This window comes from Streptomyces sp. A0642, from assembly GCF_004795105.1.
Classification (GTDB): Bacteria; Actinomycetota; Actinomycetes; order Streptomycetales; family Streptomycetaceae; genus Streptomyces.
Genome location: NZ_SSBL01000006.1, coordinates 340,800 through 386,147, shown reverse-complemented (window position 1 = coordinate 386,147; position 45,348 = coordinate 340,800). Strand labels below are relative to the sequence as shown.

At 68.2% G+C, this 45,348-nt stretch carries 37 protein-coding genes and 10 pseudogenes (2 of these 47 running past the window's edge); 25 read left to right on the top strand and 22 right to left on the bottom strand.

Annotated elements, in window-relative coordinates:
* Positions 1 to 358: 358 nt before the first annotated feature.
* Together E6R60_RS15495 and E6R60_RS15490 are read left to right on the top strand one after the other, a co-directional pair.
* Positions 359 to 871: pseudogene (locus E6R60_RS15495) on the top strand (ATP-binding protein); the annotation flags it as partial.
* Between the two features lie 474 nt (positions 872 to 1,345).
* A complete protein-coding gene (locus tag E6R60_RS15490; RefSeq protein ID WP_168713613.1) occupies positions 1,346 to 1,894 on the top strand; it encodes a DUF4262 domain-containing protein in 549 nt (182 codons plus the stop codon).
* A gap of 45 nt (positions 1,895 to 1,939) precedes the next feature.
* Here E6R60_RS15490 and E6R60_RS15485 read toward each other — a convergent pair whose 3' ends face one another.
* The gene (locus E6R60_RS15485) at positions 1,940 to 3,532 is read right to left on the bottom strand and encodes an ISL3 family transposase (RefSeq protein ID WP_240802574.1); all 1,593 of its coding nucleotides are present in this window, start codon (positions 3,530 to 3,532) and stop codon (positions 1,940 to 1,942) included.
* A 559-nt stretch (positions 3,533 to 4,091) separates the two neighbouring features.
* Between E6R60_RS15485 and E6R60_RS15480 the strand changes: the two genes are divergently transcribed.
* The 3 genes from E6R60_RS15480 (at position 4,092) to E6R60_RS15470 (ending at position 6,862) form a co-directional block, all read left to right on the top strand.
* Positions 4,092 to 5,408, top strand: coding sequence for an ISL3 family transposase (locus E6R60_RS15480; protein WP_240802573.1), 1,317 nt, complete (start codon positions 4,092 to 4,094; stop codon positions 5,406 to 5,408).
* Between the two features lie 168 nt (positions 5,409 to 5,576).
* The gene (locus E6R60_RS15475; protein ID WP_136327098.1) at positions 5,577 to 6,269 is read left to right on the top strand and encodes an SMI1/KNR4 family protein; all 693 of its coding nucleotides are present in this window, start codon (positions 5,577 to 5,579) and stop codon (positions 6,267 to 6,269) included.
* A gap of 212 nt (positions 6,270 to 6,481) precedes the next feature.
* Positions 6,482 to 6,862, top strand: a complete 381-nt coding sequence (locus E6R60_RS15470) for a hypothetical protein (RefSeq protein ID WP_136327097.1) — start codon at positions 6,482 to 6,484, stop codon at positions 6,860 to 6,862.
* Between the two features lie 398 nt (positions 6,863 to 7,260).
* Here the strand turns inward: E6R60_RS15470 and E6R60_RS15465 are convergent, their stop codons facing one another.
* Together E6R60_RS15465 and E6R60_RS15460 are read right to left on the bottom strand one after the other, a co-directional pair.
* Entirely contained in the window at positions 7,261 to 7,677 is a 417-nt protein-coding gene (locus E6R60_RS15465) for a hypothetical protein (protein WP_136327096.1), read from the bottom strand.
* Positions 7,670 to 7,861, bottom strand: coding sequence for a hypothetical protein (locus E6R60_RS15460; RefSeq protein ID WP_136327095.1), 192 nt, complete (start codon positions 7,859 to 7,861; stop codon positions 7,670 to 7,672). The genes E6R60_RS15465 and E6R60_RS15460 overlap by 8 nt, the downstream gene beginning before the upstream one ends.
* Before the next feature lie 834 nt (positions 7,862 to 8,695).
* Here E6R60_RS15460 and E6R60_RS15450 point away from each other — a divergent pair.
* The 5 genes and pseudogenes from E6R60_RS15450 to E6R60_RS15430 all read left to right on the top strand — a co-directional run bounded on the left by E6R60_RS15450 (position 8,696) and on the right by E6R60_RS15430 (position 12,352).
* Positions 8,696 to 8,920, top strand: coding sequence for a hypothetical protein (locus tag E6R60_RS15450; RefSeq protein ID WP_136327094.1), 225 nt, complete (start codon positions 8,696 to 8,698; stop codon positions 8,918 to 8,920).
* 175 nt (positions 8,921 to 9,095) lie between these two features.
* Positions 9,096 to 9,888, top strand: a pseudogene (locus E6R60_RS15445) (ATP-binding cassette domain-containing protein); the annotation flags it as partial.
* Between the two features lie 658 nt (positions 9,889 to 10,546).
* Positions 10,547 to 11,032, top strand: a complete 486-nt coding sequence (locus E6R60_RS15440; RefSeq protein ID WP_136327093.1) for a potassium channel family protein — start codon at positions 10,547 to 10,549, stop codon at positions 11,030 to 11,032.
* 245 nt (positions 11,033 to 11,277) lie between these two features.
* On the top strand, positions 11,278 to 11,598 hold the full coding sequence (locus E6R60_RS15435) for a hypothetical protein (RefSeq protein ID WP_136327133.1): 321 nt from the start codon (positions 11,278 to 11,280) through the stop codon (positions 11,596 to 11,598).
* 292 nt (positions 11,599 to 11,890) lie between these two features.
* Positions 11,891 to 12,352, top strand: a complete 462-nt coding sequence (locus E6R60_RS15430; protein ID WP_136327092.1) for a hypothetical protein — start codon at positions 11,891 to 11,893, stop codon at positions 12,350 to 12,352.
* A 178-nt stretch (positions 12,353 to 12,530) separates the two neighbouring features.
* On the opposite strand, the gene E6R60_RS15425 is transcribed toward E6R60_RS15430, so the two are convergent.
* Positions 12,531 to 12,803 (bottom strand): DUF3253 domain-containing protein, encoded by a 273-nt coding sequence (locus E6R60_RS15425; protein WP_136327091.1) that lies wholly within the window; start codon positions 12,801 to 12,803, stop codon positions 12,531 to 12,533.
* A gap of 956 nt (positions 12,804 to 13,759) precedes the next feature.
* On the opposite strand from E6R60_RS15425, the gene E6R60_RS15415 reads away from it, so the two are divergent.
* Positions 13,760 to 14,365, top strand: coding sequence for a class I SAM-dependent methyltransferase (locus E6R60_RS15415; RefSeq protein WP_136327090.1), 606 nt, complete (start codon positions 13,760 to 13,762; stop codon positions 14,363 to 14,365).
* A gap of 358 nt (positions 14,366 to 14,723) precedes the next feature.
* A pseudogene (istA, locus tag E6R60_RS15410) lies at positions 14,724 to 15,789 on the top strand (IS21 family transposase); the annotation flags it as partial.
* A gap of 242 nt (positions 15,790 to 16,031) precedes the next feature.
* Here istA and E6R60_RS15405 read toward each other — a convergent pair.
* Positions 16,032 to 16,558 (bottom strand): annotated as a pseudogene (locus E6R60_RS15405) (DDE-type integrase/transposase/recombinase); the annotation flags it as partial.
* Positions 16,559 to 17,343: 785 nt separating this feature from the next.
* Between E6R60_RS15405 and E6R60_RS15395 the strand changes: the two are divergent.
* Positions 17,344 to 17,658 carry a hypothetical protein gene (locus E6R60_RS15395; RefSeq protein WP_136327087.1) on the top strand — a complete coding sequence of 105 codons (315 nt, stop codon included), beginning with the start codon at positions 17,344 to 17,346 and terminating at the stop codon, positions 17,656 to 17,658.
* 23 nt (positions 17,659 to 17,681) lie between these two features.
* Positions 17,682 to 17,978 carry a hypothetical protein gene (locus E6R60_RS15390; protein WP_136327086.1) on the top strand — a complete coding sequence of 99 codons (297 nt, stop codon included), beginning with the start codon at positions 17,682 to 17,684 and terminating at the stop codon, positions 17,976 to 17,978.
* A 383-nt stretch (positions 17,979 to 18,361) separates the two neighbouring features.
* On the opposite strand, the pseudogene E6R60_RS15385 reads toward E6R60_RS15390, so the two are convergent.
* Positions 18,362 to 18,791: pseudogene (locus tag E6R60_RS15385) on the bottom strand (IS5 family transposase); the annotation flags it as partial.
* A gap of 634 nt (positions 18,792 to 19,425) precedes the next feature.
* On the opposite strand from E6R60_RS15385, the gene E6R60_RS15375 reads away from it, so the two are divergent.
* Together E6R60_RS15375 and E6R60_RS15370 are read left to right on the top strand one after the other, a co-directional pair.
* Positions 19,426 to 20,271, top strand: a complete 846-nt coding sequence (locus tag E6R60_RS15375; RefSeq protein WP_136327085.1) for a GH25 family lysozyme — start codon at positions 19,426 to 19,428, stop codon at positions 20,269 to 20,271.
* A gap of 123 nt (positions 20,272 to 20,394) precedes the next feature.
* A complete protein-coding gene (locus tag E6R60_RS15370; protein WP_136327084.1) occupies positions 20,395 to 20,985 on the top strand; it encodes an N-acetylmuramoyl-L-alanine amidase in 591 nt (196 codons plus the stop codon).
* 1,052 nt (positions 20,986 to 22,037) lie between these two features.
* On the opposite strand, the pseudogene E6R60_RS15365 reads toward E6R60_RS15370, so the two are convergent.
* Together E6R60_RS15365 and E6R60_RS15360 are read right to left on the bottom strand one after the other, a co-directional pair.
* Positions 22,038 to 22,409: pseudogene (locus E6R60_RS15365) on the bottom strand (MerR family transcriptional regulator).
* Between the two features lie 26 nt (positions 22,410 to 22,435).
* Positions 22,436 to 23,203: an SDR family oxidoreductase gene (locus E6R60_RS15360; RefSeq protein WP_136327083.1), complete on the bottom strand. Its 768-nt coding sequence runs from the start codon at positions 23,201 to 23,203 to the stop codon at positions 22,436 to 22,438.
* Positions 23,204 to 24,110: 907 nt separating this feature from the next.
* Here E6R60_RS15360 and E6R60_RS15350 point away from each other — a divergent pair.
* The gene (locus E6R60_RS15350; protein WP_240802571.1) at positions 24,111 to 25,928 is read left to right on the top strand and encodes an amino acid transporter; all 1,818 of its coding nucleotides are present in this window, start codon (positions 24,111 to 24,113) and stop codon (positions 25,926 to 25,928) included.
* Between the two features lie 60 nt (positions 25,929 to 25,988).
* Positions 25,989 to 26,159 carry a hypothetical protein gene (locus E6R60_RS36725; RefSeq protein WP_168713610.1) on the top strand — a complete coding sequence of 57 codons (171 nt, stop codon included), beginning with the start codon at positions 25,989 to 25,991 and terminating at the stop codon, positions 26,157 to 26,159.
* A gap of 633 nt (positions 26,160 to 26,792) precedes the next feature.
* Here the strand turns inward: E6R60_RS36725 and E6R60_RS37955 are convergent.
* The 5 genes and pseudogenes from E6R60_RS37955 to E6R60_RS15330 form a co-directional block, all read right to left on the bottom strand.
* Positions 26,793 to 27,104, bottom strand: coding sequence for a hypothetical protein (locus tag E6R60_RS37955; protein ID WP_240802580.1), 312 nt, complete (start codon positions 27,102 to 27,104; stop codon positions 26,793 to 26,795).
* Positions 27,105 to 27,378: 274 nt separating this feature from the next.
* Positions 27,379 to 28,155, bottom strand: a pseudogene (locus E6R60_RS15340) (AMP-binding protein); the annotation flags it as partial.
* Positions 28,156 to 28,619: 464 nt separating this feature from the next.
* Positions 28,620 to 29,111: a hypothetical protein gene (locus tag E6R60_RS36720; RefSeq protein ID WP_168713596.1), complete on the bottom strand. Its 492-nt coding sequence runs from the start codon at positions 29,109 to 29,111 to the stop codon at positions 28,620 to 28,622.
* Between the two features lie 158 nt (positions 29,112 to 29,269).
* Positions 29,270 to 29,425 carry a hypothetical protein gene (locus E6R60_RS37420; RefSeq protein ID WP_240802570.1) on the bottom strand — a complete coding sequence of 52 codons (156 nt, stop codon included), beginning with the start codon at positions 29,423 to 29,425 and terminating at the stop codon, positions 29,270 to 29,272.
* 275 nt (positions 29,426 to 29,700) lie between these two features.
* Positions 29,701 to 30,264 (bottom strand): DinB family protein, encoded by a 564-nt coding sequence (locus E6R60_RS15330; protein ID WP_136327080.1) that lies wholly within the window; start codon positions 30,262 to 30,264, stop codon positions 29,701 to 29,703.
* 317 nt (positions 30,265 to 30,581) lie between these two features.
* On the opposite strand from E6R60_RS15330, the gene E6R60_RS15325 reads away from it, so the two are divergent.
* Positions 30,582 to 31,100, top strand: a complete 519-nt coding sequence (locus tag E6R60_RS15325) for a hypothetical protein (RefSeq protein WP_136327079.1) — start codon at positions 30,582 to 30,584, stop codon at positions 31,098 to 31,100.
* A gap of 74 nt (positions 31,101 to 31,174) precedes the next feature.
* Here E6R60_RS15325 and E6R60_RS37415 read toward each other — a convergent pair.
* The 3 genes and pseudogenes from E6R60_RS37415 to E6R60_RS15310 all read right to left on the bottom strand — a co-directional run bounded on the left by E6R60_RS37415 (position 31,175) and on the right by E6R60_RS15310 (position 33,806).
* Positions 31,175 to 31,551 (bottom strand): annotated as a pseudogene (locus E6R60_RS37415) (DUF6415 family natural product biosynthesis protein).
* Positions 31,548 to 31,742 (bottom strand): hypothetical protein, encoded by a 195-nt coding sequence (locus tag E6R60_RS37410; RefSeq protein WP_240802569.1) that lies wholly within the window; start codon positions 31,740 to 31,742, stop codon positions 31,548 to 31,550. Before E6R60_RS37410 ends, E6R60_RS37415 begins: the two are co-directional and overlap by 4 nt.
* Positions 31,743 to 32,063: 321 nt before the next feature.
* On the bottom strand, positions 32,064 to 33,806 hold the full coding sequence (locus E6R60_RS15310) for an endo-1,4-beta-xylanase (protein WP_136327078.1): 1,743 nt from the start codon (positions 33,804 to 33,806) through the stop codon (positions 32,064 to 32,066).
* 106 nt (positions 33,807 to 33,912) lie between these two features.
* Here E6R60_RS15310 and E6R60_RS15305 point away from each other — a divergent pair, with 106 nt between their 5' ends.
* A complete protein-coding gene (locus tag E6R60_RS15305; protein WP_136327077.1) occupies positions 33,913 to 34,509 on the top strand; it encodes an Imm21 family immunity protein in 597 nt (198 codons plus the stop codon).
* A 716-nt stretch (positions 34,510 to 35,225) separates the two neighbouring features.
* Here the strand turns inward: E6R60_RS15305 and E6R60_RS15295 are convergent.
* Positions 35,226 to 35,777 carry a hypothetical protein gene (locus E6R60_RS15295; RefSeq protein ID WP_136327075.1) on the bottom strand — a complete coding sequence of 184 codons (552 nt, stop codon included), beginning with the start codon at positions 35,775 to 35,777 and terminating at the stop codon, positions 35,226 to 35,228.
* Positions 35,778 to 36,402: 625 nt separating this feature from the next.
* Here E6R60_RS15295 and E6R60_RS15290 point away from each other — a divergent pair.
* A complete protein-coding gene (locus E6R60_RS15290; RefSeq protein ID WP_240802568.1) occupies positions 36,403 to 37,056 on the top strand; it encodes a hypothetical protein in 654 nt (217 codons plus the stop codon).
* 1,644 nt (positions 37,057 to 38,700) lie between these two features.
* Here the strand turns inward: E6R60_RS15290 and E6R60_RS15280 are convergent.
* From E6R60_RS15280 to E6R60_RS15265, 3 genes and pseudogenes are all read right to left on the bottom strand, one after another.
* Complete coding sequence (locus tag E6R60_RS15280) at positions 38,701 to 39,093, bottom strand: hypothetical protein (protein WP_136327074.1); 393 nt, start codon at positions 39,091 to 39,093, stop codon at positions 38,701 to 38,703.
* A gap of 414 nt (positions 39,094 to 39,507) precedes the next feature.
* Positions 39,508 to 39,759 (bottom strand): annotated as a pseudogene (locus E6R60_RS15270) (DUF6192 family protein); the annotation flags it as partial.
* Between the two features lie 82 nt (positions 39,760 to 39,841).
* Positions 39,842 to 40,300: a MarR family winged helix-turn-helix transcriptional regulator gene (locus E6R60_RS15265; RefSeq protein WP_136327072.1), complete on the bottom strand. Its 459-nt coding sequence runs from the start codon at positions 40,298 to 40,300 to the stop codon at positions 39,842 to 39,844.
* Positions 40,301 to 40,425: 125 nt separating this feature from the next.
* Between E6R60_RS15265 and E6R60_RS15260 the strand changes: the two genes are divergently transcribed.
* The 3 genes and pseudogenes from E6R60_RS15260 (at position 40,426) to E6R60_RS15250 (ending at position 43,452) form a co-directional block, all read left to right on the top strand.
* The gene (locus tag E6R60_RS15260; RefSeq protein ID WP_136327071.1) at positions 40,426 to 41,289 is read left to right on the top strand and encodes an NAD(P)H-binding protein; all 864 of its coding nucleotides are present in this window, start codon (positions 40,426 to 40,428) and stop codon (positions 41,287 to 41,289) included.
* A gap of 755 nt (positions 41,290 to 42,044) precedes the next feature.
* A pseudogene (locus E6R60_RS15255) lies at positions 42,045 to 42,856 on the top strand (IS5 family transposase).
* Positions 42,857 to 42,993: 137 nt separating this feature from the next.
* On the top strand, positions 42,994 to 43,452 hold the full coding sequence (locus E6R60_RS15250; protein ID WP_136327070.1) for an SMI1/KNR4 family protein: 459 nt from the start codon (positions 42,994 to 42,996) through the stop codon (positions 43,450 to 43,452).
* Between the two features lie 527 nt (positions 43,453 to 43,979).
* Here the strand turns inward: E6R60_RS15250 and E6R60_RS37005 are convergent.
* A complete protein-coding gene (locus tag E6R60_RS37005; RefSeq protein WP_206309426.1) occupies positions 43,980 to 44,189 on the bottom strand; it encodes an SAM-dependent methyltransferase in 210 nt (69 codons plus the stop codon).
* A 593-nt stretch (positions 44,190 to 44,782) separates the two neighbouring features.
* On the bottom strand, positions 44,783 to 45,348 hold the 3' portion of the coding sequence (locus E6R60_RS37405; protein ID WP_240802567.1) for a hypothetical protein. The gene runs 52 nt beyond the window's last position; the window shows 566 of its 618 coding nt (coding positions 53-618); the start codon falls outside the window, past its right edge; the stop codon is at positions 44,783 to 44,785.
* On the top strand, positions 45,306 to 45,348 hold the start of the coding sequence (locus E6R60_RS15230) for an Rrf2 family transcriptional regulator (RefSeq protein WP_240802579.1). 548 nt of this gene lie beyond the right edge of the window; the window shows 43 of its 591 coding nt (coding positions 1-43); the start codon lies at positions 45,306 to 45,308; its stop codon lies off the right edge, out of view. The genes E6R60_RS37405 and E6R60_RS15230 overlap by 95 nt on opposite strands.

The window sequence follows — 45,348 nt, the reverse complement described above, 5'->3', positions numbered from 1 at the left end:
GCGCAGCCAACTCCCCCGCAACCAACATGCCGACCGGACCACCCCCCACCACCAACACCTGCGCACACACACGCCCACCCATCCCCAACCTCCCCCTCCATCACGCCCGGAACAACCCGGCCACCAAAAAATATACCGGTTGGACGGTTCTTTGCAACGGGCCCACGGGCCCTCCCACCCCACCCCAAAAACAGGAACCTCACCCCAAACAAACAAAACGACTCACAAACGAAAGACACGGAGACGAAGAACGAAGAACGAAGGGGCGAAGAGGGGTGGGGCGAGGGGGTGAGCGAACGGCGAAGGGGGTGAGCGAGGGGCGAGGGGCCCAGGCTGGCCCGGCGGCCGGCCGAGAAAAATCGACCCGGTCACCATCCACACCCTCGCCAGCTGTGAATGGATCAAGAAGAGCCAGCCGCTCTGCCTGATCGGCGACTCCGGCACCGACAAGTCCCACATGCTCATCGCGCTGGGCACCGAGGCCGCGATGAATGGCTACCGCGTCCGCTACACCCTCGCCACGAATCTGGTCAACGGACTGGTCGAAGCCGCGGACGAGAAGCAGCTGAACAGGACCACCGCCCGCTACGGCCGCGTCGACCTGCTCTGCATCGACGAACTCGGCTCCATGGAACTCGATCGCCGCGGCTCCGAACTCCTCTTCCAGGTCCTGACCGAACGAGAAGAGAAGAGCAGCGTCGCCATCGCCTCCAACGAGTCCTTCGGCGGCCGGACCAAGACCTTCACCGACCCCCGCCTCTGCGCGGCCATCGTCGACCGCCTCACCTTCAACGGCACCATCATTGAGACCGGCACCGACTCCTACCGCCTCGCCGCGACCAAAGCCCAAGCGGAGCGAGCAGCCGGCTGAAAGAGCGCGGAGCTGCGTCATGAGGCGCTGACGGGGTTCCAGCTTCGATCTCCCGCAGCAGTTCCCGTCATCGTCATAGAGCTCAAGACTGAACCGCAGACCGGACCGGGTCAGCAGCACAGCCAGATCCTCGAACCGTTGGGGATCAACAACTCCGTTCAGGAGCGTGTCCCGTCGGTCGGGTCGACCTCGATGCGGCACCAGCCGGTCTCGACCTCATGCGACTCCCACGACGCCGATCTGGAACTCCAGCCGGCCCCGATGAGCCGCTCGGCCACCAACGATGCGCTCGGGGCTCGCCAGGCCACCACACCCATTGGACCCCGCAACCCGCGATCACACGCGCTATCGACATCAAAACGCGTTTCTGGCACAGATCTTGGGGAGCCGTCGCGGAGCGTGATGGCGCTGTTCGATCGAGAGGGGCCAAACCCCGGTTGCTCGATGTGAGGGCTCACCTCGTACCCTCCGCACATGACTGATGATCCGTTCCAGTGCCGCTGTGTCCTCTGCCATGACTACGGCGACCGGGACGAAGCGGACCGCATGGATCTGGCGGTCATCGAGCATGTGCAGCAGCACGGATGGCACGTCGTGATGGTTCCCGAAGACGAGATCGGTCCTGGATTCGCCTACACGATCGGCCTCGCGCACACGCACGGCGGACCTGAACTCGCCATGTTCGGGCTCGATGTCCACGCCATGCACCGCATGCTCAACACGCTCGGAGAGAAGTCTGCCGCGGGAGAAACACTGGCGGACGGCCAGAGCCATCCTGATGTTGTCCACGGGTATCAAGTCGCGCTCAGGCAGGTCGATCGCAGCTGGCACCGGACCTTCTTCGGGCAGGCCATCGGGTTCTACCGACGGCCGCCTCTCCCCGTGCTGCAAGTCGCGTGGCCTGATGCCGAGGGCCGTTTCCACTGGGATGAGCAGGCTGACGAGAGGCATCGCGACTCACAGCCTCAGTTGTGGCTCCCTTCGCGCGACCATCCTGTCGGAATCTGGACGACCGATCTCTGATCTCAAGGGGCCGGGAAGCCGGCGAGTCGGCACCAGGGCGATGCGCTATTGGAGCAAGATCATCTTGCGTAGGAGTTCGAATCCGGCTCGGCCGTAGAGCTGTCTCTTGATCTTCTTGATGCGGTTCACGGCGCCCTCGATGCTGCCGGAGCTCCAGTCCAGAGTGAGGCCGGCGGTCACGGCGTCGAGGTCTCGGAGCAGGTGGAGTGCGAAGCCGGTGAGCCCGGGCAGCTGGCTGGCGTCGACTGCGTCGATCCAGGGAGGGAGCGTGGCGCCGAGGCGGCCGGTGAGGATCTCACCGAAATCGCGGACGTGTCCGGCCGCTATGTCCAGTTCGGGACAGCGGGCCAGGACGTCCTTGAGGCCGACGCTGTCCTCCTCGCTCAGGGCGGCGGGGTGGCGTGTGATCCACCCGGTCACCTGCCGTACCGTCGGCGGCCTCGGCGGTGCGGCGGACGGAGCCTCGCGCAGGGTGGCGATGTGTGCGCGGACCATGCCGTAGGTGACGGGAGCGTGCTCGGCGACCAGTTCGCCGTGGAGTTGGGTGACGCTGGTGCATCCCTCGGCGAAGCGTCGTTCCAGGTAGGGCTTGTAGGGGTCGAGCCTGCTGGGCCGGGGCCGGTTGTCGCGGATGGTGTCCTGCCAGCGTGCGGCGTTCGCGTATCGGAGGACGGTGTTGAGGCCCCAGCCCAGGTGCCGGGCGATCGCCCGGCGTGAGTGACCCTGGGCGAGCATCTCGTGGACCAGGGCATGTGCGGCCTTCTTCCGCTCGGCTCGCCGGCCGACCGGCTCCGCGCCGTTCTGCGGCCGATCGGAATCCGGTGGGGTGTTCTGCGGCAGCGTGCCACTGGACGACGGGTTGCGCAGGCAGTCGCGGTGGGCGGCGACGCAGGTCTCTACGGCCCGGCCGAGGCCCTGCCACAGATGGAACCGGTCAGCGACCTGCAGAGCATCAGGGGCACCGCGCCGGGCGCCCTCAGCGTAGGCGCCCGCCCGGTCCCGGCAGATGATCTCCACCCCCGGGTGGCGGTCCAGCCAGGCGGCCAGCGGCCCGGCCTCACGGGTCTGAAGCACATCGACCACGCGACGGTCTTCGACGCTGGTCAAGACCGTGGAGTAGGTCTGACCGCGACGAATCGCAAAGTCGTCCACACCCAGCACCCGCGGAGTACTGAACCGCGGATCGGGCAGTGCCATGACCCTGCGTAACAAGGTCATCCGTCCCGCACCAAAGCCCAGTTGGGCCGCCAGCCGAGCTCCGGCCCGCCCGGCCAGGGCGAGCCCGACCCGTTCCAGGGCGTGGTTGAGACGCGTGGTGAACCGAGCGTACGGGGCAGCCAGCCGGGAGAACGGCTCGGCGAACGTCCGGCGCGGGCAGTCTGCCGACCCACAGATGAAACGCCTGACCGTCAGCCGGATCACAAAGCCCTGATCAGCGAGCGGAAGGTCCTTCAGCCTGCGCTGGTAACGATCGTGGACCCGGTCCGAGAAGAGGCCGCAGTCCGGACATGCCGCCGCGACTGCGCGACCTCTCGCCACCACCTCGACCGTGCCGAACGCGGCCGTAGCCGCCTCGACCTCCACCTCGTCGATCCCCTCGAACACCATTAAGTCCCAGAACGGCGCGTCGGTCTGCATGACCTGCACCATCACGGTCCACCGCCGACCACAGCAGCGAACCGAACGCACCTGAGGGAGCGTCATTTCCGGCCGTCAGGCGACAAGGCGTACGCCGTCTCGTACGAGCCAGGCCCTCGCAATCGAACAACGATGTCACGCTCCGCGACGGCTCCCCAAGATCTGTGCCAGAACCCAAAACTCATCGATGTTGATCACTGCACCTCGGGCCAGACGCCTCCCGAACTAATCGACAAACGACTCCCCAAGAAGGGCTCTGGTCCACTTCCTGTGGGCGGGCACGCAGGGTGACTGTTGATCTTGGTGTGATGGCGAGTGAGTTCGCCCGAAAATCGCCCGGCTGGATGGTGGTGTGGTCGACAGTCCTCCGCTGTGAACGAAGTGCTGTTGAAGTTGGACGAGTTGCTATTCTCCTCGGTCGAGGGCGCGCTGGTCGAATCGGTCGAGGTGACCGACACGGTCGTCCGGGTCGAGGCCCGCACGACCGCAGGGCGGGAGGCCTGCCCGGGGTGTGGATGCTGGTCGGGGCGAGTACACGGTTCCTACCTGCGATTTCCTCGTGATCTGCCAACGGCGGGAAAGTTCGTCGTGGTGTGGACGGACCGAGCGGCTGCGGACGACGCTGGTGTCGGTTGGTCTTGCGCTCGCGGGCCGGGCCGGCGCCCGGATGACGGACGCCTTCAAGGTTCCGGTCAGCCGGAACACCCTGCTGAGGCTGATCGCCTCGCTTCCGGACCCCGCCACCACAGCACCCCGCGTGGTCGGCGTGGACGAGTACGCCCAACGCAATGGCCGTATCTACGGAACCGTGCTCGTCGACGTCGAAACACGCCGCCCGGTCGACCTCCTTGCCGACCGGGAGGCGGACACGTTCGCTGCGTGGCTCGCCAAGCGGCCCGGCATCGAGATCGTCTGCCGTGACCGAGCCCCCTTCTTCGCCGAGGGTGCCACCCGCGGTGCCCCGCAGGCCCTCCAGGTCGCCGACCGATGGCATCTCTGGCACAACCTGGGCGAAGCCGCCGAGAAGTGTGTTTACCGGCACCGCAGCTGCTTACGCCCCACGCCGGAACAGCCGGAGGGACCCCGGGAGGAGCCGGAGCCGGCCCCGTCATCGCCCTGGCCGACAGGACACCGGTTCGCCGAACGCACCCGCGCCAAGCATGCCACCATCCACGCTCTCCTCACGGCTGGTCACAGCAAGCGGTCCGTCGCCCGGCAGCTCGGGATGACCCTCAACACGATCCTGCGCTTTTCCCGCGCCACCACCCCAGAGGAGATGTTCACCGGTCAGTGGCAAAACCGTGCGACCAGGCTCGACGCCTACAAGCCCTACCTCGATCAGCGCTGGCAGGAAGGCTGCACCAATGCCTGGAAACTATGGGAGGAGATCAAGGAACAGGGCTATCCCCGCGGCTACGCCAGCGTCCGCGACTACGTCGGCAGGAATCTTCGCGGCAAGCCTCAATCGGTCGGCCCGCGCCCGCCGTCGGCCCGCGCCGTCACGCGCTGGCTCCTCACCCACCCCGACGCCCTGCCCGAAGGCGACCGACTCCAGCTCGAAACCGTCCTGGCCAACTGCCCCGAACTGACGGCACTCTCCGAGCACACGCGTTCCTTTGGGCGCATGGTCGCTCACCTCCAGGGCGACCAGTTGCCGGCCTGGATCGAAGCGGCCACCTCCACTACCGACCTACCCAGCCTCCGGCACTTCGCCCAGCATCTCGAACGCGACCTCGACGCCGTCATCGCCGGCCTCACACTGCCCTGGAACTCCGGCGTCGTGGAAGGTCATGTCAACCGGATCAAGATGCTAAAGCGCCAGATGTTCGGCCGCGCGGGATTCGAACTCCTGCGCAAACGAGTTCTGTTGGCGTGACCGAGAGTCATGCGCCCGCAGGAGTGGACCAGAGCCCGAAGAAAGGTGTTGGTCCACCTTCTGCGGGGTCTCACAAACGGTGATGCCAGTGGGCGTGGGGGCCTCGGCCCGAATGGAGCACCGTGAGATCCAGTGCCCGTGTGCTTCGTGTCCCACTAGCGTATGTCCATGACTGAGGACATATGGGCGGGAGTGAGGAAGCGGGTGCTCCGGCTGGCCGACCACCCCGGAGCAGGCAAGATTTTCGGGGCGCGAGGCCATGGCTTTCGGCTCGGTCCGGTCATGGAGGAGGAAGAGCTGCGAGCGCTGGAGGCGGACTTGGGTGTCGGCCTGCCGGTGCGATATCGGAGTTTTCTGCTCTGCGTGGGAGGCGGAGGTGCTGGCCCCGACTACGGCCTGATGACGCCGGTCGTGGGTGAAGGCGGGTGGCAATGGCGCGGCATCGGGATTGCCTTCCCCGCGCAACCGACAACCGCCGAGTTCGCCGGACGGCCCTTCGTGGCCGAGGCACTTCAGAGCGAGCTCGACTCGCTCGGGACGCGGGAGCCCAAGGAGGACGCCTTTGCGGCCGACAACGCATTCCGCCGCGCGTACACGGCCTGGGACGCGCGCTACGAGGAGCTGAGTGATGCTCAGGAGGCAGGCGCCGTGTTCCTCAGCGAGCAGGGATGCGGCTACGCATCGCTGCTGGTGATGACGGGCCCGCACCGGGGTGCCATCTGGGAGGATCTGAGGCCGGCGGACCGAGGGATCGAGCCGTCCGGGCATGACTTCGCGGACTGGTACCGAAGGTGGTTGGAGCGCACCGAGCGGCAGCTCGATGTCATACCACCGGCTCAGGAACACCCGGACTGCTCGTGAGCGATGCCATCACCTCATGATCATTCAGCCGTTCCGTCACTCCACCGCCCCCAAATTCGACGGTAACCCACCAGTTCACAAGAAGTGGACCAGAGCCCCAAGAAGTCGTCATAGCCACCAACACGATATGAGGCGACGTGACTGTTCCACCGCGGCCTGGGGCAGGGTTCTCTGGTCGTCGGACGCTCCGGCGCGGGAGGGGGAGAATCCTGATGAGCCAAGATCTGAACGCCAAGCTGTCCCGCATCTACGAACGCTGCATCGAGCAGGTCCGCACGATTGCCACGCTCGACCCGACAAAACCCGTAGAGGGATGGAATCAGTACACCTGCACGTCCGCCGATGAGTTCGCGTCGGACGTCGAGATGGCATGGATCGGGGCGCACCCCGAGCACGAGGCGCGGATCACCCACGGGGCCATCATGGGCGGCATTCCCATCGAACGTGAAAGCGTCCTGGGGGACTCGCCCACGCGTTACATCACGTACGGGCTGACGTCCTTCGCCCGTGTGCTGCAGTGCATCGAGGCCATGAGCGTCGGCCGATTCGACCCGCACGTGCCAGGCGGCATCATCCGAGACGAAGAGGACTGAACCAACCGCCGTTACTCAGCTCCACCTGGCTCCGGTGGGGGCCGCAGGTCGACGTCTGTCTTCGCCCCCCACGGCAGGCGGTTGCCGAGAAGCCTTGGAGGATCCTGGCCTGTGGCCTTGGCGAAGTACACCGTGCCGCCGAGGACCTGGTCCCCCTGCAGGACCCCCTGCCGCCCGGGGGCGGGGTGGTCAGGGCACGTCGGCTTCCCAGACCCCGCGGGCCGTCAGAGCGGCTGAACGTCGGCCCGTACGGGGTTCTCCTGCCTGTAGGTGCTGTGGGGGGTCATCAGGTCGCTCACCCGAGTTGAGCTCCGGCCGTCCTGGCCCAAGGGTCAATCGGCGCGGCAGTTGAGTTGACGTCCGGGGATTCCCCCCAGATCGTCTGCTCTTCTCCGGTCTCAGTCCCTGGGCATCCACAGGGCCGGAGAAGGGTCGGGGCCCTCAAGGGCGTTGCGGAGCTTTTCCTTCAGGGTTTTGGGCGGGGGGTGCTCTTCTTCCTGCGTGTGGACGAGGCGGGCTGTGCTCACGCGTATGTGGCACTCGCGGTGATGCTGCCTGAGCCAGACCAGCCAAGCCCCGTCCGGGGTGAGGAAGGCGCGGCGGGCCGGGGTGTCGCCGGGTCGCGCATGTCTGGCCAGGAGGGTTGGCATGTAGTTGAGCGCGGCATCTTCGGCCACGGCCAGTGCCTGCTCCTGGGGACCGTTGACCGGGTGGCTGGCCACCAGGGTCCAACGGTGCAGTTTCAACTCGACACCGTCGGCACGTCGGGTCGCACGAGTGTCCTCTTCTATGAGGACGTACCAGTCATCAGCCATGTCGGGAGCCTAACTTTTTGACGGTTTTTCCGGTGGCGGTATCGGCGGTCGTTACGGTGTCGCCGACCTTGATATCTTCGATGGGCCGGCGGGTGCCGTCGGCGAGGAGGACGCCGGTTCCGGGCAAGAAGCTGTGCCAAAGAAGCTTGGCCGCCAGAGCGCTGAACGCTACGGCCGGCTGCACCCCAGACAGCTCCTTCTGCCCCTGATAGTGGAGCGGTTACGGTGTCCGGGACACCCGTCACCTGTCTTTCGCAGGCGAGGCTGGCCCGTCTGCGGACTCAGTCGATCGGCATGGTCTTCCAGTTCGGTGAACTACTGCCCGAACTCAGCTCCTCGGACAACGTGTATCTGGCGGCCCTGCTGGCCCGTGGCGGCCGTGGCCGTGAGGTGCGCGAGCGGGCGCAGCGGCTGCTCGATGATCTGGGGGTTTCCGCGGGCTGCGACGAGCCAGGAACTGTCGGGCGGAGAGCGGCAGCGTACGGCGGTGGCCCGCACGCTCATCAACGAGCCGGCGTTTGCTGGCGGACGAGCCGACTGGTGCGCTGGACTCCGGGACGCGGGACAGGACTGCGGAGTTGTTGTTCGACTTGCCGCGGCACTATGCGTGCGGCTTGCTGGTGGTCACGCACAACCCGGCCATAGCCGCCCGAGCAGCCGGAACGAGAGCGTTGGAGCAGAGCATGCGAGTGCTTGGGTTGCTCCTCCAGGAGAAAAATGGCCGCACCAGCCGGTGTCCTCACGCAGATGGCCGGGCCGATGGCACCGAGGGGAGGGCGCCCTGGCGGCGTCGCGTTCCGTCTTGCGCACGCACTCCTGGCACATGGCCGGGCCAACCCGATGCTGTCTTGACAAGCATCCCGGTGCACACACGACTCGTGCACGAAGCCACTCGTGCTCAGTTCTTGCTCAAATACCTTCCCGTCCGACGGGTTGCACCACCATGATCAGACATGAGCCGAACGCAACGAAGTGCTGATGACCCAACCACGGCGCTGGACGTGGCAAGGGGGATGTAATGGCCAAAGCGGTGCGGGCCTCGCTGGGGGAGATGTGGATCACGTGTCAGGTCTGCAAGAGTGATGTCTTCCGGGAACGGGGGGTCAAACTCAACAGCACGGGCGGGGAGTTGTTCAATCTGGCCTGGGCTGATGAGACCGCCACTGGGCTGATCTGCCTGCACTGCGGCTTCGTTCACCTCTTCGTCAACCGGCAGATACAACTGCATCACGCCAAGGACTGATACCACGCGCTCGTGCTGGTGCACCTGTAAGTCGAGAGGGGGCTTTGCCGGCCCCGGGGAATGATGCGTCGATGCGGAGAGCATTCGCCGGTGCCGCCCAGCGTACGAAGCCGACGCGCCGGTGTGCCGCCCGCGCGGCAGCACGCCGGCCATGCCCGATCCCCCGTGGGGTGTCTTCCTCGTGGCGACGTGCGGCGCGCTGGCGTGGCTGGCGGTCTCCGGCAGGGTCGAGCTCGCGGTCGCGGCGACGGCGGTCATCGCCGTGCAGACCACGCTCGCCGCGTTGTCCCGGGTGGGCATCAACGGTGCCGCGGTCTTCCACACCAGTCTGTACCTGAGCGACATGCAGACCTTCCTCGACGATGCCGCTGCCCGTGCCCCCCAGCGCGGCACTCGCGCGCATGCCGCGCCTACCGAGGAAATCCGGCTCGAGGAGGTCCTACCAGTACCCGGGTAAGGACAAGCCCGCCGTGGACGGTGTGTCGCTCTCTCTGCGGCGCGGGCAGATCCTGGCGATCGTCGGTGCGAATAGGTCGGGGAAGTCCACGCTCACCCGGCTGCTGACCGGGATCCACCTGCCGGACAAGGGCAGAGTCACGTGGAACGGCACCGACCTCGCCGAGGTGGACCCCGCCACGGTGTGGGCGAACACCGGCCTGGTGCCGCAGATCTTCGCGCAGTGGCCGCTACGGGTCCGCGAGAACGTCACCCTCGGCCAGCCTTTCACTCACGACGACGCCCCCGTGTGGGCGGCCCTCGACGCGGTCGGCCTACGAGAGGCCGTCGAGGATCTGCCGACAGGACTCGACACCCTCCTGGCGCGGGATGTCCGCGGCCCTGCGCGAGGCCAGGGAGGGGGCCGGGATCCCGGCCTCGGCTCTCGTCCTGACGCCCGACCTCCGGGACTCCGGGACGAGCCGATCGACACCGAAGTGCATGCCATCGACCCCGACCCGGCGCGGGGCGAAGCGGCCCACTGGCACTACGACGTGCGCATCGCCTTCTACCTTGCCGACGGCGCGCCCGAACTCACGCTGCAAGCCGAAGACATTACGGGATCGGCTTGGCTGCGGTTCGACGAGGTGTCCTCCCCGGCACTGCGCGAGGAACTCACCGGCTCCGCTCTGAACGGGGTGATCGTTCCGGTGAACGCGTCCGCGATCATCCATGACGGCAACGGCCAGTACTTGCTGCACCTGAGGGCCCAGAACGGCCTCGCCAAGGCCGTCGCCCAAGAAGCGACGCTGCGCCGCGTCACCCCTGACACCCTCGACCGGCTTCCCGCCGAGTATGGACTGAGTCCGCAGCCGTGGAATCGAGTCCTACCGTCTCGCCAGCACCGGGCCTTGCGCCGAGGAGTCGGCCGGGGCCGCTTGATTACTGTCCGCTACTTGTCTCGACGGCCCGACGGCCCCGCCGGGCGGCGGCTCGTCGGCGGACGTCCTGCCGCTTCGTCGACCGTCTGACACCCCCTTGCCGGGCGCTGCCGGGCAGGCGGTCGGGGCGGTCCGCCGAGGCGTGCGACTCGGCCATGTACCGCAATCGGTGTGTGTCGGGCCGCCGGCACGCGCCTGCGCGGGTACCGTCGCCCGAAACCTTTCCGTATCTCGGTCGAGGGACCCGCCCGTGCAGCAATCGTTCTTCCAACTGCTCGGCCGTTTCCTCAGCGACCCCCGATGGCGCGCCTTTCACTTCCGGGCAGCGGTCGCCGTCACCTCGGCCACCGCCGTGGTCCTGCTGGCCGGCGCCGCGCTGGTCGTGCCGGCCGAGCGGGGGGCGGCGGGCGCCAACATCACCTCGTTCCCCAAAGCCGTCTGGTGGTCCATCGAGACGGCGACGACGGTCGGTTACGGGGACCTGTATCCCGTGACCGCGTGGGGCCGGGTCATCGCCGCGGTGACCATGCTGGCCGGGATCACCACCTTCGGGATGGTCACCGCAGCCCTCGCCACCTGGTTCGTCGGCCGGGCGGAGAAGGAGGTCCGCGAGGCCCGCACGGCCGTGGGGCGCTACGCCCGTGAAGGGGAGGAGACCGTCAGCGCGGAGCTCCGGATCCTGCACCAGAGGTTCGACCGCGTAGAGCAGTTGCTGGACCGTCATGGCGAACGCTGACGGCCCCTGCCAAGCCCGTGAGGACGCCGGACCCGACAGGATGCCACAGCGTGGCGCGGACTCTTCTCCCGCGCCAGGCAACGCCGTTCGTCGTCGGAGTGGTGTCTGACGGCCGAGGAGCCGGTGCGGCCGCACCCACCGGAACCCTGGCCGTCAGCCACGCGTTGTGAGATCGTCCGCAAGTGACTGACGTCAATCGGGCGACAACGGACTCGCTGCGGCCCGCCGACGGCACCGCGTCCGTCATGCGCTTCGCGACGGAACTCGTCGCGTGGGTGGCCACACCCTGGGTCCTGGCCGGCCACTCATGGCTGCTCGCGGTCCTGTCCGTGCTGGTCCTGGTCGGCCTCCCGACGCTGTTCTCCACCCCCGGGGACAAGACCGCCGTGCTCATCGCGGTGCCGGGCTGGGTCACTATCCTGTTGGTACTGCTCCAGCTTGCCGCGGCTGCCGTCTCCTCGTGGCTGGCCTGGCCCGCCTGGGCGGCGGTCCTTGTGTCCCTGCTGGCCGCGGCCACCCTCGTTACGGAGCAGCGGCGCTGGCGGTGGCTGGTTTCCTCGCAATAGTTCGCCGGGAGCCCGACGAACGCCCCGGGCCGGCCGGCACCGCCCGGCCGCGGAAGCGCTGAAGACACAGAGCACCATCCCCCGCTCCCCCACGGCACCGGAACGCCGTGGGGAGCACGAAGCAGCCGGCCGGCGAGGCGCAGTCGCGAGAGCCGCAGCCGCTCCCTCGTGGGTCCGCCGGCAGAAGCCACGTATGCCATGGGAGCGGCCGGCCTCCCCACCGCGCGAAGCGCCCCTCGGCAAATCATCGGAAGGAATCCGTCCGCAGGGATCAGCGGCTAGCGTCCGATCCATGACACACATACGGATGATGCGAGCCAGACGGCTGACAGTGGCACTCGTCGGGGCGGCCGCCGCGATGGTGCTGGGCATCGGCGGCGCACTCGCGGTGGCAGATCAGGACGGCGGAGAGTCCGGGCCGAGTCCTGTGCCCACGGACACGTTCGACAGCGGAAGCGCCGGAGCCACCGGCGGCGGGGACTCCGGCACGGGTGACAGTGGCTCGGTCAGCGGGTCGGGCGGCACCGACGCCACCGGCTCCGGCGGCGGAGATGTGGCGGGATCAGGTGGTTCGGACGGGGGCCCGATGCCGTCCGAGTCCCCGGGCCCTACGGACGGTCCCACGGCTCCGGCAACCCTGGACGACCTGGCCGAACGCATCGACGGTCTGGAGAAGAAGGTGGACGAGCTGCCCACCAAGAAGGAGCTGGCCGAGGCTCTCCGAGCCTTCGCCGACGCGTTGGATCACGAGTGATCCCCTGCCGCTTCCCTCGACGTCACCCCGCATACCGACGGGCGATCGATGAGGACGCGTTACGGCGGAGGGCGGTGTCCGAGGCTCGGCGGGGCGAGCCAGGACCGTCTCCGTGACAGCAGGACCCGGTTTCTGCCCTGCGGGAGGTTCCCGGAGCGCGCGGCTCACCGCCGGGATGTCAGCGAGTGCGGCGAATGCGGATCGGCCCCCGCGCCTGCTCCGGCTCGATCGGCTGACCACCCTGGGTGATCTCCACCTCACCGGCCGCAACCAGACGCCGTGCCGCCCGACGGACCGGTTCCATCAAGGCGCGCCAGCCATCGTCGTCGTGCGCGTACACGGCCCGAGCAGCGTCCGAGGGGCAGATCGTCCCGGTCGGCCCACGCTGATCGAGCAGCTCCACGATGGCCTGCTCCAAGCGCCGGTCCATGTCCCGTTCGTCGTCCGTCACCCCACCAGTCTCCCGGAGGATCACCTTGGACGCTGCCCGGGACGACCGGCGACACCGCCGACACGGTGTGGCGCCGAGTGGGACCGGCAGGGAATGGGGCGCCCGGAATACGTTGCCCGTGGTGGCTGAGCGGCCGACCGCACCCTGAACTACGTGGGCCTGTACGGGAACCACGGACTCGCGGCGGCGCGAAAGGGGGCAAGGTCGCGGCCGGTCCCGGGAGCCGTACACATCACGATCGGTCTGCGCGACGACCGCCTTCAACGGGGGGTGGGCGGTGTGGCGCGAACGGCAGGCACATGGCAGCGGAGAGTGGGGCGGACCGGAGGAACCGTGGTCAGTCTCGTTGTCGCCGGATGGCTGATCTGGCTGCTCCCGGGATCCCACCTGGCGGCCGTTGTGGGAATCGGCCCCGTGGACGGCGTCATAAAGATCTCCTCGTACTACGACGCCACCGACGTGGAGGGAAAGCAGGACGGCACCTACACACCGCGTGCGGCGGCGAGCCCCCGCGCCGGATCACGCTGGACAAGGCGGGCAAGTCCCACAAGCCCGGGAGCACCGTGGAGGTGCGGCCGGCGAGAGGCCGCGCCCAAGACCTGTCGGGTTACGCGCTGGGTAGGTGGGTCACCGTGACCGGTCTCATCCCCGGCCCCCTCCGCGCACTGGCACTGTCGTTCCGTGCCTCCGCGCCGGAGGGGAGCACACCCTAAGGGCTGTCCCGCAATTCCTGGCGGGCGCGCGACGCCAGGAATTGCGGGACAGCCCTTAGCCTCGCAGGGCCGGGTCAAATCCCCGCCCTGCCCCACTAGGCAGCTGCCTCCCGGCTCGCCACGTTCAGCCAGTGCTGCACGGAAGCTGTGCCAGAACCGGTTCTCGCGAGCAAAGCCACCCGGCCCGCCGCGTCGCGGGCTCCTGGATGCCTCGGGGTCATGCCGGCCTCCTATAGTTGCCTCATGAGCCGTTGGTCGGATTTGGCAGGCAAGGCGTCCGGTGAGGACTACGCCGCACGATTCGCGGACCTGGCCCGCAGCGGCAAGAACGTGCACGGTGAGGCAGGGTTCTGTGCAGCTCTGGTGCCTACCGGAGCGCGGGTGCTGGACGCCGGCTGTGGTACCGGGCGCGTCATGATCCGGCTCGCGGAGCTCGGGTACGAGTGTGTCGGGGTGGACCTTGACGCGTCGATGCTGGCTGTGGCGCGGAAGCAGGCGCCCGGACTGCCCTGGTTCCAGCTCGATCTGGCCGAGTTCGAGCCGGCCCTGGTCGGCGTGGCGGAGGGCTTCGACCTCGTCGTCGCCGCGGGCAATATCTTCCCGTTGCTCGCCCCCGGCACCGAGGCCGCCGTGACTGAGCGCCTGTCCGCGGCACTACGCCCGGGCGGCCTGCTGGTCGCCGGCTTCGGCCTGGACGAAGCCCACCTGCCGGTGCCGCCGGGCCTCACCCTGTCGGACTACGACGACTTCTGCGCCGGGGCCGGTCTCACCCTCGTCGACCGCTTCGCCACCTGGGACGCCGATCCCTACGACGACGGCGGCTACGCCGTCAGCGTCCACCGCCGGTGAGGACCCACGCAACGTCCTGACGCCCACGTCCCCCGGGCCGGCACGGGCACGGGCCTGGGGCCCTCAGTCTTCGGTCCAGGTGAATGGGTGGCAGTGTCGCTCTCATAGCTGTCGGCGTACACGTGAACGCACATGGCCGCGTACGGATGAACGTGCAGAGTTCTTGATGTGCTGAATGCTGGCCCCCGGCACGCTGCTGCCTGTTGTCGAAGGTTGCAGAAAGAGGTGGGCTATGGTCTTGGACCCGCAGCGCTGGCTCGAGGTCCGGCGTTTTCGCGGCTTGGTGGAGTCCGGGGCGATGAGCCTGTCGGAGGTCGCCAAGGAGACCGGGCTGAACTGACGGACGGTCAGCAAGTACCTGTCTGCCGACTCGTCTGCGCCGCCGCGCCGGACGGCGAGTGGTCAGCCGCGCAAGCGGGTGGTCGACGAGGTCGCTCCGCTGATCGACGCGATGCTGCGGGCGGAGATCCTGATGAAGGCCGCGGTGATTCACGAGCGGCTGGTCACGGAGTACGGGTTCACCGGGAACTACCAGCGGGTCAAGCTTTACGTGCAGGAGGCCCGCCCGAGGGTCGCGGAGGAATTGGGGATCGCTCCGCGGGAGCTGGCGGGATGCATCGCCGGTTCGAGGTGATCCCGGGTGCTCAGGCCCAGTGGGACTGGGGCGATGAGGGCAAGGTCCTCTCCCACATGCGCATCCCGAAGGTCTCCTCCTTCCACATGGTGCTGTCGTACTCGCGTGACCCGTTCTGCTGCTTCACCACCAGCCTGGACCTGCAGACGTTCTTCGACTGCCACCGGCGGGCATTCGCGCACTTCAACGGGGTGCCGATGACGATCGTCTACGACCGGACCAAGACAGTCGTGCGCCGTCACGTTGCCCCAGGTGAGGCGCTTCCGCTGCATCCGGAGGCGGTCGGCTTTGCCGGCCACTACGACTTCGACATTGATGTGCTGGCCGCCTACCGGCCCCAGGGCAAGGGCCGCGTCGAACGCCAGGTCCTGATCGTCCGCGACCACGTCCTCTCGGGCCGGGCCTTCTCCTGCGTCGAGGAGATGGACGCCGCCTTCACGGCATGGGTGCCAAAACGGCGAACCCAGACCACCGGACTCCCCAGCAGGTCATCGGTGAGCGGGCAGCTCGTGACCACGCGGCGCTCAAGCCGTTGCCGCCGACTCCGTATCTGGTGGCGGAACGTCACCTGCGGCCGGTCGGTAAGGATTGTCTGGTCGCTTTCGGCGGGAACCTCCACTCCGTCCCGGCCCGCAAGGTCCGACCGCGTCAGCTGGTGGAGATCAGGGCCACGAAGTCGCAGGTCATGCTGCATTCCACCGCTGCTGACCCCAGCGGCGAGACGCTGCTGGCCATGCATCCACGGGCCGTCGGACGCGGGGTCCGTGTCGTCCAGGAACAGCACTGGAACGCCGGGCACGTACAACGTGGCCAGCCAGGGTGGGACACCCTCCGCGCCGGCTTCGATCAACTCAGCGGTGTACGCCCCGCGGACGCACTGAGCCGCGCTGATCTCCCGGCCGAACCGCCGCCGGAAGCTGGTGCAGGGTGGCTGATCGCAGGGTTTTGGGTGGCTTCTGCTTCCTGGTGAAGTTGCCGGCGTCGGCCTCGGTGAGCACGTCGAGTTTGACGAGACGCTTCAGCCTGGCACGCCTCAGGTCGGTAGGGCCGTGCGTAGGCCCATTCATCCAGCAGGGTCCGGTTGACACGCTCCACCTTCCCGTTCGTCTGCGGCCGGTAGGGGCGGGCGCGCTTGGGTGAAATACCTTGCCTCGGAAGGGAGTTGCGCCATAGGTATGACTTGCAACAGGAGCCGTTGTCCGTCAGGACCCGCTGGACGGTGACTCCGGCGGCGGCGAAGCAGGCGTGGGCCCGTTGCCGGAATCCGACAGCGGTTTCCTTCTTCTCATCGGCGAGGATCTCGCTGTAAGCGAGGCGGCAGTGTCGTCGACGGCGTTGGCCCGGTTCTTGTGGCCTGCCTGCCGGCCCAGGGCCCTGGGGCCGCCGCCGTCCGGGATGTTGCCGAGTCACTTGATGTCGACGTGGACGAGGTCGCCGGGTGCGGTGGGTTCGTAGCGGCGGATGGTCCGGCCGGTGGCGCGGTCCAGGTGGGTCAGGCGGGCCAGCTTGTAGCTGGTCAGGACGCGGTGGACGGTCGCCGGGTTCAGCCCGAGCAGGTAGGCGATCTCACCACCCGCTCCGGCCAGCCCCTCAAAGACCGGATCACCGCCGTCCGCGCCGAAGGCCTGCCCGACCTCCACAGCTTCGCCACCGGCCTGGAGAAGGACTGGGACGCCGTCATCCAGGGTTTGACCAGCCACTGGAACTCCGGGCCCGTCGAAGGCCGCGTCAACCACATCAAAATGATCCAACGCCAGATGTTCGGACGGGCCAAGCTCCCCGTGCTCGGCAAACGCGCCCCTCTCATCAGCGAACCTCGTCGCGGGCTCGTCACGCCAGGCATAGGGGAAGACGCGCGTGCCGGACTCCGCCTCCACCGTCACGTGGACGACAACACGTCGGCGATCACCGGCAACGCGACATGTTGGCCTTGTACGCGGCGTACTCCTGGCGGGACGCGTTGCCCTTCTTGGGCGTCTGGGTCCGCATGTACTTGCCGCTCTCGTATGTGTGCTCGGTGGTGACACCGCGGCCGTCGCCCCATTTGTAGTCGGCCGGACCCAGTGGTCACAGGCCGGAGAGGTCTGACCGGGTGGCTCGGGTTGTTGTGGGCGTAGGAGGAGGCGTTCATCCGGGCCGGGTCGCCGTGGTCGAGGAAGCGGACGACTGAGCACGAACACTCGTAGACGTGCCACCGGCCCGGCCAGCGTCGGCCGTTCCGACGTTGAGCCGTCACTGCGGGTTCAACGGAGTCGAGAGTCCTCCCAGATCTGTTGCGTGCATGCCAAGTCAAGCTAGGGTTTACGCGCGTCAACCAGCCATCATCAGCGAGGAGTACTGCGCCATGCCGCACATCAAGCGCGTCCTTGCGACCGGTGCCACTGCGCTCACCGCCGCCGCACTGCTCCAGGTCCCGGCCCAATCCGCGGTCGTCCCGGAGCACGCAGTCATCACCTGTCAGAGCGCCAGCTTCTACGCCAACTACAACAGTTCCTCCGGCCCCACCGGCTTCGTGCGCACCTTGTCCTACGGCGACAAGGTCGGCCACACGCGTGGCGTCCACCCGGTCTACAACGGCTGGGCCGCCACCTTCGACTTCGGCCCCAACGACTGGGGCTACGTGCGCTACGAATGTATCGGCGGCTACGGCTCGTGGTGAGCCCGACTTAGAAGGGAAACGTCATGTCCACAGCCCGCACCGTCCGCGCACTCCGCGCCGCCACGGTGGTGTCCGCCGTCGGCGCCGCCCTGTTGTTCTCTTCCGGCCCCGCCCAGGCCGCCAACGGCACTCTCGGCGAGCGGGAGACCGTCTGCGCCCAGGACCTCTTCGTCCGCACCGCCCCGCTGGGTGCCTGGATGGGCACCCTCTACCACGGGCAGACCTTCCTGGTGGAGAGCAAGCAGTCCGGCTGGGTCTACGGCTTCGCATACGGCGACATCAACCGCCGCGGCTGGGTCCAGGACGGCTGGTTCTGCTGACCGCATCTCCCCAGGGAGCCGGTCCATCACGCACACCGCCGGGGATGGGTTCCCTTGCAGCTGAGTGACGACCAACTCCGGGAGATCGCGGACCGTCTCTTCCGACGACGAAACGTGAGACAGCACCCAGCGAGACCCCGGCCTGGCCAGCACCCTGGCCCGCGCCGAGCACGCTGCAGCCGGCCGGCTGGAGCCCCAGGCTGGTCCGCTGCCCAAGGGGCAGCGGACCAGCCAAGCCTCATGACCCGCTTCGTTCTCAGAGTGCGAACGACGCCCGTTCTTGCCATTTCGTGCCGTCGTGGTGGCTGCGTCGGCGAAGAGTTTGACGGCGCGGGAGGTCATGCGGAGCTGGAGGCCGATCGCCCTCCGGCTTACTGATCGTTTCAGAATGAGGTCCGGAGCTGTCTCAAGCAGATGATGCTGCAGGCGAGTTGGAGTGGTCCGAGGTGAAGGTCGGCTCGAATCTCGTAGCGGATGCGCAGGCGCTTGAACTGGTGGAGCCAGGCGAAGGTTCGCTCGACGACCCAGCGTGTCTTGCCCAGTCCCGAGCCGTGCGGGGTGCTGCGGTGGGCGATCTTGGGGGTGATCCCACGTGCGCGGACGAGACGCCGGTACTTGTCGTAGTCGTACCCGCGATCGGCGAACAACCGCCGGGGCCGGTGGCGTGGCCGGCCCCTCAGCCCACGAATGCGGGGTATGGCGTCCAACAGCGGCATGAGCTGGGTGACGTCGTGACGGTTTCCGCCGGTCAGAGAGACGGCGAGCGGAGTCCCGCCGGTCGACGATCAGGTGATGCTTGCTGCCGGGCCGGGCCGCGGTTGAAGAGGTGCCGCATGGCTTGCATGCGCCAGTCCCCTCCGGCCCGGCGACTTCGGTAGTGGGCGTCCGCGCCGGTGGAAACGCTGAGGGACGCGAAGGCCCGCAGGGGGCCGACGTGGTTGAGCCGGTTGTTCTTGACGAACCGGCGTCCGACGTAGCGGCGTTTGCCGGAGGCCCGGGTGATCGGGGCCGAGCCGGGGTTCGCCTCAGTCCTCCAGGCGGGGCGAAACGGGTCCGGTCGTCGCTGATCTCGCCCAGGCTACGGGCGCCCACCTGGGGGCGGATCCCGGGGAAGCTCAGCATGATCACCACGTCCGGGTGTAAGCGGAATGCCTCTTCGGTGGCCCGCGCCAGGTCATCGACCGCCTGGCAGGCAGCGCCCAACTGCCACAGGGTCAGAGCCCGCTTGCCCATGGCGTCCTCGACAAGGGGCAGCTGCCGAGGGGCCTCCTGGCGGAAGAGCTGCTGGATTCGTTCAGCGTCCCTGACCTGCACACGCTCCTGATGGGCCAGGATGCTCGTCGTGCTCTTACGGATCCGGGCTCACTTTACGCGCGTAGCTTTGACGTGTACAACTCACATTGCACCCTCCGGACTTGGTCGTACCGCACACCTTTGGAGGTCCCCCATGCACATCTCCAGATCCCGCTTAACCCCACTGAGCCGCGCCGCCGCCACCCTCGGCGCCCTCACCGTCACCCTCGGCCTGCTGGCCGGCAGCACCGCCCAGGCCGCGCAGTCCCAGGGCGGCCAGATCCCGCTGGGCACGGGCTACCTGGGCGTCACCATGCACAACACGCAAACTGCCCCAGGTTCGGTCAGCCCCATGGCTGCCACCGACGGGGTCCAGGGCATCGACGTCTCGCACTATCAGGGGACCATCAACTGGACCTCGGTGCGCAACGCCGGCAAGCAGTTCGCCTGGATCAAGGCCACCGAGGGCACCAGCTACAAGGATCCGACGTTCGGCGCCAACTACACGAACGCCTACTACGCCGGTGTGATCCGCGGCGCGTACCACTTCGCCCGGCCCGACGCCTCCAGCGGGGCGACCCAGGCAAACTTCTTCGCGTCCAACGGAGGCGCCTGGTCCAAGGACAACCTCACGCTGCCCGGCGTGCTGGACATCGAGGGCAACTGCTACGGCCTGTCCCAGACCTCGATGCGCAACTGGATCCTGGACTTCTACAACACGTACAAGACCCGGACCACGCGTGACATCGTCATCTACACCAGCCCCAGCTGGTGGAACACCTGCACCGGCGGCTGGAGCGGCATGGCCACCCGCAGCCCGCTCTGGGTGGCCCACTGGACCACCGCCGCCAGCCCCACGGTCCCGACCGGCTTCCCGGCCTGGACGGTGTGGCAGTACACCAGCACCGGCACGGTGTCGGGCATCTCCGGCAACGTGGACCACGACAAGTTCAACGGCACCCGCGACCGGCTCCTGGCCCTGGCCAACAACACGCCGTGACCGCGGGCTGGTGACAGCCCCCAGGCAGGTGGGCCGCCGACGACCGTCGAGCGGCCCACCCCGCCTGCCTGGGTCTGCACGGCACGAGCACGCACACTTCCCTGACTGCGTTACGGAGCCCCCATGGACATCGCGAACCCGTCACGGCGCCGCCTGCTGAAAGGCGCGGCCGTCGCCGCCGGTGCCACCGCGCTCGGACCCCTCACCGTCGGCACAGCCCGCGCCGCGGGCTACCCGACCACCCACTGGATCCCTGCCAGCACCTCGAACTACACCGTCTCCAACCGGCCCACCAGCTATGCCATCGACCGGGTCATCATCCACGTCACCCAGGAGTACTTCCAGGACGCCAGGCGGATCTTCCAGGACTCCGCGCGGAAGGTGTCGGCGCACTACATGCTCGCCTCTGCGGACGGCTACATCGCCCAGTTCGTCCGGGAGAAGGACATCGCCTGGCACGGGGGGAACTGGAGCTACAACACCCGCAGCATCGGCATCGAGCACGAGGGGTGGGTCGACGACCCCAGCTGGTTCACGGATGTGATGTACCGGCAGTCGGCGCAGCTCACCGCCGCGATCTGCACCCGGTACGGCATCCCCAAGGACCGAACCCACATCATCGGACACTATGAGGTGCCAGGAACGGACCACACCGACCCTGGTCCCTACTGGAATTGGGCCAAGTACATGACGTACGTCAAAGCCGCCCTCTGACCGGCTTGGGCGTGCTCGCTGCGGGCTGCGCCCCCACTCCGCCGCTCCTCATCGCCGCCGGCGCCCTCATCGGCCTCACTGCCTCGGCCGCTCAGGTCGCCGGCCCGCGGGCGGCCGGACTGGGGGCCGTCGACCACCGCGGACCGGTGATCGGCAACTTGCTGAGCGGGGCGATGGGCGGCATGCTGCTGGCCCGCATCCTCAGCGTGGCACTCGGCACATGGCTGGGGTGGCGGCACCCCAGCCTTTGGCCGCGGTGTTGGTCCTGCTTCGCGATCTGCGGTGGCGGGTTGCCGTCCAGCGCGTCAATGTCGTCGCAGGGCCCGCCCCGCAGCCTTTGCGGGCATGCCTGGGTCAACAGCCGCCCCAGCGCGCGGACATTGCCGGCTACCGAACGGCCCCGGCAAGCAGCAGCCCATACTGTTCAACGGCATCGGGCGCATGGGCATCCGGCCCCCTTGCGGATACGCGAGCGAGCCCCGGACCGATGCGGTCCTTAGCCGAGCACGGTAGCTGTCACCACCCCGAGGCGGATGAGCCGGCGGAGGGGAGTGATCGAAGCAGGCAGGTTCGTCACCAGTGAGGCACGGGGCGGCGACCAGGAGGCCGAGCGCGATGATTGAAGCGGCAGCCGCGGCGGCGGCGGCCAAGGTGTGACGAGTGTTCATGAGGATCCCCCCTCAATGGTGCGGACAGTCCCGGCCCCAGTAGCCGTCGAGCCGCCCCCTCGTACTTGCCGCATCCGGCTCCAGCTCTCCGATCCTCACCGGCCTCTACGGCGACCTCGCCTCGGCGGCCACGCCTGCTCGGGGCCGAACGCGTTGACGTGCTGACCGCGCGACCCTGTCAGCAGCCCTTCGGCGATCAGATGGTGCGCCAAGAATCTCCGGTATCTGTCTCGTGCGCCCTCCGGTCGGCGAGGGGTGTGAACGGGCGACCTCGCGCAATCGAGAGTCCCGCATTCCTTGGCCGGTGAGGGCTCTTGGTCACCATGAGTGGCCGTGGGGAGCGTAGCGACTCCGCTTCTCCGGTATCTGCGACGAGGCGGGCGGTCAAGCCCGTGGGCGGATCCGGCCACCGGTTGCCTGTCGCAACGCGGCTTCCAGTCGGTCGCGGGCCTCAGCCTAGGCGGCGATACGTTCGTTGAGGACCGCCAGCCGTTCCCATGCGACACGCAGGCCCTTGTCCGAGGGCGGTGCGGCGGCCACATCGCCGTCCAGGCACGGCAGGAACACCCGCACGTCCTCCAGGGTGAGACCGACGGCCAGCAGATAGCGGATGTTGCGGACCCGCACCACCGCCCGCTCGTCGTACATGCGATAGCCGTTGGCGGCCCGCTGCGAGGAGATCAGTCCGGCCTGCTCGTAGTGGCGCAGCGCACGGGCGGTTGTCCCGGTCGCCCTGGCCAGCTTGCCGATCCGCACCCGTCCCACCTCCCGGGCCACTCCTATCACGCCACGACCGCACCGCCGTCGACCGGGAGTACCACTGCGGTGACGAACGACGCGGCCGGTGCGGCAAGCTGGGTGACTGCCCAGGCCACCTCCTCGGGTCGGCCGATCCGGCCCAGCGGGGTGTGCGCCAGCTGCCACTCCCGCACCGTTGCCATCCGCTCCGGCGTCAGGCCCTGGTGCTCACCGATGGGGGTGTCGATCGCGCCGGGGGCGACCGCCACCACCCGGATCCCGCGGGGTGCCAGCTCGACCGCCCAACTGCGGGTCAGCAGCTCCAGAGCGGTCTTGGTAGCCGCATAGACCGAGCTGCCGGGCCAGGCACGCTGCCCCACCGACGTACTGACATTGACGATCACCCCGCCCGACTTATCCAGGAGCGGCAGCGCGGCCTGGGCCAGCAGGATAGGGGCGACGAGGTTGGTGGCAAGCTGAGCTTCGATCATCTCCGGCGTCAGCGTGCCGAGGGCACCGCTGCGGACGATGCCTGCGTTGTTGACCAGAACGTCCAGCCGGCCATGTGTCTCCAGCACGGCTCGGACGATCCGATCCGGCTCGCCCTCGGCGGTGATGTCCGCAGCCAGCGGCGTGATCCGGTCGTGCCCGGCCGCGGTCTCCTTGAGGGGCTCGACCCGTCGCCCGATCGCGACCACGTGGGCGCCCTCGGCAGCGAAGGCGCGGGCGGTGGCCCGGCCGATCCCGGTGCCGGCTCCGGTGACGGCGACGATCCTGCTGCTCTGCGGTGCGGTGCTGTTCATGCCGGTCATCGTGCAACCCTGCCGCCAGCGGCAAGGTCAAGCAGCGCCTGCCGGGCAGGAGTCACCTACGGTGGTCACCGGGGGCATAGGGACGCACCAGGTCTATCCGGCCTCTTCAGCGAGGTCTGCTGTGGTGGGGCTCGGCGGCATGGGGGTCGGCCCGCACGACGGTGGAGTCGACCGACACCAGCCGGTCAATCTCCCCTGTATCCGCTCGAAGGTGCCGTTCAGAGCCCACCTGAGAAACCGCGTGCGCGGCGAGGCCCACGGGCCATTCCGGTCGGGCACATCCCGCCGGCCGTGCCCGACCGGGACTTCCGCACGATCCCGTTGAGTACGGTTCGCTCGTCCGTCCGCTTCCGCCCCCACGAGCACTCAGGCAGCGGCGGACGGACGAACTCCCACTCCTCACCGCAGAGTTCGCCGAACTGCGCGCCGACCGCATCGTCTTCGACGAAACCGCCCGCCGCTTCGTCGCCTAGCGATCGCCTGAAAGCCGGAGCTCCGCGGTGTTCATCACTGACTCCTTCTCGTACGGGCCCTCGGCTCGGCGCGCCGTGGCCAGGGAGACCACGGGCAGGGCGCGTCAGCGTAAGGCTGGTGGCGTCCTGTGGGCCCGGTACCGGTTGGGCAAAGGCTCTTGGAGTTCCCGACTGTCGTACGGTGCTCCCGGGCACCCGCACCGTGGTGATCGTCGCGATGAGCGGAGCTGGGAATGGTGGACGCGGTGGAGAAGACTGGTCATCCGGTGATACCGGAGGCGGGTGGGCCTGGGGTGCCGGAGGTGGTGGGCAGTCCCGCACGGCGGTCACAGCCGACGGGTGCGGCGGCGCGGTGGTTGCTGCGGCATCGGGTGCAGCCGGTGGGGCCGGCGGCCGGTGACGACCATGCCGAGACGCAGCCTTGGTGGAAGGTGATGTGTCTGACGGGTGTCGACTACTTCTCCAGCCTGGCCTACGTTCCGGCGATCGCGGCCCTCGCCGCCGGGGCGGTCTCGCCGCTGGCCACGCTGCTGATCGTGGCGCTGACTCTGCTGGGGATGCTGCCGATGTACCGCAGGGTGGCGAAGGAGAGCCCGAACGGCGCGGGTTCGGTGGCGATGCTTGAGGACCTCCTGCCGTTCTGGTGGGGGAAGCTGTTCGTCCTGGTCCTGCTCGGGTTCGTCGCCACCTCGTGGATCATCACCATCACCCTGTCCACGGCGGACGCGTCGGTGCACGTGGTGGAGAACCCGTTCTTTCCCACCGCCCTCCACGGCCACGAGGTGGCCATGACGGTGGTGCTGCTGCTGGTGCTGGGAGGCGTGTTCCTGATCGGGTTCAACGAGGCGGTCAAGGTCGCCATCCCCCTGGTCGCCCTCTTCCTGGCCCTCAACGCCGTCGTCATCGCCGTCGGCCTGGTCGACGTCTTCACCACCCCGGGTGCGTTCTCCTCCTGGACCGACGCGCTCGGTAACGGCGGAGACGGCACCGGTGACCTCGCTGGACCGGCCCTGTTGGCCTTCCCCCTGCTGGTCCTCGGCCTGTCCGGGTTCGAGACCGGGGTGAGCATGATGCCGATGATCGCCGCCAAGGGCGCCGGCGCACAGGAGCGGCTGCGCGACCGCGTCCGCAACGCCCGCCGCCTGCTGACCACCGCCGCGGTGGTCATGAGCGTCTACCTGCTGGCCTCCAGCTTCGTCACCACCGTCCTCATCCCCCACCAGGAGTTCGAACCGGGCGGCGCAGCCAACGGCCGCGCCCTGGCCTTCCTGGCCCATGAGCACGTCGGAGAGGTCTTCGGCACCGTCTACGACATCAGCACCATCCTCATCCTCTGGTTCGCCGGCGCCTCCGCCATGGCGGGACTGATCAACATCGTCCCCCGCTACCTTCCCGACTACGGCATGGCCCCCGAATGGGGGCGCGCGGTCCGCCCCGTCGTCCTGGTCTACACCGCCCTGTGCATCGTCATCACGATCGCCTTCGGCGCCGACGTCGACGCCCAGGCCGGCGCGTACGCCACCGGCATCCTCGCCATGATGGTCTCCGGCGCCTTCGCCGTCACCGTCTCCGTCGCGCGCCACCGCCGGCGCGTGGCCACTATCGGCTTCGCCCTGCTCACCGCGGTCCTGCTCTACGCGCTGATCGCCAACGTCGTCGACAAGCCGAACGGCATCGCCATCTCCGGGCTTTTCATCATCGGCATCATCGTCGTGTCGCTGATCTCGCGCGTCTCGCGGACCACCGAACTGCGCGCCGACCGCATCGTCTTCGACGAAACCGCCCGCCGCTTCGTCGCCGACACTCTCGCCCATGACCAGTCCATCAACATCATCACCAACCGCCGCGAGGCGGGTGACGCGGCCGAGTACGCCGCCAAGGAGCGCGAACAGCGCGGCACCAACCCGGTGCCGGGCCCGGCCGATGTGATCTTCCTGGAGATCGACGTCGTCGACCCCTCGGACTTCAGCGAGACGCTCACCGTCCACGGCGCGGAGGTCGACGGCTACCGCATCCTGCGCGCCGAGGCCCCCGCCGCCCCCAACGCCATCGCCGCGATCCTCCTCGGCCTGCGCGACGCGACCGGCGTCCGCCCGCGCTGCTACTTCGCCTGGGCCGAAGGCAGTCCCCTGCGCCACATGTTCCGCTACTTTCTCCTCGGCCGCGGAGACACCGCTCCCGTCACTCGCGAGATCATCCGCAGCAACGAACCCGACCCCGACCAGCGCCCCAGCATCCACGTCGGCGGATGACCCGTACGTCCCCGGAGGGCACGTACGGGCGTCCGGGCGAGCGCACAGGGAGCAGGTGCGATGACCGGCTCACACGCCCGCGACGGCATGCGGCGCATTCAGCACGCCCTTCTCACTTTTACCATCGTCCTGGGCACGGCCGGAGCACTCACCGAAGTGATATGGCCGCTGGGGCCGGCGGCCTGGGCTCTGATCGCAGCCGGACTGATCGAGATGATCTACCGGCCCTGATCATGCAACCCGTGTGACGGCGGCGCCTTGCTCCCGGGTGTCCGTGTGATCACAAGCGAGGCCGGCGCCCGACACGAATTCCAGGTGGCCGCCATTCTCGTCGGCGACGCGTCCCGCGGAACTCTCGCACGATCCGGCCCCCCATGCCAGATGCCAGCAGGCGGAGTGACGGCCTCGCGATCGCGGCCGACTCGAGGCCGCCAATATCGAGCGCACAACTCAAGAGCACCCGCCCGGGAGCAGACCGGCTCCACCTTCGCCGAGGCGGGACCGACAGCCGCCCCTACGCCATCTCACCGCGGCGTGTGCGGAGAGGTCGCGCTCGGCATTCAGCGCTGCCGCTCCGGTGCCTGCGGCCAACCGGCGACCTGCCCGGATGCCGCACCACTGAGCCGATCAGTCTCCGTGCTCAAGCCTGACGCGGCGCGCCGACTCCGGAGCCGCAAGATGACCTTGAACAGTGCGATCACTGGCGGCCGCTTGCCCGTATGGCGTTCCAGGGCCTCGCGGAGCCTGAACATCGCCAGGGAGTGGCCACCGAGGTCGAAGAAGTTGACGTCCAGCGCACATGGAGGACGTCAGGACCTCGGCCCAGGCGGCGGACACGCGTGCGGTCAGATCACCCTGGGCCGCCTACGGGGCGGCCTGGGTCTGAGCGGCAGCCTGAGCCGCGCGGGAGAGAGGCTGCCGTTCGTCGGCCCGGGTTTGCAGCGCCAGCCGGTCCGCCTTGCCATTGACGGTGCGGGGGAATGCGTCAAGCCGGACGAACCGTGCGGGGACCATGACGGCCGGCAGCCGGTTAAGGAGCTGCGCGCGCAGTGACTCGGGCGTCGGTGCCGGACCGGACGGGGCGAGGAAGAAGGCGGTCAGGGCGCGATGGGCGGTGTCCGGGACGACGACGGCCTCGCGTAGGCCGGGCAGGGCGGACAACTGTGCCTCGATCATCGGGAGTTCGACCCGGTGACCGCGGATCTTGACCTGGTGGTCGCGGCGGCCGAGGAAGGCGATGGTGCCGTCGGCGTTCCAGCGGGTGCGGTCGCCGGTCCGGTACATCCGAGCACCGGGCATGTCCGTGAAGGGATCGTCGAGGAAGGCGCGGGCGGTGGCCTCCGGCCGGCCGTGGTAGCCGCGGGACACCCCTGCGCCGCCGATGAACAGCTCGCCCTCGGCGCCGGGGGGGCACCGGGCGCAGTTCGTCGTCGAGGAGGTGGAGCGTCGCACCGGGGACCGCTCGGCCGATGGAGACGGGGCCGGGGGCGTCGAAGCGCCGGTGGCTCGCCCAGACGGTCGTCTCGGTGGGTCCGTACTCGTTGACCAGGGCGGTGGGGCCGGTGCGCAGGGCGAAGTGGCGGTCGACGAGCTCGGGCGGCAGGGGTTCACCCGCGACCACGACGGTTTCGAGGGAGCTCAGCCTCGCGCCGCTGAGGGAGTGCGCGGCATCGAGCAGGACGCTGTAGAGGGAGGGCACGCACAGCAGCTGGGTGACCTGGTGGTGATCGATCAGTTCGACCAGACGTTCCGGGTCGCGCACTTCATCCGGGGTGGCGACGACGAGGTGGCCGCCCGCGGTGAGAGTGCCCCAGAGTCCGGCCACCGATGAGTCGAAGGCCAGCGGGGAGACGAGCAGGAAGACGGGCGTGCCCGGGTAGACCGTGCGGCGGGCCAGGGTGGAGGCCGCCAGCTGGCCGTGCTCGACGACGACGCCCTTGGGTTCCCCGGTGCTGCCCGAGGTGTAAATGAGGTATGCGGCGTCGTCGGCGGCGACAGGAACGCCGGGCGATTCCGGCTCGCGGCCGCGGGCCGTTCCGCTCGCTGGGCCGGCGGCTGGTTCGCGGGTGGAGCCGGCAGCGACCAGGGGTACGTGGAGCCCGGTGAGGCGGGGGCGGGTGGCGTCGCTGACGAGGACGGCGTCGACCTGGGCGTCCTTCAGGTTCTCGGCGAGGCGCCGGTCGGGATGGGAGATGTCCACGGGTACGTACGCGGCTCCGCAGCGCATCGCGCCGAACACGGCAGCGACCATCGCGAGCAGGCAATTGGCCCTACGTCTGAAAGATCTATTGCGACGGGATAGAAGCTGATCGGTCAGACCTACGTGAACCTCGTCGTCCTCATCCTCGTCGTCGGTAAACGGTGGGTGGCTCTGATCGCCCTGGGCCTTCCCGCCAAGCAGCTCATCGCCGTCAGCACGGCCGCGGGGGGCCTGGGCCCCGCCTGGCAACAGGCGAACAGCACACGCGCCTACGCGAACATGCCGTCTCCCGCACAAGAGACAGGGAGCAGAATTCCTCCTGAAACAGAGCGGGATGCCGCCTCTGGTGAGGCTCTCTACGACCTGCCCCCGCCCGGCTATGCGAGGAGGAGCGGTGGGGCTACGAGTCGGTGGTTACAGGCCCCGTGAGCGCGCCACAAACCCCGCCTTCCCTTGCCCCTCAGCCGGACCGGGCTGCGGCCGGCGGGCGGTCACTCGGCGGGCAGCGGGTTGGGCCGGGCCAGGAAGGCGCAGCGCTGGGAAACCAGCCGCCACTGCCGCGGCATCGGCGCCGGAGTCGGATGGGCGTGGGCGTTTTCCCTGGCCCATCGCAGCTCGGCGCTGACGCGTTGTCCTCCCGAGTGGCCCAGGATGTCCAGCACAGTGCCTGCGGCCGCCATGTCGTGACGGATTGCGCGGATATCGAAGTCGGCCAGGGAGAAGGGCTCGACAGTACAGCGGACCTTGCTACACACAGACTTGCCGTGCTTGAGCTGAAGGTCGTGGGTCATCAGGTCGCTGAGGGAGCCGTAGTTGCGGCCCTGCCAGCAGGTCAGCAGATCATGGGTCTGCTGGTAGAGAGGGTGGCGGGTGAAGTCTTCGGTGACGGGCAAGAACTCGGCCGGCTTCCCTCGCTTGTTGGCGCGGCCCACCTCGGACTGCTCTTTGAGTGCGCCGAATGCCTCTTTGAGGTGTCGGCCCACGCTGCCCGTGTAGGGGCTCCTCGGTGTGGTGCTGTCCCTCCTTCTGACGCGCCACCGCCCAGTCAGCAACCGCGAAAGGGCGGTTGAAGGCCTTGGTGGCCACGGTGATGTTGTCGTAGTCGAGGATGCTGCCGTGGCCGATGCCGTTGCGGTACAGCTCAAAGACGGGTTCGCCCGGCGACCGTAAACGCGGTGACGTTCGCGTTCGCGGGGGCGGTGCCGCGCGCAGTCCGCGGCCACGCGCGGTGCGACAGGCCCTCCAGCTTCACGAAGCCGTCACGAAGGAAGCGGGATGCCAAGGCCGTGTCATCCACGCCCCCATCGTGCGGCGACCTCGGCCCCGATCACCCGATCACCCGACATCCTCCGTACCGCCTCTGCCGGGTGATCACCTGAGCGCGGTCACGCGGCGTGCGCCGCCTGCCAGACCATGATCGTCCCGGCGTCAGCGGTTCCGTCTGCGTTCCCCGAGGCCCGTGCCCTTGGAAGAAGGACGTGGGGAAGGTGAAAGGTCCTCTCGGCGGCAGCAGCCACGGAGCGTCACGGAGTCCCCATAGGTTTCCGAAGCTCGATCACCGGTTACCGAACCTCAGATGCGGCGCGGTACGGCTCCGTCCTGCCAGCGGTAGAGGTCGCGCAGCAGGGAGATCTCGGCGCCATGATGGATCAGCTCCCTGTTGACGTGCAGGACCCTGTTCTCCATGGGAAACCGCTCGGGACCCATCGTGGGCGGATTGCCCAGGTCTGCGTCCGAGAGTTCGCGGACCCCCGCATTCCATCTCCCGTACATCTCATCGAGCTGTTTCAGCGCCTCGTCGGCGGTCCCCGCGTAGGCGAATGTCTGGGAGTCGACGTCCTGGCCGCCGAAGTACCATCCGACCCGATAGCCCAGGCACGAGACGATGATGTGCGCCAGCCGCCAGGCAATCGTGGTCACCGGTGCCGGCACCGGCGCAGGGGACGCGGAGTCCACCGTCCATTCCCCCGAGCCTTCCCACATCGATGCGGCCGACCTGTCACGTGGGTGGATGCTCCAGCAGCCGCGCACCGGTTCCCAGAAGTACTCCTCGTCGGTGAGACCGTCCAGCCGTGGCCGCAGGTTCTCGCGCCAGTACCAGTCCAGCTGCTCCGCGAGCCGCTCGCTTCTTGTCATTGCCGCACACTACAGACCCGTCGAACAGAGTGATCGTCGCCGTCCGCGGTCATCGTCCACTGTCAGAAACCCCGCAGGCAGTCGTCCCTGAGCGGCACAGAAGTCAATCGATCGGCCTTCGCTGGCAATCGATCGACACCCACTGCCACAGGTCCGTGACACCGGCGCGGGTCCGTCTCACAGCCTCACACCCTCACCACTCAGCGCGTCCGCCCGGGGAAGTGCCCTGTGAGGCTCATAGACCTCACAGGGCAGGGCTGTGCGTGACACCGGTGGCGGCCTTCGCCGAGCAAGGCGTCTCGTCTACGGTCGCCTTCATGAACAGCGACGGAGTAGTGGTGGACGAGGCGGTCCGTGCGGCGTGGGACACCTACCGGATCCTGGAGAAGCGGACGCCCGCCAAGGAGCGCCAGGAGGCCCAACAGCGGGTGAAGGCGGCGATGGATTCCGTCGGGCGTGAGGAGGTCTCCCGGGGCACGGTGTTTCTGGTGGGGGTGCTGACCGGGTACTTGATCGCGGAACCGCCCGGAGGTGGGAAGCAGCTCGATCCGCTCAACGACCTCATCCCTGCCGTGATCCGTCGGCTGCCCTCCTTCGAGGCGGCCGACCCGGAGGAGGTGCCGATGGTGACCGGCGTCCTGATGGCTGCTGCCATGGGCATGGACACCGTGGCCTGGCGCGACCGGTTCGGGGCGATCGAGCCGAAGGAGGCGATGGTCCACGGCTTCGTGCTGTGGCTGCTCGCGGATCTCTTCGACTCCCTGGTCGGCAAGCCAGGAACCATCGACGAGCTGTTGCGTGAAACCTTCGGGACCATGGGCACCTCGGAAGGCTGACGTAGCACGACGGTGGTCGGCGTAGCTCTGGTGGGCCAGGTTCATTGAGCAGCGGAAGGCAACCGTGACGCAGCTCAACCCGTCGACCGAGCGGTGAGGCGGTCCAGCCGCGTGTACAGGGCGCGTACGAGGCGGGCACGGTTCTGGACCGCAGCGGGCTGTTCCTTCGAGCGGGGCGGAGAGGCGGCCGTCGGCTTCACGGAGTACGACTTCGGCGAGGGCACCGCGGCCGTCGCTCTTGGGCAGGGCGGCGGCGTGTCGTCGGACGTCGGCGGCCACGGCGCGGGCGTGCCCGGTGAGCTGGAGGGCGATCTGCTCGTAGTCGCTGGGGGCGAGGTCCGGGTCGTTCCACGCGAGGACGGCGGTCACGAGGGCTTCGTGCGGGGCGCGGTCCAGGGGCAGTCCGGCCTCGCCCGTGGGGGTCGTGGAGCCCGCTGTGGGTGCCGCTCATCGGGTGCCCGCCGCGTCGTCGTCCTGGCCGTGGCCGCCGGTGCGGGCATGAGGGGTCTGGACGGCGAGGAAGCGGGCGTGGCTGGGGTCGGCGTGCTCCAGGGGGGTGGGGGATGCTTGGCCGAAGCCGGGCGGCTGCAGGCCGCGGCCTTCGGGTGAGGGCCGGCGGGTGTGGGTGTGCTCATGGGCCACCGCCTCCGTAGCTGGGGTGTCGGTGTAATTCGACGCTGCGGAGGAGGTGGATTGGTCCTCAATGCGGAGAATTGCCGGAGGTTCGCTCCAGGGCGTCGATCGCGGCCGTGATGAGGGCGTGGGCCGGCACGTCGGAGGGCGAGACCCGGGCAGAGGCGGGGTCTGCTTGTGCAGGGCGTACCAGTGGCGCCGGCGGTGCCACTCGCCCGTGCGGTGGCGATGAGTGCTGGAGCGGTCCGGCATGATCGCGCGGTGAGTGATGCGAGGTCGCTGGCCGCGGAGGCCGTCGAGTCACACGTCCGCACGCTAGAGGATGATTTCTCACGCCTCGTCAAAGGCTTCGAGCAAGCGCTCGTACGCCGGCTTCGGCCGCAGGGCCGCGTCCCACGGCAGGGAATCGGCCGTGCGCGGAGGATAGGTCTTGGTGTCGGCGGTGGAACCGTACCGGTCGGTGAATCCCCACGTGGAGAACGATGTGCAGTTCGGCTCCTCCAGGCAGACCCGCAGCTTGCCCGCCATCTCATCGGCCTGGACGTGCTGCCCGTCCTCCTCGTCCTCACCTATGGGGACGTCCATCTCCGACACCCGCGCCTGAACCCCGAGTTCCGCCAGATCCCGTACATGGCTGCGGAAGGTCTCCGGGTCGATACGGTCGCCGGGTGCGTACTCATGGTTCTGGAAACCCACGCCGTCGATCGGTACGCCGCGTTCCTTGAGCCGCTTGACCAGATCGTAAAGGGCGTCCCACCGCTCACCTTCCTCCTCGACGCCGTACTCGTTGAGGAACGGTCGTGCCTTCGGATCGGCCTGGTGGGCGGCCCTGAACGCCTCGTCGATGTACTCCTCCCCCATGGCCTCGAACCACGGGCTTTGCTCGGAGCGCAGACCGAGATCCCCGTCGGCGTAGCTCTTCTCGTCGTCGGACAGGGGCTCGTTGACCACGTCCCATTCCGCGACCTTTCCCTTGAAGTGCCCCGCGACCATGGCGATGTGCCGGAGCATGGTCCGGCGCACCTCCTCGGGGTCGTCGTTCTCCCGCATCCAGGTGGGCAGAGCCTCGTGCCAGACGAGGGTGTGCGCGTGCACCTTCATGTCGTTTGCCCGGGCGAAGCGTACGAGTAGGTCCGCGTCGCGGAAGTCGTAGACGCCCCGGCGTGGGTGGAGGAACTGTGGCTTGAACGCGCTCTCCGGAGTGAGCATGGAGAACTGGCTTCCCGCGAGCGCCCGGTAGCGTGAGTCGGTGAACAGCGGGTTCTCGGCCAGGGCGGCGCCGACGTCGAACGGCCGCCCCACGTCTGCGGCCCGCGCACGCAGCGAGTCGTCGGACTGCTCCTGGCGTAGCTGCGGCGCCTTGACCACGCGGAGCGAGTCGCCGCTCTCTGCTCGCGCGATCAGCCGCGTCAGACGCCATCCCTCGCGGCGCTCGTCTTCGCCCGCGTCCGCCTCCAGACCGAACCAGACAGTGCCCTCGGCGAACACCCCCGGGTCCTGCACGGTTCCCAGCCGCCGCCCGTCGGCTTTCACGCGGAAAGTGTCACCGATGTTCGACACTGCGAGCGTCACCGTTCCGGAGCAGCCGCAGTCGAAATCCTTGGAGGTGGCTGGCTCATCGCCCTCGCCGTCCCATATCTGTACCTTCACCTGTCCGTCAGCGGTCACGCCGACGCGGAGTGAGGGCGGCTCCTGCCGCCACTCGTCGTAGATGACCGGTACGCGTCCGTACAGCCGCAGCCATGCGTCGCCGTCATCGTCACCCACACCGGACATGCGCGCGGTGACGGTGAAGTCGCCATCAGACACAAGATGCGGGCCGGCCAGGTTCAGCGGGGGGTTGGGCTGGCCGCCGGAGGAGTCCTGCTCCACGATGTGCCGATCCAATGCGCTGACCCGCAGGATGTCGTTCCGCGCGGTGGTGCCCGGCATCTGCGTCCAGTCGTGGTTGCGCAGCAGGTCTACGTCGTTTCCGCCGCCCGCGCCTTCGCCCTGCCCCGTACACCCGGCCCCCACCGCCATGACGAGCACCACGGCGGTCAGTCGCTGCCACGTCCCCCCACCGAGGCCCACGGTCCCTCCCACTCTCTTGTTCGAGACGAGATCAACGTCGCGAAACCGGGCCACAGTTCATCACAGAGTGTGGTGGCGAGGTCAGTGGGAGAGGCACACTGGCCGCATGATCACCTCTTCCTCCACCGCCGACGATGCCGATGTCTCCCGTCCCTGCCCTGTCTGGGTGGAGTCGATGGGCGGCCCTCTCATCGTCGTTCCCGTCGCCGCCCTGGCTGCCTGGGGCGGGGGCACGGCGGAGAGTGGTCACATGGCGGGAGAGACCACCGGTCCGGACGACTACGACCGGGCCTGCGCGGTGGACGACCTGGCCGGCGTGATCCCTGTCGACGAGCACGGTGCGCAGGCCCTGGTGCTGGCGGACGAGCCAGCGACCAGCTGCTATCTGCCCGAACACCGGGCGTTCCTACGGTGGCTCGCCGCCGACTCCGAGGCTGGGCTGCGGGCCGCGGCAGACGTAGCCCTCGCCGATCCGGCCACGGTGTGGGAGGCGTGCGGCACTTGGATCTCGGACGGCCCGGCCGTGCTCATGGACTCCGCCGAAGCGGGTTCCGACTTGGGCGTCGAGTACCCCGGCGGCGGGATGGCCGCCCAGGCAACGGTCCCGCTGCCCGGCGGCCGCTGGAGGGTCCGCGCCACGCAGACCTGGGTGGACGAGAAGAACTGGGTCGGCTTGGTCCAGCTCCTGCCGTGTGAGTTCTGATCGGGCAGTGCTTCGGTCGGGTGCGTTCAGCCGCGGCGTGCCCCCTGGCGTCCCACCGAGCCGTGCGGCTGCCCAGGCCGGGAGCTTGTCGTTCAACCTCGGCGCGAAATGAGTCGGGCGAGTGCCTCCGTGGGCCGGCACAACCATCTGAGAAGAGGACTGGTGACCACGAACCAGTGCACACTGATCCGTCCCTGCCCCTTCTCCAAAATCAGCGGGGCGTCATCGCGGCAGACGTACCGAAGGTACCGGCGGCGAACCGACACGCCGGCTACCAGCAACACTGGCGCGGCAACAACGATGGCCACGGGAACCAGAGTTCTCGCCGCGATGAGCTTCGCCTTCTCCTCGTACCTCATCCGCTCAGTGTTCCGATCTCCGAGGTTGTGTGTCAGCCTGCTTTGGTGCCCCACCTCCTAATGGGCGGAGCCGCTGAACACGGCCGGGCAAGTCCTCACCGCTGCCAAGCCGGCCTGCCGGCGGGAGAAGCCCAGTCCTGGCCTCGAGGTACGTTCCCACCTGGGCAGAAATCCGGTTGCCGAGCACCGACTCCGAGTGGGCAGCCTCCCTCCCCTCCAGCATCAGCTGCTAGCGGCTACGTCAACCTTCTCGCCGTGGTGGCGGCCATGCAGCAGGCCAGTTCGCCCTCGGCGATCCGGTCACCGTAGAGGGCAGACGGCGTGGGGACTGTGGCGCGCGACCGCAGCGCGGTGTGATCAGAAGTCCGAGATCCCCGGATCGTCCGCACTCGGAACCGGCCACGGTGGACCGGGCCGGCCGGGTGGGGCCGGCCTCGGGCGCCGTCGGCGGATGCGGCGCGCGCGCTCCACCGTCACCGCCGCCGGGACGCCGACCAGGAGGAGGGAGAGCCCCACGGGGAGCACCCCCGTCCATAGGCTCGGTGAGACGTACGCGGTGCCGGAATTGCCGTCCACCCACCACGCACGTACCGGTTGCGAGTGGATGTCACCCTCGACGGTGACGTCGAACGACGCGTTGCCGTTGTCTGCGGTGAAAGTGCCCGAGCAGGACGTCGAGGTTCCCGCGTTGGCGACGGTATTGTCGTACGTCCGGCAGCGGGTTTCGGTCACAGTCCCGGGTTCGCCCCACAGCGCCGCCCGTAGCTCTCCGGTGAAGTTCGTCAGCACGACGTAGGCCAGAAGCAGCCCCACCAGGCAGGCCAGCGCTAGCCACCACGCGGGCCCGTCCGGCTCCAGTTGCCCGTCCGGAACGTCCGCCCCCTCGCTCATCCCCCACCCCCGGGTCACCGACGGACCTCCATGGTGACCGCTCCCGGGCACCCGCGGAAGCCCTAGTGCGCACCCCGCCTCCGTCCTGGCAATTTCGCGGGCCGTGGTGACGTGGGCGATCCGCTGAAGCAGGGACGGCACCCCGAATGGGTCCCACTTCCATGGCAAACGGTCCAGGTTCAGCGTCGGAGGGCAGTGGCGGCCAGGTCTGACACGTTGGTCCGCGAGGGCGGGCTGTCGCGTCTCGCCGCACAGTCCGCGGGTCCGGAAGTGGCGGGGATCGCGCGGGAGCCGACGGCGAAGTGCCCGGCGAACGCTCAACCAACTGAGGGCTGACCGGACCATTGGGGCTGCTCATGGACACGGAAAGTTCACATGCCCGCTACCCCGAAGGGATTAATCGGCATATAAAGCAACGATTCACTGCGGGTTTCACTACGGAGAGTGGTTACTTTGGCTCGGTGCAGGCATATGCCTGCCCTTCAATCGTCCAGGAAAGGAGCGAAGCGTGAACGCTTGCTCTGGCGTGAAGCGCAAAGTGACGCTCGGGGTCACAGCGCTGATCGCGATCGTTGTCTCGGCTGTCCCGGGATCGGCATCCTCCGTCGCCGACGGAGGTCGGGGGGGCTCGGACCACTGGGGTGTGATCACTCGCAACACGATCGGTTCTCCCGTCGCCGCCTTGAGGAACGGCCCGTTCGGCTCGTTCGGCGTCACCGGCCCCTCCTCGAGGCCGCCCTTCGGAACGGGCAGCCTCGGCATCGCGGTGGCAGACCACTCCACCTCCCTCACACCTCCCAGCGAGAAGGTCGACTTCGGCAATGAGGTCGACTTCTACGGCAACCCGGTACTGGGACTGAACCAGGTCGGGTTCTACGTCTTCCAAACCGGCGAGAACGTCTCCTACGGCGGCCCGGGGAACATGCCGAACATCAGGTTCGAGATCAACCCGAACCTCACCGCGGCCCCGGCCACCACCTACTCCACGATGGCGTGGGTGCCGGATCCCTCCCCGGTGACGAACCAGTGGAGTCCCTACCTCGACGCCACCACCACCGGCAAGTGGTTCCTCACAGGCACTGCCGGAACCGTGACCGGCTGCAACCAGACCACCATGTGCACCTTTCCGCAGCTGAAGACCGCTCTCAACGATGGCGGCCCGGCCCCGACCCTCTCCACCGCCGCAGTCGGCAAGGGCCGCGACCACATGTGGATCGGCGCCATCGACGGCTTGCGGATCAACCGAACCATCTACGACTTCGAAGCCGACGGAGTCAGGACTCGTCGCGCCAACTGAGCGGTGCAGCACAAACACGGTGGCACACCCTTCCCCACCCGCACTGGCCGACGCGCAACAAGGGGCTGGGAAGAACGCCGCCTGTTCAGCAGGGTTTGAGTGGAGAGGTCGGCTCGTCGTTGGTTGACAGGCCGGCCTCGCCATTACGGGCTGCGTCAGTGGAGCCGTCATGGCGATGCGACAACTGGCCTACTGAGGCCCGGGGGGCGAGCGATGCACAGGACGTGTGGCTGAAGCGCACACTGGTCCCGGACGAGGACCGGAAGCAATGGACCTGGACTCCGCTCAATCTCCGCCGCCCCACGGTGCCAGCAATCAGCCCTCCCCTGGTCGACGGGGATTCGATTGCCTACCTCACGCTGGAACGGATGGCCATCGGTGGCTCGGAACCGCGCTTTCGCCTTGGCTCCGCCGGCTACGGGCCGGCCGGCCGCACCCTCGCCGAACGGGTGTGTATCCACATCGAGGCATGGGGCAGGGACCGGACCGCGGAACCCTTGATCAGCCTGGACCGGCCGAGACCCCGGACACCGAGCTTGCCGACGGGTACGTCATCGACAAGCCGTCCGCGCGCATAGTGATCTCCTCCTGACCGGGGTCACCTGAACCCACACCGCCTGAAGCCCCTGCTCCGACCGAGGCCGCAATCATGCGCAGTGATGGGACAATCGGACGCTGGGACATGGTGATCTCCGAGCCCTCTGCGAATCGGTAGACGGTGGTATCCCACCGCGAGGTCAGCAGGCTCGGGCGGCCGGCGCGTCCTTGACGATGCACCATTACCCTGCGCGAGGGGCGTCCGGGCGCGCGCGAGTCGTCGGGCTGTACCGGGCCGTCGCAGTCCACGAAGGTGCCGATGTGGACGCCCGCGTGCTGGGCGGACGCCGCCGTGGTCAGCCGAGCCATGCCCGGGTGGGAGGCGGACAAGCAGCTGCACTCCGGCTAACGCTCCGCCGAGCCCGACAGCCCCGGCTACACCGACGAGCAGCGCGAACGGCTCGCCGCATACCGGGATCGGTTCCTGCCCGCCGCCAGCACGAGGCCCCGGGCGATGACGCCCGGGGCCTCTCGGTGCACCTCGCTTGACCGTCCTCTTCAACGACCAGCCGCAGCGGTGTCACGCCCAGTCCACGCCCAGCGCCGCGATTGCGGCAAGCTGGTCAGCGGCGAGCTCCTCGCACCTCGCACGTGCCCTCGAGATCCGTACGCCGAGCTTCAGGATTACCGGTAGCGGCTGCCGAAGCCCGGCGCGCAGCCCGCCCAGGCTCCGTCTCCCGCCCCGGCAGCCGCTCGCACGACGAAGGGCCCGAGCAAGGCGCGAGGCACCGGTCCGGCGGCCGCCGTCGACAAGCTGGTGCACGGGCCTGCTCGGGCAGTTGGCCGACTGACAGCAGTCGATCGGCGAGCTGGGCCGCACGCTCACCACGGCAGCTGAAGGCCGACCGCCACCCGGCTGGTCCACCGACGCCAGCCGCACCGAGGACATCGGGTGGTGCCAGGCCCACACCACGCTGCTCACGACCGTCGCACGCCACCACCACGCTCACCTGCTCGCCGCCCTCGTCGAGCTCGGCGGTGAGCTGGAACTCCCAGCTACCCGTATCGGGCGCTTCACGGGCGCGCTCAGCCCAGAAGGCGGCGCGGTCAGCGACGCCGGCCGCCGCCGATGCGGCGGTCGTCGGCCAGTGCGGTAAGCGGGCCGAACTCGCTGGCAAGCTGGTTCCACGTCAGAACCTCGCCACAGCGGGCGGGGAACTCCTTCGGGTTGAACTCGGGCATGGTCCAGGTGCCAGTGCCCCGGTCCCGAAGCCACAGGTCCCCGTCACCGTCGACCACACTCGGTGGGACCGGTACGGGCTCGGCCTGATCGATGGGCTCCCAGGTGACCCGGCCCGGGTGGGAAACGCGGCGCAGCTCGGTGGTGGCCAGCCGCGCGGCCAAGTCACGGGTGGACTCTTCGGCGTCCTTGACCGACGCGAGCCGGAATGCGTCGTCAAGTACGGGCAGGGCTGGATTCTTGCTGCGCTTTGAACTCATACGCTGACTACCTCCGGTGGGGGGCGCCACATCCGTTATGGCACCCCGTAGAGGAACACGCTATCCGAGGCGGGAGCCGGGTCGGCCACCACCACCACTGTCCAGGTGGAGGCGCTGGCACACCGGGCGGTGGGCTAAGGCCTGTCCCGCAATCCCTGGTGGATCAGCGCACGGCGTCAGATGCGGTGCATCGCAAGGCGGAGAGACACCCGCATACTGGGCGCATTCGGGCGTTTCGACAACGCGGCGAGGTGCCGTAGCTGTCGTCGCTCGCCCGCCAGGAATTGCGGGACAGCGTTGTCGCTGCCATCGCCCTGTTCGCCGGTCTGGCGGCGAACCGGTGGCTGCGGCCCAGACTTCTCAGCGAGGACGACGGCACCGGGATGACGGTCAGGGACCTCGTCGGGCCCCTCCTCACCCTGACCGTCCTGTGTCCATGTCGACCTTGCAGGTGTCGACCGCGGTCTCGATCCGGTCCAGGGCGGCCCTGGCCTTCGCGACGTTCTGGTGGACGATGACGCCCTCGTCCTCGGGCGGGGTCCGGTCGCGCGGGCCGGGGACGGTCCGGTCGGCCGCGATGACGCACGCGTGGCCTGCCGTCACCAGGTCCAGGAACTCGACCGTGCGGTCGATGTCGCGGACCGCCGGGGCGAGCGGGCTGGTGTCCCCGGGGACGGAGGGGCCGCTCCGTGGGCAGGGAGCTGTTTTCCTGCCTGTCTGATCTGGTCTGGCAGAAGGCGTGGGGGTTTCAGGTGATGGCCGAGTCGCTGTCTTCGACGGACCCGCTCAGTAGCAGCTCTCTCGCCGCCCGGTGGACCTTCGTCAGGGCGTTCAGAAGGGATTCGCGTTCGGTCTCGGTGAGATCCGCGGTGACCTTCTCCTCAATCAATCGCCGCTCCGCCTCCACCGGTTTCTGTAGCGCACGTCCCGCGTCGGTGAGCCAGAGGCGGACGAGGCGGTTGTCCCGGTCATCGCGGCGACGGGTGAGCATCCCGGCCGCGGTCATTCGGTCGGCCATCTTGACGACGGTGGGCGTGGTGACGTTCAGCGCGGCGGCGACTTCGCCGGGCGTGCTGCCGTCCCGCTCCCACAGCGCGGCGAGCAGGTAGTTCTGTCCGACGTGCAGCCCGTGGCGTCGCATGGCCGCGTCGGCCAGGGCCCGGAGCACCTTCGACGTCCTGCCGTGCAGATCCAGAAACTCTGACATCGCGGCCTTTCGGTGAGGTGTGGGAGGGACCGCCCGAGCCTCAAGCAAGTCGATTGACGGCTAATCATTCACCGGCTAACGTTCCCTCGATCTCGTTAGACGGCAAACGACTTTGGGGAGCCACGATGATACTGGTCACGGGAGCCACGGGGCACATCGGCCGCGAACTCACCCGCGAACTCGACGCGAACGGAGCGGAGTTACGTCTGCTCGTCCGCGACCCCAACCGGGCCGCCGACCTACCCGAGCGTGCCGAGCGCGCCGTCGGCGACCTGGGGAAACCCGCGACACTGCCTCCCGCCTTCGCCGGCGTCGACAAACTCTTCCTGCTCACACAGGGCATCGGCACCGACTACACCACCGCCGCCATCACCGCCGCCGAGGCCGCCGGGGTGCACCACATCGTGCACCTGTCCTCTTGCCACGTCGCCCTCGACCCGATACCCGCCATGGGACGCTGGCACCACGAACGCGAGAAGATCATCCGCGCTTCCGGCATACCCGCCACATTCCTACGGCCCGGCGGCTTCATGACCAACGCCCTCGACTGGTTGCCCACCATCCGCGAGGCGGACTACGTCCTCGACCCGGTCGGCCCTGGCCGCCTTGCGCCGATCGACCCCGCGGACATCGCGGCGGTGGCCGCCCTCGCCCTGACCGAGGCCGGCCACCAGGGCAAGGAGTACGTCCTCACCGGCGACGAGATATTCACCGTCACCGAGCAGGTCCGGATCATCTCCGAGACGATCGGCCGCGACATCGAGGTCAGGGAAGCGGCCACACCGGCCGAGGCCGTACGGTTCCGCTTCCCCCACGGGGCACCCCAAGCACTCGCCGACGCTCTCACGGAGGGCTTCACTCTCATGCGCGCCGACACCGTCGGATTCCGGACCGACACCGTGGAGCGGCTGCTCGGCCGCAGGCCCCGGACCTTCGCGGACTGGTGTGCGCGTCATGCCGACACGTTCCGGCGGCCTGACACCGCCTGAGCCGACGGGCGACCACGCCCTCTTCTGCTTCTGCTGACCGGTCTGCCTCCTATGCCGGCCTGCGCCGCCTGCCTGATAAGCCTGACCGCCTTTGAACGCGCACGACTGAACTACGGCGGCCGCCCTCGCGTCCCCGCAGGCGGGCAGCGTCGAAGTTGCAGGCCCGGCAGCGCGGCGCGGAGACCGTCTGCACTACGTCCAGCACGGTTTTAGACTGCGCTGTCCAACAGGGCCCCTACAGAGGTGCGTTGCTCTCCGAATTTCGCCGATAGACGTCATGTGCCGCCTGGGTGACGAACCCCGTAGCGAAAGCGGCAGGGCTGCCGTAAAGCAGAAGAGGACCCACATCGGAAATCCAGTCCCCGATGGCGAGAACAGCGACAACGTCGAGGTAGCAGAATAGGAACAGTGCCCCTTGGCCGAGCTTCGTCATCGCCCCTCCCCCTTGCAGTCTCCGCTCTTTCCCCCAGGGCATGCCCGGTCCGTGACGGTTCGACACCGCACAGGCGGCGGCCGTGCGGGTTGACGACGTCCTAGTCCTGGTCGTGCGGGCCCATGACTCCATCGTCCTCCGGGCCGGGTGCCGGGGCCTGTGCGTGCGGAAATGACCTCTGACAGGTGATCTTGACCATTTGCCATGTGAGTTTGACCAGGCCAACAGCTCCGCAGTGGGACAGCCCTTACAACAGCTAACACAATGAGGTGGCTCGGTTCTGCAGACCGTGTCCGCGTCAGGAGTTCGGCGTTGTCCAGGCATGGGGGCTTCGCCGTGGATCGTGTCGGATGACCTGTGGGAGCGGATCGAGCCGCTGCTACCACGCAAGGAACGCCGGTTCAGGCACCCGGGTCGCAGACCTCTGCCGGACCGACAGGTGCTGTGCGGAATCCTCTTCGTGCTGCACACCGGAATCCAATGGGAGTACCTGCCGCAGGAGTTGGGCTTTGGCTCAGGCATGACCTGCTGGCGCCGGCTGCGGGACTGGAACGAGGCCGGTGTCTGGCAGCAACTGCACGAAGTTCTGCTCGCCGAGCTGAACGCAGCGGCCCGTCTCGACTGGTCACGGGCGGTGGTCGACTCCAGCCACGTGCGAGCGATAAAAGGGGGGAGCAAACGGGACCGAGTCCGGTCGATCGTGCCCGAGCCGGATCGAAACACCACCTGATCACCGACGGACACGGCACCCCGCTTGCCGTGATCCTCACCGGCGGCAACCGTAACGACGTCACCCAGCTCATGCCGCTGATCGACGCCATCCGACCCATCAGGGGCCGGGTTGGGCACCCGCGACGCAAGCCGGATTCACTCTTCGCCGACCGCGGCTACGACCACGACATCTACCGCGACCAGGTCCGACAACGCCGCATCGTGCCAGCCATCGCCCGCCGCGGGACCCTCCACGGCACGGGACTGGGCACCTACCGCTGAGTAGTCGAGCGCAGTTTTGCCTGGCTCCACGGCTTCAAACGTCTTCGCATCCGCTGGGAACGCCGAGCCGACATCCATGAAGCCTTCCTCAAGCTCGCCTGCTGCCTCATCACCCACCGGCAGCTCAGGACATTGCGTTGACCTCGAAGAGCAAGGATCGCTGGTCACCACGCGCATGTCCGCGGCGCATGTCATGATCCGCTCTCATGAGTGACCGATCGCTTTCGCGCGCTTGGCTGGCTTCATGGATGAGCAGGGTCTCAGAGGCCCTGAAGGTCATGACCGTCGACTTCGAGCGCCAGCACGGTTTTCCCCCGGGGACTAACGAGGTCCGGCCAGCCGACCACGACGATCAGGCCGCAGCTCGCCTGCTTGCCCGCGCGGGAACTGCCCCTGCTGACCTGATCACCTTCTACGGCAGCATCGGTGATGCCACCTGGGCGGACGTCGGCAATGGCTACTTCGTCGCCCCGGCAGCGGATGTCCTTCTGCAGCTTGCGGAGCGCGCCGATGTCACTGCAAGTGCGGACCCGAGACCCTCCGGCCTTGTCATCGGTTCGAACGGCGGCGGCCAGTCCTATGTCGTTGCCCCAGGCGGGACGGTCTACCGGACACGAACGGCTTCCTTGGACGAACCCGAACTCGACCGCATGGCCGTTGACCTGCGGCAGTTTCTTGAATTGCTGGAGCAGGCCCTGACACGGTTCATCGCCACCAACGAGCCGGGCCACCTATAGAAACGAGCCGGTCCAGCACTTCTTTGTGTTAGCCGTTGTTAGTCTCAGCCTTGATGACCGACAACGCTGACGCGCCCAAGCGCCCCTTCCTCGTTCTGCACGACTACGGGATGGGCGGTTCATGGTGGTGGGTCCGAGCGCGTTCCAAGCGGGAGGTTCTCGAAACGTTCGCCTGGGTTGAGGTGGTCACCGACCCGGACGCTGTGGCCCGGTCTCAGGATGAGGGCTTGGAGGAAGTCGACATCGACGGTCCTCGGATGCCTCCTGGACTGGATGGTCTGCGCGCCCAGCGTGACGCCCAGCGTGGGCGTGAAGGCTTCGGTGCGCTTGCAGAGAGGGACGTCGTATTTCTGCGGCGTCGCTGGGACGAGGAGGTCGATGAACCGGTCGTCTATCTGATGGAGGCGGGGTCCGATGGGCGTCGGATTCGCCAAGTGGAGCTGGCCGAGGACGGAACCGCCGTGCGCAGTGGCCCTGACGATTGGCCGTTCAACCCACCGATCGTGGACCTCTTCGACCCTGGGCTCTCAAGAGAAGAGATCAGCCGGAGCCGAGTTCGAGGAGCACTGGTCGACAGCTCGCCGGCCACGCTGAATCGTAGTGGCCAACCCGGTCAGCTCACCCGGTTCAGTACCGTCGTCTTCGATAGCGTAGTTGTCCTTGCCGCCGAGGAGGCTGTTGTAGACCCGCGCCGGGTGCGGCTTTCCCTGTCCGAACGACCCGTTGTGTTCGAGCAGCCGGGCGCCCGCACATATTCTTGGTATCTGCTTCGCAACGGCGGCCGGGCTGCCACCCTCGGTGGATGCACCCTTTCGTCTTCACCTCGGCGGGCAGCGGACGCGATCCGCAGGCAGTGCGTGCCGCGCAACGTCAGGCGTGGAACGCCTGCGCGCAGGTCGCTTGTCCGAAGTGTCACGTTCCTGTAGGGCAGCACTGCCGCGATCGTGTGGCGGGCAGGGAGATTTTGGCTCGCTTCCACAAACCCCGGCAGGACGCGGCTGGCGCGCCGTCCGTACTCGCCCCCGTCGGGATCCATGGGTTGAGCTGGTCGAAGGTACGAGGCCAGCACCCCTGGCGACCGGATGAGATCCAGCAGCTGTGAATGCGCGCCTGCGGTACGGCTCTGACGTGAACGGCTGACCTGAGGGATTCCCGAGTGACGGGTTCGGTCCACTTGCTGGCAGCAGCGCCCCGGCGTCGTCGCGCTGAGCAAGGTAGGGCGCGACCAGAAAAACGCGCCCCACCCTGCTCAGAATGGTTGCTGCACGGTCAGGGTGCACGTTTCTACGGTGCTGGCAGCGTATAGACAGCGTTCGCCCGGGACTCCCGTTCAGGACTCGGTGGCATCGAGTCTCTTCTTGAGAGGTTCGTATTCCAGCTCCCATGCACCCGGGCGTGCGTGAAGGTCGCGGATCAGGAGTCCGAACACCTTCGGGTCGAAGTTGACGCCGTACAGGCTGCCGTCGATGTTGTGCCCGTTCACGATGACAGTGGGTGTGCCGGGGCCGATCGGATCGTCGCCGGTGTGCTCGTATGCGCTCTGGGAAGCGGTGACGAACGAGCGGTACTTCATGGTTTTGACGGCCTGGTCGAAGGCGTCGTCGCGCAGGCCGGGAACTTCATCGGCGAGCTTCAGCAGGCGTGCGGTAGTGACGGCGCCGGAGACCGTCCGGCCGATGAGCTGTAATGCCGGGAAGCGCCGTCCGCGCCCTGGCGCACTGGTGGTGGTGTCGGGCTTCGGGATGCTTCTACCGGGGCGAGCGTCTCTCTGCGTCACCGCGGAGACGCAGAGAGACGCCACTGCCAGCCTGGCGGCCTGGTTCGACCTGCCCCAGGCATATCTCAGCAAGAGGCTGCAGGCACTGGTCAGGGCCGGCATCCTGAGTTCGACGCCGG

Excerpts from the sequence above, each read along its gene's own strand:
- E6R60_RS15435 (WP_136327133.1), top strand. The coding sequence starts at position 11,278 with ATGCGCTTCGCGACGGAACTCGTCGCGTGGGTGGCCACACCCTGGGTC.
- E6R60_RS15305 (WP_136327077.1), top strand. The coding sequence starts at position 33,913 with ATGATCACCTCTTCCTCCACCGCCGACGATGCCGATGTCTCCCGTCCC.
- E6R60_RS37955 (WP_240802580.1), bottom strand. The coding sequence starts at position 27,104 with ATGATCGAGGCACAGTTGTCCGCCCTGCCCGGCCTACGCGAGGCCGTC.
- E6R60_RS15390 (WP_136327086.1), top strand. The coding sequence starts at position 17,682 with ATGTCCACAGCCCGCACCGTCCGCGCACTCCGCGCCGCCACGGTGGTG.
- E6R60_RS15350 (WP_240802571.1), top strand. The coding sequence starts at position 24,111 with ATGTGTCTGACGGGTGTCGACTACTTCTCCAGCCTGGCCTACGTTCCG.
- E6R60_RS15490 (WP_168713613.1), top strand. The coding sequence starts at position 1,346 with ATGACTGATGATCCGTTCCAGTGCCGCTGTGTCCTCTGCCATGACTAC.
- E6R60_RS15250 (WP_136327070.1), top strand. The coding sequence starts at position 42,994 with ATGACCGTCGACTTCGAGCGCCAGCACGGTTTTCCCCCGGGGACTAAC.
- E6R60_RS15430 (WP_136327092.1), top strand. The coding sequence starts at position 11,891 with ATGACACACATACGGATGATGCGAGCCAGACGGCTGACAGTGGCACTC.
- E6R60_RS36725 (WP_168713610.1), top strand. The coding sequence starts at position 25,989 with ATGACCGGCTCACACGCCCGCGACGGCATGCGGCGCATTCAGCACGCC.
- E6R60_RS15470 (WP_136327097.1), top strand. The coding sequence starts at position 6,482 with ATGAGCCAAGATCTGAACGCCAAGCTGTCCCGCATCTACGAACGCTGC.
- E6R60_RS15415 (WP_136327090.1), top strand. The coding sequence starts at position 13,760 with ATGAGCCGTTGGTCGGATTTGGCAGGCAAGGCGTCCGGTGAGGACTAC.
- E6R60_RS15485 (WP_240802574.1), bottom strand. The coding sequence starts at position 3,532 with ATGCAGACCGACGCGCCGTTCTGGGACTTAATGGTGTTCGAGGGGATC.
- E6R60_RS15260 (WP_136327071.1), top strand. The coding sequence starts at position 40,426 with ATGATACTGGTCACGGGAGCCACGGGGCACATCGGCCGCGAACTCACC.
- E6R60_RS15475 (WP_136327098.1), top strand. The coding sequence starts at position 5,577 with ATGACTGAGGACATATGGGCGGGAGTGAGGAAGCGGGTGCTCCGGCTG.
- E6R60_RS15265 (WP_136327072.1), bottom strand. The coding sequence starts at position 40,300 with ATGTCAGAGTTTCTGGATCTGCACGGCAGGACGTCGAAGGTGCTCCGG.
- E6R60_RS15330 (WP_136327080.1), bottom strand. The coding sequence starts at position 30,264 with ATGACAAGAAGCGAGCGGCTCGCGGAGCAGCTGGACTGGTACTGGCGC.
- E6R60_RS15465 (WP_136327096.1), bottom strand. The coding sequence starts at position 7,677 with ATGGCTGATGACTGGTACGTCCTCATAGAAGAGGACACTCGTGCGACC.
- E6R60_RS15280 (WP_136327074.1), bottom strand. The coding sequence starts at position 39,093 with ATGAGTTCAAAGCGCAGCAAGAATCCAGCCCTGCCCGTACTTGACGAC.
- E6R60_RS15370 (WP_136327084.1), top strand. The coding sequence starts at position 20,395 with ATGGACATCGCGAACCCGTCACGGCGCCGCCTGCTGAAAGGCGCGGCC.
- E6R60_RS15375 (WP_136327085.1), top strand. The coding sequence starts at position 19,426 with ATGCACATCTCCAGATCCCGCTTAACCCCACTGAGCCGCGCCGCCGCC.
- E6R60_RS15395 (WP_136327087.1), top strand. The coding sequence starts at position 17,344 with ATGCCGCACATCAAGCGCGTCCTTGCGACCGGTGCCACTGCGCTCACC.
- E6R60_RS15450 (WP_136327094.1), top strand. The coding sequence starts at position 8,696 with ATGGCCAAAGCGGTGCGGGCCTCGCTGGGGGAGATGTGGATCACGTGT.
- E6R60_RS15360 (WP_136327083.1), bottom strand. The coding sequence starts at position 23,203 with ATGACCGGCATGAACAGCACCGCACCGCAGAGCAGCAGGATCGTCGCC.
- E6R60_RS15325 (WP_136327079.1), top strand. The coding sequence starts at position 30,582 with ATGAACAGCGACGGAGTAGTGGTGGACGAGGCGGTCCGTGCGGCGTGG.